Genomic DNA, 54,414 nt, shown 5'->3' on the forward strand with positions numbered 1-54,414 from the left:
CCTGGGCAGTCTACGTGAGCGTAGTGACGAGCTGGAGAGTCATACTCTACGTGTGAAGTATTAATTGTAATACCACGTGCTTTTTCTTCTGGTGCAGAGTCAATTGCAGCGTAGTCTTTCGCTTCGCCACCGAATTGTTTAGCACATACAGTTGCAATCGCAGCTGTTAAAGTTGTTTTACCATGGTCGACGTGACCAATTGTACCCACGTTTACGTGTGGCTTATTACGTTCAAACTTAGCCTTAGCCATGAGAGCTTCCTTTTTAAACTACCCATGGGTCTCCCCATGAGCATTTGGTTTTTAACTATAAATTAGTTTGGACTAATAGTAATCGAAAGATTACTCGTCGTCACCTCTTTTACCGCCAGTTTGGAACTTAGAAATAATGCCTTCAGCCACGTTACGTGGAGTTTCAGCATATTTAGCAAATTCCATAGAATAAGTCGCACGACCTTGAGACATAGAACGCATTTGAGTCGCGTAACCAAACATCTCAGCCAATGGAACTTCAGCTTTAATCGCTTTAGTACCACCAGGTAAATCCTCCATACCTTGAACCATACCACGACGACGACTTAAGTCACCCATGATATCGCCCATGTAATCTTCTGGAGTTTCAACTTCAACTTTCATGATCGGTTCAAGCAAGATTGGATCTGCTTTCATGAAACCGTCACGGAATGCGTATGAACCAGCCATTTTGAACGATAATTCGTCAGAATCGACATCATGGTAAGAACCATCAAATAATGTCGCTTTGATACCCACAACAGGGTAACCAGCTAATACACCATTCTTCATACGTTCTTGAATACCTTTATCAACCGCGCCGAAGAATTCTTTAGGTACAACACCACCTACAACTTCTTCAACGAATTGGTATTCTTTACCAGCTTCTTCGACACTCATAGGCTCTAAACGAACATATACATGACCGAATTTACCTTTACCACCTGTTTGACGTACGAATTTGCCTTCTTGCTCAACAGTCTTTTTGATTGTTTCGCGGTAAGCTACCATTGGTTTACCAATGTTCGCTTCAACACCAAACTCACGTTTCATACGGTCAACAAGGATGTCAAGGTGAAGCTCACCCATACCAGCAATAATCGTTTGACCAGATTCTTCGTCTGTGCGAACACGGAACGATGGATCTTCTTTTGCTAAACGACCTAGAGCGATAGACATTTTTTCTTGGTCAGCTTTTGTCTTAGGCTCTACAGCTAAAGAAATTACTGGCTCTGGGAATTCCATACGCTCTAGAGTGATGATGTTTTTCTCATCACACAGTGTATCACCAGTTGAAACGTCTTTAAGACCTACACATGCAGCGATATCACCAGCGCGAATTTCTTCAACGTCTTGACGATCATTTGCGTGCATTTGTACGATACGGCCAATACGTTCACGTTTAGATTTAACTGGGTTATAAACTGGGTCACCTTGTTTAAGTACACCAGAATATACACGTACGAAAGTTAAGTTACCTACGAATTTGTCATTCATAATTTTGAATGCAAGTGCAGAGAACGGAGCTTCGTCAGATGCTTCACGAATCGCTTTAGTTTCAGCTTTGTCGTCAAGAATACCTTCGATTGCTTTAACTTCAGTAGGCGATGGTAAGAATTCAATTACAGCATCCAACATACGTTGAACACCTTTGTTTTTGAATGCAGTACCACAAAGCATTGGTTGGATTTCACCAGCCAAAGTTTGTGTACGAATACCAGCAACGATTTGTTCTTTCGACAAGTCGCCGTTGTTTAAGTATTCATCCATCAACTCTTCAGAAGCTTCAGCCGCTGCTTCGATCAAGTTAGTACGCCATTCTTCAGCAGTAGCAACTAGGTCAGCAGGGATTTCGCCATATTCGAATTGCATACCTTGAGATTCTTCATCCCAAATGATTGCTTTCATTTCGATTAGGTCAACAACACCTTGGAAATTTTCTTCAGCACCAATTGGAATAACGACAGGTACAGGATGAGCACCTAAACGTGTACGCATTTGTTCAACAACACGGAAGAAGTTTGCACCAGTACGGTCCATCTTGTTCACGAATGCTAAACGAGGTACTTTATATTTATTTGCTTGACGCCATACAGTTTCAGACTGAGGTTGAACACCACCTACAGCACAGTAAACCATGCACGCACCGTCAAGAACACGCATAGAACGCTCAACTTCGATTGTGAAGTCAACGTGTCCTGGAGTGTCAATTACGTTAATACGGTGTTCTGGGAATTGTTTACCCATACCAGACCAGAAACAAGTTGTAGCAGCAGAAGTAATGGTAATACCACGTTCTTGCTCTTGTTCCATCCAGTCCATTGTTGCTGCACCATCATGTACTTCACCAATTTTGTGAGATACACCTGTGTAGAACAAAATACGTTCAGTAGTCGTGGTTTTACCAGCATCAATGTGAGCTGAGATACCAATGTTACGGTAACGAGAAATTGGGGTTTTACGAGCCATGATTTCTTGCATTCCTAAATTTTGTTGTTTAAAACAGGACGCTTTAAGCTGCATAGCAACTTAAAGCGCTTTGATGACAAATCAGTGAAAACTAACTTGCCATCCTCCTGATTAAGGCCTGTTTTAGCCGATTAGAAACGGTAGTGAGAGAAGGCTTTGTTGGCTTCAGCCATACGATGCACATCTTCACGTTTCTTGATCGCTGAACCTTTACCTTCAGCTGCATCAAGCAACTCACCAGCAAGACGTAAAGCCATAGTTTTTTCAGAACGCTTAGCAGCAGCATCTACTAACCAACGCATAGCTAAGGCAGTACGACGGGATGGGCGTACTTCCATAGGCACTTGATAAGTAGCACCACCAACACGGCGTGCTTTTACTTCGACCATAGGACGAACTTTTTCAAGAGTAGTCTCGAAAAATTCAACTGGGTCTACTTTGTTTTTTTCTTGAACGCGGTCTAAAGCACCGTAAACGATACTTTCAGCAATAGATTTTTTACCATCTTGCATTACGTGGTTCATGAATTTAGCGATTGTTTGGCTGCCGAACTTAGGATCCGGAAGGATTTCACGGGCAGCGACTACGCGACGTCTTGGCATTTTAACACCTAATAATATGACACTTCAGGGTAATCCAGCAGCTTGTACAAGTGTCGTGTACGGTACGCTGGCCTTACTATACGTCGCTTGAATTTCAATAAATTAATGCAGAAATCAGACAAGCGATACGAATACAGCACTTTTATCTTAAGAAATTATTTCTTAGGACGTTTAGTACCGTATTTAGAACGAGATTGGTTACGATCTTTAACACCAGCGCAGTCTAAAGAACCACGAACGGTATGGTAACGTACACCTGGTAAATCTTTAACACGACCACCACGGATAAGAACAACACTGTGCTCTTGTAGGTTATGGCCTTCACCACCGATATAGCTAGAAACTTCAAAACCTGAAGTTAAGCGAACACGGCAAACTTTACGCATTGCTGAGTTAGGTTTTTTAGGTGTAGTTGTGTAAACACGTGTACAAACACCACGACGTTGTGGACAAGCCTTCAACGCAGGAACTTTTGATTTTTCAATCAAAGTCGTACGACCCTTACGGATCAACTGATTTGTTGTTGCCATTTGGCAAATCTCCCGTTAATAAAAAGCCCCAAAAAATACCAATTTTTGAGGGCATACAATTGTAAGCGAAGAAGTATAAATGGTCAACATTCGACATGTATCAAATATCGACCATTACAATAAGGTCACATCACCTTACTTTAAGTAAATTAAAATTAGCTTTTACTGTTTTCTGATTCAACGCTAGAAGCGGCAGCCTTAGTTTTATCGGTTGATTTACGTGGTGCTCTTTTCTTTTTCACTACTGATGTTGTAATAACACTATTATCTAGAGTTTGTAATGATGTGTCTTTCACCATTTTTTCTTGTTCTAAATCAGATGCATTTTCTACTTTTATCTGATTTTTAGCATCACTAACAGACGCTACAGCCAAGCGTTGCAAATCGTCATGTACTTGTTGCTCTACATTGTCGATTGTATTTTCAATAGTCGGTTTTTTTCCTATTTTAATATCGACGATAGCCACATTTTCGACAGGATTAGCCAATTTAATCTCTGGCTCTACTGCTGCAATATTTTGATGTGACACAGGACTAATTTGTACCAGCATCTGTTCTGCTTTTTCATAGGCAGATAAAGTATCTATATTTTGATTCGGATGCTGTATTAAAAATTGACGAGCTTGTGAAAATACCAGCTGTGCTTTATCTGTTGCATCATCCACCAATTTCCAACTATATAGGGCACTAATGCCCATGCCAGCTAAAGGGCTCAATTTTGAAAAAATATGTAATTGTGGCAAATGATTTAACCAAGCCCACTTAAATGAACCATCTTCTTGAGTAATCCATTTTTTTAATAACTCAGCATCATTTGCAGAACCGAGTAAATTTTGTAATTGATTAACATCATGACTTTGTAACACATTTGAGAAAGTGCGTACCGCCACAAGTAGCGCCTGTTTTTCAGCGACAGACCCCATATCTATTTGCTTAAAGATATATTCCACCACAGCATGATCTTCAGTTTTGAGTTCAAAACCATAAGCATGACCCGTTTGATACACACTGCGCAGCGCCAATGCCAAAGATGTGGGTACATCAATTGCTGCACCAATCACCCCTGTTCCACCTGTTAACACTCCTTGGATAGAGGCAATAATTTTATTTTGATTGGCTAAAGCCATACTAATGCGCTGTGCACGTTCAGGGTCTTTCGCTAACTCCTCTAAGCTTTTAGCCCCAACCTCTTTAAGTATTGCATCAACCGAGCTCAACTCAGAAACAAAATCATTGAGTTTCTCAAAGAAATAATCTGCCAATTTGTCATTCAAATTTGGAGAAATAAAAGAAGCAATATGATTGATTTTTTTATAATGACGCCCCAGCAACTGACTCGACATTTGTGGCAAATGTTCTCGCATCATCTGCTGCGGATTGGCATAGGTTTTTTTCTCAAAAGCACCTTTCTCACGAGCTGTACCTTGGATCACTTGGTTATCGGTAAAGCCAGGTGATAATCTGTTTACACTGCTTGGTGTAACATGGTTCAAGACACTTAAGCCGGTATGACTGAGCTTTTTAGCCACTCCAAACACATTAGAAATTAATCTGCTCGATTGTTTATTATTAGAATTTGCCATTGATCGCCCTTGTTCTATGTCTTTGTCATTTATTATGAATACTAGGTGTAGTCTCGATTTAAGACAACTTTAATATGTATCTTTTAGTTTTAATCGCGTGAACAAATTCACCTGTATTGCTTTTCAACATCAGGCATAGATTTGCCATAAGAATTCAAAATTCTTTCTGCTATGATGAACATCATTTCAAATTAAAGTCAGCTTTACCAAAGTTGTCTTGGTATTCAATACAATATCCTGACGATCACGCTGAAGCAACTTAAAAACCATCACCATATAAGGGATCTGTAGATGAAACGTGTTGTAATCACTGGTATGGGTATTAACTCATGTATTGGTAACTCACTTGAGACTGTTACTCATTCTTTACAAAACGGGATTTCAGGGACACGCCACAATCCAACATATGCTGAACTAAATTTTAAAAGCCATGTAAGTGCTGCAGCAGAACAAGAATTTGACCATATTGATCGTAAACTAAAACGCTTCATGGGCGTATGTGCCATGTATGCTTATAATGCAGCAGCTGCTGCAGTCGAACATGCGGGATTAACAGCAGAGCAACTTGCGGGTAATCCTCGTTATGGTATCGCTGGTGGCTCAGGTGGTGGTTCAACTGCCTCTGTCATCGAAATGAAAGAACTACTAGACAGCAAAGGTGCGCGTAAAGTAGGTCCATTTTTTGTACCTCGTAATATGTCAAACACCATTACTGCGAACGTTGGTGTTGCCTTTAAATTACAGGGTATCGCACACTCAATTACGAGTGCTTGTGCCACCTCTGCTGATGCCATTGGTTATGCTTACAATCTCATCCAAATGGGTAAACAAGATTTAATGCTTGCTGGTGGTGGTGAAGAAGATCACTGGTCACAAAGCTTATTGTTTGATGCAATGGGTGCCCTTTGTTCTAAATACAACGATACTCCTGAAAAAGCTTCTCGTCCGTATTCTGCTGACCGTGATGGTTTTGTCATTGCTGGTGGTGGTGGTTTTGTTATCCTTGAATCACTTGAACATGCGCAAGCACGTGGTGCCAATATTATCGCTGAAGTAGTTGGTTATGCAGCCAATTCTGATGGCGCAGATATGGTTGCGCCAAGTGGTGAAGGCGCAACACGCTGTATTCTAATGGCTTTAGAAGAAGCGAAACAACATGGCGTAGATCAAATTGACTATGTAAATACACACGGTACTTCTACGCCTGCTGGTGATATTACTGAACTGCAAGCCATGGGGCGTGCATTTGGTGAAGGTCACGTACCACCATTAAGCTCAACCAAATCTATGACTGGTCATAGCTTAGGTGCAGCGGGTGTCCAAGAAGCAATTTATTCTATTTTAATGATGCAAAATGACTTTATTGCACCGAACATCAATGTAACTGAACTTGATGAAGGCACCCAAGGTTATGACATCGTACTTGAAAAACGTGATGCAAAACTGAATACTGTAATGAGTAACAGTTTTGGTTTTGGCGGTGTAAATGCCTGCCTCGTATTCAAGAAATGGGATGCATAATCCCTAAATAGGATTTCCGATGGATGCACCTTCTGATGCTTTTTTGTGGGTAAAAGCATTACATATTATTGCAGTAGTGTGTTGGTTTGCAGCATTATTCTACTTACCACGCTTATTTGTTTATCATGCAATGAGTGATGATGCTGTCAGTCATCAACGTTTCGAAGTTATGGAGCGTAAGTTGTACCGCGGTATTATGTGGCCTGCTATGCTTGCCACCCTCATCACGGCACACTTTTTAGTCGATTGGGGTGATGCCACGCGTCACTACCATGAAGCGACATGGTTTTACCTCAAAGTGGGTTTAGTTGGTTTGTTAGTGATTTACCATTTTGTCTGTGGTTATTATCGTAAAAAACTGATTGGCAATGCACATTACAAGTCACATAAGTTCTGGCGTTATTTTAATGAGCTGCCAACTCTGATTTTATTTGCAGTGGTAATTCTAGTTGTGGTCAAACCACAGTTTTGATGTATGATTTTATTCCAAATAAAAAGCCTCCTTTCGGAGGTTTTTTATTTCCTTAGCTGGAAACTTTATACTTGAAAAATAAATTATCTTTTTATGTCATCTTCATTGGTTAAGTCAAAATGATATTCTACTGGTTACAAACCTTATTTTATAAATCGCTGTCGAATGATTAAATTTAATGGCGTTGAATAGTATTTTTCAATCGCCCAACTCAATATAAACGTCGCCATAAAAAAGATCGGTAACAACATCAATTTTTCAGTCGGTAATGCCTCTTTAGGAAAATAAAAAACCTTCAATAGACCTAAAACAATCAAATGAAATAAATATATTTCATAACTACGCTGTCCAATCCAGACCATTCCTTTAGAAATTTTCAATGGCGTCTCTGCTTGAGGATTTTGTGCAAAACAAAAAATCAATACCGCAGATAACAAGGCAAAAATACTGATACCCCATGTACTGACTTCTTTAATTGGCGCATACAAATAAAGACCTATCATCAGTAAAGAAATAAACACAATAAGCAACTGCTTAAATTTTCCATTCCACTGATACTTTTGCGCAATCAACGCTGTTAAACAACCTATCGCGATTCCATCAAAACTGGAAAAATAATGATAAAGGTATGCACCGCTTTCCTCAGCAAAATGTACCGCGCGAAAATACGGCGCATAATAAATTATGGCCAGTAGCAACAAAATAAAACCTTTACCACGTCCCAACAACACACATAGCAGTGGAAAAGCTAAATAAAAAACCTCTTCAACCGACAGCGACCACAACACACCCAAGGCATAATTCACCCAACCGTACTTAATAATTAAGATATTCATCCAAAATGTAAAAGCCGACAGTACAGTGAGACCATAAGAGACTTCCATGTCATTTGGAGTCTGATTTAAAAAAGGTTTTAAACCTAAACTTCCTAAAATAGTGACCAGTACCACAAGTAAAATCAAACATGGAATAATTCTAGCAATACGGCGAATATAGAAATCTTTTACTTTAATTTTTGCTAATACTTGTTCTCTTTTTAGGGTATGTTGGGTAATCAAAAAACCTGAAATTACAAAGAATATGGTCACACCATAATTACCATTTCGAGCAATGAGCTGACTTAGACTTTCTCCAAAAACCTGTATCCCTAAAAAAGTATCCTGTAATTTATAAGGAATATTAAAATGATGTAAAAGAACCAAAAGAATAGCAACACCACGCAGTACATCAATTTTATAATTTCGCATGCAATACATTTTAATTTTAAGTCGCTATTATTAAATGATATTCCTAGACAAATGTCAGTTTTATAATTTTAATGATTTGTTATCTATCGCAAAAAAAAAGAGCTTATTATTAAATAAGCTCCTTTTTAAAATCTTAATTAAGAGTTTATTTGAATTCTTGATTAAATTTTTTCATTCGTGGCTTATACAAAATACGATAAGTTACCGCCAAAATAATCAACCATAATGGGCTCACAATTAAGGCCTTCAAGGTGTCTGGCTCTAAGCTTAAAATGACCAATGTAAATGCTAAGAAAATTAGTACCACATAAGACATCCATACACCACCAGGCATTTTAAATGTTGATTTTGCATGCAGCTCAGGACGCAATTTACGATAGCGTATATAGCACACCATGATAATGCTCCAAATGCTAATAAACAAAATCACACATAAAGAACTTGCCAGAGTAAATGCTTCAACGGTATTCGGTACAAAGTACTGCAATGCTGCACCCGCCATAATAAAGCCGCATGAAAATAACAAACCCTTTGCAGGTACTGCACGACTAGATAGCTCTGCCAATTTTGCAGGTGCTTGCCCTTCTTTTGCTAAGCCAAACAACATCCGACTGGTAGAAAATACACCGCTATTCATAGATGACATGACTGAGGACAAGACAACAAGGTTCATAATTAACGCAGCACCACCAATTCCCGCATGTAAAAACAGCGTAACGAATGGGCTTTGATCTGCAGGAATTTCTGTCCATGGCGTTACTGACATCACAATGAATAATGCCAGTACATAAAATAAGATAATTCGGGTCGGAATAGCATTCACAGCTTTAGGGAGATTTTTTTCAGGATCTTTGGTTTCTGCTGCCATCGTACCAATCAGCTCAACACCGACAAAGGCAAATAAAGCGATTTGGAAGCCTGCGAGGAAACCACTTGCACCTTTGGGAAACATACCTCCATGCGACCATACATTACTGAAACTAGCTACAGAACCACTTGGCGCTTGAAAATGGCTAAAGACCATGAATCCACCAATCCCAATCAAACCGACAATGGCTAAAATTTTAATTAGTGCAAACCAGAATTCAATTTCACCAAACAGTTTAACGGTAAGAAGGTTAATCCCTAATACAAAGATGACACAACCAGCACTAATCAGTGCCTGCCCCATGGGCGTAAATGCCATTCCTTCGGGCAACCAAAAATTTAAATAATTAATAATGGCTGCTAAATCTGCTATACCGACTAAAACCCAACCTAACCAATATGACCATCCAATATAGTAACCCGCGCCCGGTCCGATTAAATCATGGGCCATATCAATGAACGATTTATAATGTAAGTTCGACAGTAAAATTTCACCTAATGCACGCATCAGGAAAAAGAACATACCGCCAATAATCATATAAATGATTAAGATTGAAGGCCCTGCTAGAGAAATTGTTTTCCCTGAACCCATAAAGAGTCCAGTTCCTATCGCACCACCAATGGCAATTAACTGTAAATGACGGTTTGATAATTTTCGCTGAAGCTCATGGGGCGAAGATTGTGCATCTTCGTGCTGACTTGACGTGGTCATAAAATATCCTTTTTAACATATCCTTCAACAGGTAAATCATGCTTATGGCGTTTGAGCTTTCTACTCAATTTGATTTACCTGTCTAAGAATGAAAAGAAATGGGTAACATTTCATCTTCATTCTGAGTGTTTTATTTGTTTCTCAACAACACCACTTTACTTTTGTGCTGCTGTTACTGCGATTTCAATGAGCCAATTCGGGTTAACCAAATCTGCTTGAATTGTAGCGCGAGAAGGTGCCACACAACCTTGTAACCAGTCAATCCAAATCGCATTCACTGTCGCAAAATCAGGTAAATTTTTTAAATAAATTTGGGCAGACAATAATCGTGTCTTATCGGTATTGGCTAATGCCAACAATTCATCAATAGTCGCTAAGATTTCACGCGTTTGCCCAGCAACATCTACATCTGTATTTTTTGGCACTTGGCCTGATAAATACACCACTTGGTTAAACACAGTTACAGCACTCATGACTTCATTGCTGTTAATCTTTTGGATATCATTGTTTGACATGGTTATGTCCTTATTCTTGATTGATAAAATTGACACGTGCAGTAACTGCACACATCAGTTCGTAGCCAATTGTTCCTGAACTTGCAGCGACTTCATCTATCGGGAGAATAGTTCCATTTGAAGATTTACCCCAAAGTACCACCTCACTCCCAACCACAGCATCCTTCACATGTGAGATATCGACTGCAAGCATATCCATACTGATACGCCCAATAATTTTGCTACGAATCGAGTTGACCAGTACAGGCGTTCCAGTCGGTGAAACCCGTGGATATCCATCTGCATAACCGCAAGCCACAATACCTATTTTCATGGCATGCTCTGCAATAAAAGTAGAGCCATAACCTACACTGTCATGATTTTTAAGCTCTTGGATTGCAATAATTTCACTGCGTAAGCTCATAGTCGGTTGCAAATCCCAATCTTGAGCCGTATGTATCGGATAATCAGGTGAGCTGCCGTAAAGCATAATGCCACTACGCACTGTATCGGAATGCAATTCAGGATGCCTGAGAATCGCGGCACTATTGCAAATCGTGCTTTCGCCAGGTAAGTCTCGAATGGTTTCTTCAAAAATGGTATATTGATAGTCAATCCCAGATTCACCAAAGCGTTGATTGTCTGCATCAGAGAAATGCATCATATGCGTAATGGTTTGAATTTGATCCAGCTGATTTAATCTTTCCCAAGCTGCTTGATAATGCTCTGGATGGAAGCCTAAACGGTTCATCCCACTATTCATTTTTAAATAAACATCAAAATGAGCGGCTCTCGAAAATTGTTCAACCCAGTTGAGTTGATGTTCACTATGAATGGTAAAACTCAAATTTAAATCAAGGCAATCCTGTAGATCTTGTGCAGAAAAAATTCCTTCCAATAATAAAATTGGACCTGCCCAACCCAATGTGCGCAATCGTCTAGCTTCAGCAATATCCAACAACGCAAAACCATCTGCTGTTTGAAAGGATGGATAGACATGTTCAATACCGTGACCATAAGCATTGGCTTTGACCACTGCAAACACCTTGCTATTTGGCATATGCTGTTTTGCAATACTTAAATTGTGCTGCAGTGCTTCGTTATGAATCACTGCAGTAATTGGACGTGGCATTTTATTCTTCCTTGAATTGTTAAATCTAAACCTTTTTTAAGCAGCGTGTGGATAGCGCTTAATCGACAATCCATCCGTACTAATATCTGGCGTATGATTCATCACTAGGTCACTAATTAACTTGCCCGAGCCACAAGCCATAGTCCAACCTAAAGTACCATGCCCTGTATTCAGGAATAAATTTTTATAACCTGTTGCACCAATGATCGGTGTACTGTCAGGCGTCATTGGACGTAACCCTGTCCAGAAAGAAGCTTGAGCTAGATCACCACCAGGAAATAAGTCTTGAGTGACCATTTCCAAAGTTGCACGACGGTCTGTATTTAAACCATGATTAAATCCACTCAGCTCAGCCATACCACCAACACGAATACGTTGATCAAAACGCGTAATCGCAATTTTGTAGGTCTCATCCAATACGGTAGATTGTGGTGCGAAAGCAGGATCAATAATAGGTATGGTCAATGAATAACCTTTGACTGGATACACTGGTAAATTCAAATTGAGTGGTTTGAGGAAGTCACGAGAGTAACTACCAAATGCCAAGACGTAACGATCCGCAGTTAAAACTTTGCCATCGACCACAACACCTTTAATTTCATCGCCTTCAACGACAAGTCGTTCAACATTTTGGTTAAATTTGAAATCAACACCTAAGCCTTTGGCCAAATCGGCTAAAGCATTAGTGAACATGTAGCAGTCACCTGTTTCATCATTCGGCAAGTGTAATCCACCGACCAATTTATCTTTGGCATATTCTAACGCAGGTTCTACTTTGGCAAGCTCATCTTTAAGTAACAGTTCATAATCGACACCGCACTCTTTAAGCACTTGAATATCACGTTGTACAGCGTCAAGTTGAGCTTCATTACGGAAGACTTGTAAGGTACCTTTAGAACGATGCTCGTAACTAATACCAGTATCTTTTCTCAACTCTCTTAAACAATCACGGCTATACTCGGCAACACGTGTCATACGCTCTTTATTAATAGCATAACTATTTGGATTGCAATTTTTAAGCATTTGCGCCATCCAATTCAACTGCCAAATACTGCCATCAATATTAATGGCAAGTGGCGCATGATGTTGGAACATCCACTTAACAGCTTTAAAAGGAATACCTGGTGCAGCCCAAGGAGTAGAATATCCTGGTGAAATTTGTCCTGCATTACCAAAACTGGTTTCTTCTGCAGGGCCAGATTGGCGATCTAAAACAGTGACCGTTGCTCCCTGTTGCGCTAGGTAATACGCACTTGCAACACCAATAACACCACTACCTAAGACAATTACACGCATCGCTCTTCCTTTACGTATATTTAGTTTATTTAACTAGTATATTTTGCAATAAATAGTTTTTTTCACTCTTTTAAGCACTATAATGTAGTTTAATTAATAAATTAATTATGAAAAAATGCTAAAAAAAGGAAAAAACTGATGCGTAAATTAGATCGAATTGATCATCAGATTTTAGAGATCTTGCAACGTGATGGGCGGATTGCAATTAGTGAGTTGGCATCTCGGGTTAATTTATCCACAACACCCTGTTCTGAACGAGTCAAGCGCTTAGAACGTGAAGGGATTATTATGGGCTACTATGCTCGACTTAATCCTGAACTGGTGAATCGTAGTTTATTGGTTTTTTTAGAAATTAAATTATCGGCGAAATCTGGTGATGTTTTTGATCAAGTGGCCCGCGACCTTGTAGAAATTCCTGAAGTATTAGAATGTCACTTGATTTCTGGTGAGTTTGATTATTTAGTCAAAGCACGCCTGAAAGAAATGAGTGCCTATCGTCGACTATTGGGTGATTTACTTAAAAAACTACCGTCCTCTGCATCATCACATAGCTATATTGTGATGGAAGAAGTGAAAGAAACCTTATATTTAGATCTGGGATAAAATTGAAGACCTTTTTCCAAAAATCTTCAACTTTATCCGTATTAAAAGCACTTTAAAATACTGTTAGCTTTTCAACACCCACCGTATATCAACGTAAAATGACTAGTCTAAATGATTCAAAATCTCTGAAAACTGTTGAATTCGCGCTTTCGGTTTTGCTTCATCTAATTCTGCTTTTGAACCATATCCATATTCAACTGCAATCGTTTCAATACTATTACGACGCGCACCCAAAATATCATGCTCACGATCACCAACCATTAAACATTCAGATGCATTTAACTGTTCCTTTTGAAGGATATATTCAATCAAATCGCCTTTATTGGTTCGTTCACCGTTTAATTCGCTACCATATGGATAAATAAAATATTTCAATAAATCAAAATGATCTAAAATCTGTCGTGCGTAAACTTCAGGTTTAGCAGTTGCTAAAAATAGACGATATCCTTTGTTTTGTAAGGTTGCTAAAGTTTTTGCAACATCATCAAACACATGATTTTCAAACAAACCAGTGACTGCAAAACGTTCGCGATAGCCCAATAAAGCCTGCTCAGCTAACACATCAGTGACCTCAACTTTGAGTAATTTTGCCAAAGAGGCTTTTAATGGTGGACCAATAATCCAGTCGATATTTTCACTTTCAGGAATAGGATGCCCAATTTTTTCTAAGCCATAGCGAGCCGAAGTAGTAATGCCCACTTTCGGATCTGTCAATGTTCCATCTAAATCAATCAAAATATTCTTAATCACACACTGACCCTTTGCTACATCATTTGCTTTAAAGAAATTACTATCGAGAGTTCTTTCAAAGTTGCCTATACTAACGCAAATTTTATATCATAAGGACATCATTGTGCGCCCTACTGTACTTTGTTTTTCTGGCTTAGATCCTTCAGGTGGTGCTGGTTTACAAGCAGATATTGAAGCTATTGGTCAGAGTGGAGCACATGCTGCAATTGCCTGCACTGCGCTCACCATTCAAAATTCACAACAAGTATTTGGATTTGAAGCCACCTCTAAAGCGGTGCTTTTGGCTCAAGCCAATGCAATAGTTGGTGATTTACCAATTAAATGTGTGAAGTCTGGAATGTTAGGCACTACCGATAATATTGCTGCTTTAGCTGAATTTTTAGGTGAGCATCCCGATTATCTGTATGTACTCGATCCTGTTTTAGTTGCCAATAGCGGGGGATCATTGGGTAATCAAGAAACATTAGTCAAAGCTTTTGTAGAACTTGTTCCTTTAGCCACGGTTATCACCCCAAATACCGTTGAACTACGTGCTTTAACAGGTGAACATGAATTACAGAAAGCAACAGCCAAGCTCTTTGAAATGGGCGCACAAGCTGTTTTAGTCAAAGGTGGACATGAAGATACACCTGACTATATTCGCAACTCTTTATATATCAATGGTGAATTAGTTTCTGAAACTCAATGCCAGCGCTTAGCAGGTGAATATCACGGTTCAGGATGTTCATTAGCAAGTTTTATTGCAGGTCGACTGGCACAAGGTGATGAATTAAAAGTAGCAGTTAATCATGCTGAAGCATGGTTGTTTGGCGTACTCAAAAATGCTGAAAGTCCTGTACCAAATGGGCAAAAAATTCCAAAGCGATTCTAGTTTTGAATACCATTCAAGTTTTATCCATATGATGGGATGACACTTGAAAAATCCAGAATCAAGATGGAATGCTTTCCAACAACTGAGCTGTAAATTTAATCGGTATCCTAGATCACAATTAAATTTACAGCGATTAAAGCCATCTGCCACAAGCGCCCAATAACGAGTTCTTCACATGATTATATGCGAGGCTAGGTCGCTATTGATCAACTCTAAAATGACATAGATTAAAATCAGAAACTGTGAATAAATAAAAAGCTCATCTCAAGATTAGCCTAATAAATACAATATTTTTACTTCATAAAATTATTGACTACTAAATTTTTTATATCATCCACACGTCCAGCCATTAAGGCTTTAATCGCATAGATTGAAGTAGACTTGACTTAGATGTGGGTCAGGTGACATCACCAACTCCATTAGATTAGTATGTATTTTAACAATGCAGGACCCTTATGCTGCAGTAATTTCTCAACCACGACCTCTAAGCCCTCACCCGTCGTTTGAGTCACTCCATACAATCCAATAACTTCAGCAAGTTTTCCAAAATCAGGATTGAGTAAATCGTTGTAATCATTCAGTAAACTTTCTGCTTAAGCTCCACAAAGTTCAATGAACTATTATTCAAAACGATAATTTTGATAGGTCATTTTTCTTGAATCGTGGTGAGTAAATCACCCAATGACATGGCTAAACCACCATCACCGCCAATCGCGATGACTTGACGATTTGGAAATGCTTTTTGAATACCCAAAGCTTTAGGCATAGCATTGGCCATAGTTCCATGTAACAAACTGCGTTTACCATTGGCATCAATATGACGTACTAGCCAAACCAGCTGTGATCCGCCATCACCAGTAAAAACTACATCATCCTCTGCATATTTGTTCAGTAAAGAAATTAAATATTGAGGATGAATCAAGCCTCCTTTGCCCACCCTTTCTTCTTTATAGCGTGCCTGATCACTGACTTTTTTAAGTTCCAAGCATTGATCTAAAAAACTGATACTTTGCTTAAGTTCTTGGGTTGAGCATGATTTATTGCCGAAATTAAAAGAAAAAAGTGTTTTTATCATGGACAATGCAACGCTTCATAAAGGTAAAACATTGCAAGAGTTACTCCAGAAAGTAGGTCATTACCTTGTATGGCTACCCAAATATAGCCCTGACTTAAATCCAAGTAAAAAAATGTGAGCTCAAGTAAAATCGGTTAGGAAAAAATTTAGGGTAAAGATATTGATCTATTGTTTAAAGATTACTGTGACAATTTATTTGGAATTTAGCTATATTTATTGCTCAGACTATTGTGATACCTCGCTATGCTGATTTTTTAAATTTCGCACATGCTGACGATCAGTTTGAAAAGATCGTACCAATGCCTCTTTTTCAAGTTTTAATTGAATACGTTTTAATTTTGTCTCAGTTAAAATCTGTTGATCAAATTGTTTAACGTAATTGATCCAATCTCGTCCTATAAAAACTCGCTTCGGAATTTCAGTTTTAAATTCACAACCCTGATGAAAGATCACAAAAGAATGGATCATCTCTGGTTCAATCACATCTTCCAATATTTTTTCAATCGCTTTCACATGTCGATAATTTTGATGTAAGGGATTCTGAAATTTATAGGCTTGTTTATAAATTTTTTGTGTCCATGTCTTTTGACGCTCACTACCAAAAATCCAACCGGTATAATTTTTAGTTTCAATCACAAAAATACCAAATGGACTGATTAAGACATGGTCAATTTGCGTGGTTCCCTGATCATCGTTAAAGGTCAAATCATGTAAATCGATATAACGACTATCCAAATACTTTGAGATTTGAACTTTAACTGCAAATTCACCCACTTTACCTTTAATCTTGGATTTAAATACTCTAATGCAGGTGAAAATTATAGAAAATACAATGACCATCCAAAATAATGGCATGATTGCACTAATGATTTGAGACATAACTTTCCCTAAAAGTTTATTGGTTTATTTTTAATAAGTTAGGGAGATTATATAAAATTATTTTGACTCTAACTTTAACAAAATTTCTTTATTTTCTAAACCACCAGCAAAACCTACCAATTTACCATTTACCCCCACCACTCGATGACACGGCGCAATAATCGAAATCGGATTTTTACCATTGGCTGCACCCACAGCACGAACGGCTTTGACATTACCAATTTGTTCAGCAATCTGCTTATAACTACGAGTTTCACCAAAAGGAATCGTTAATAAAGCCTGCCAAATTTTCTTTTGGAATTCTGTACCTTGAAACTTTAAAGGCAAATCAAACTGAGTACGCTGACCAGTAAAATATTCACTCAACTGTTTTTGAGTTTCTAGCAAAATTGGATGTTTTTTATCTTCGACCAATTCCGCTAAACGTACGCGTTTAGGATTTTCATTTTCCCACAGTACAGCAACAAGTGCCTGATCATTGGCAACCAGTTTCAGTAAACCCACGGGAGAAGCCATTTCAGTAAATACTAGTTTCATCAACTTCTCCCATAATTAAATAAAAACACTTTTACAATAATATTAAGATGATGACAGCTTCATCAGTACTAGACCCGCAACAATTAGCACCGCAGCCAACATTCGCATTGCTGTTGCAGGCTCACCTAATATAAAAATACCAATCAGGAATGAACCGACTGCACCAATCCCCGTCCATATTGTATACGCAGTACCTAGTGGTAAGCTTCGCATTGCATACGCAAGTAAACCAAAACTGAGCACCATAAATACAAGTGTAATAATACTTGGGGTTAACTTACTAAAGCCTTCAGACATTTTCATTGAATATGCCCAAACCACTTCAAATAAACCCGCTAAAATAAGAACAAACCAAGCCATGATGCCTGCCTCCAGTTAATTAGAGTCAGGTCGTCCTGACGAATTTTCTCATTAATCTTAATTTAAGAATAATGAGGGAGGTCGTTCCTCCTTAATGATTTGATGATTATATAAAAAAAGACATTATAAATAAGGACAAATTACATTTTTCGACTAAAATTTATGCGTTCACTTCTTCTTTTTTCTTAAGGCGCATCTCTATAATTATTTTATGAATCAAAAATTGACTGAGAATTCGGAAAATGAAACATACATATTGGGGATAGATTTCTGAAAAGTGGGCTGGTTTTAGTTCAATGACTCAGTTTGTACATTCACTTTTTAATAAAAATAAATCAAAAGAAGTCTTTTTAGGAGATGAGTTTGATGAAAATAGTGATGAAATTGAAAATTTTCCTACAGAAGATCAATTATTAGATGAATGTGAAAAAACCTACCGAGCATTCTTATTCAAGATTGAAGATCATTTGCATAACATTCAAAAAGAAGCTTTTGAACGCGATCAAAACTGTATGCGCCTTATTATGAAAAGACTGAAAAATCGGGTCAAAACTCTTTAAACTTTACAGATATAAATTATTATAATACATATATTTAGACCATATTAAGTTTAAGAGTATCAACACCGCATACCCTTCGAATTTTAATCCACTATGATTAGATACTGAGCATGACCTTGAATTTAATTTAGAAAATAATGTACTGGTACACGTGGGGGGAATTGCGGATACTTGAGTCAAATCAAGAGTAGATACCTTATATAAGTTTTCACAACCTTTTCACTTTCCTCGTAAAAATATGAATTAGAAAAATTTTATACAAGAAGCCTTATAAAATGCCACTTTAGTAAAGTGGCATTTTATTGACTGCTTCAAATTAGGATAATTAAAACCTTAGAATTTAAATCTCAGCCCAACACCATAGTTCCAACCTTTTTCAGAAGAGGATATATCCTGCCAAGCTGTTTGCTGATTACCTTTAGCATAAGCATAAGCTACATCAATATATGGCATTACTTTCTTATTGATTTCATACCGAGTTTCTAGCCCCACGGTAGCACTGCTTAGACCAGTTTTTTGTGCATACTTAGAATCATCACTAAATACAACATCAAGCTCAAGATAAGGCTTTACAATCAATTTTTGAGTTAATAAAAGATCTCGCTCTGTTTCCAGACTGAATCCTGAAAAATTGTCTTCACCTGCATACAAGTAAGCATCTGTTTCAAAAAAATATGGAGCCATACCATGTAAACCAAATACTCCATCTAATTTTTCTTCAATATCTTTACGATCCTGACCTAATTCAACTTTTTCATAACGATAACGTACACCAGCCTGAGCATCCCAAAAATCTGAAATCATACGACTGTATAAAACTTTAGCATCAAATTTCATATCCTCAGATTCATGTTTATCTGCATGCAATTTAATAAAAATTTTATTTTCATCTGTCCCAATGCGGGTTTCCAATTTAGATTTTAAAGCGCCGCTACCATCTTCATTGACTAACCATTTATTATCTACAGTGGTTACTGCATAAATTTGCGCACCATGTTCTTTACGGTGATCGTGACCTTGGTGTGATGATTCAGCATCATAGTCTCGCGATGTTGTCACCATTTCATGCATTGAATGATCAGTCTTGTCCGTTACCACTGAATTATTTGAACTTACATTCGTAGCGGACGCTGAATCTGAGATCCCCATCTGATGCCCTTCGTGTGCAATGGCTAAACCACTGCTCATCGCAATCGAAATGGTCAGAACTGATTTTGAAAAAAGATTAATGATGCGCATGTGAATCTCCCTTCATTTCAGTTGATGGTACTGTCTTTGATTCCACATTTTGATTCAGTTGCAGTGCTTTAATTTTCTGAGTAGAAACCGCTCCATCTGTCACATTAGCAACAATCAACTTATTCATCATTCCTGCACTCATATGATATAAAAGATGACAATGAATCGCCCACTCTCCCAATTCATCAGCAGTCAGCAATGTAGTCACCGTTTTACCTGGCGGTACAATTACAGTATGTTTGTTGGGCATATCTGCAGATGCTTGACCATTTTCAAGTTGCATAAACATGCCATGTAAATGCATCGGATGCGCCATCATACTGTCATTAATAAATTTCACTCGGATTCGTTCACCATATTTGACTTTTAAAGGTTCAGCATCACTGAATTTTTTACCATTAATTGTCCATATATAGCGTTCCATCGTCCCACCCAAACGAATCACTAATTCACTTTCCGCTTCACGGGTATCCGTTTGTGGTGTCAATGCTTTCAAATCACTATATTGTAATGCCTTATCACCTTTCGGTGTTGAAGCATTGGCCCATCCGTATACCACAGTATTGTTTTGCTTTGTCGACGTGGGTTGAGTATTTTCATGTTGTGAATGATCCATTGCTTGTAGCTCTGCATGGTTCATCTTTGAGTGATCCATGTCTTGCATAGATTCTTTACTCATCGAGCTATGATCCATTTTAGAGTGATCCATACTCGTACTTCCATGCCCCATATCATCCATCGTTAATAATGAACGCGGACGTGGTTGTGGCATATGAATACCATGTCCCATTGGAGTATTTTCATTATGCAAGGTTGCAATTGCGAAGCCTGAACGATCAATAGATTCTGCTTCAATTTGATAATGCCCTATTTGTGGCTCGACAATCACATCATAAGTTTCTGCTGTTCCAATTCGAAACTCATCTACTGGTACAGGTTTTACAGGCTGCCCATCCGCTGCTACGACCGTCATTTTTAAGTTTGGAATACGTACATCAAAAAATGACATCGCCGAAGCATTGATAAAGCGTAGTCTTACTTTTTCATTGGGCTTAAACATGCCTGTCCAATTTTGTGTAGGTGTTTTTCCATTCACTAAAAAGGTATAACCAGTTACATCAGACAAATCAGTTTTTAACATCCGCATCTGATTCCACATTTTACGGTCAGACCATGTTGCTTTAACGCCATCACGTTGTGCTTGCTTCCAGATGTCACCTAGCGTTTCACGCTGATCTTGATAGTATTCTGCTGATATTTTTAGATTTTTTTGAATTTTATCACTGGTTTGATCATGAAAATCTGACAACATCACCACATAATCACGATCGGCCTTTTCATGGGCTGCCAATGGCTTTTTATCTTTCGGATAAATGACTAAAGAGCCATATAATCCGTCCTGCTCTTGTCCTTTAGAATGCGCATGATACCAATAGGTTCCACTTTGGCGAACTTTGAATTTATAGACAAAATCACCATTCGGCTTAATTCCGTTAAAACCATTAAAACCGGGCACACCATCCATTAGGCCAGGCAGTAATAAACCGTGCCAATGAATAGAAGAATCTTGATTTTTTAAATGATTATGTACATGAATAACCGCATCATCACCCTCTTCAAACTCTAAAAGTGGTGCAGGAAATTGGCCATTTACAGTAATGCGTTTGACCGGCTTACCTGTAATATTGACCGTACCTTCGGCAATATTGAGATGATATTCTTTAACTTCTGCAAATACCCATGTAGATGCAGAGAGACACAGTCCTAAAAGCAGGGTTTGCTTGATATGAATAGACATAACTTAACCTTAATATTTAAAAATAAAATGAATTTTAAAAAATTAGGCTAAGTTTTTAGGAGGGCGTAAAATTTCTTGCCAATGCCCAGTAAGATGCTGAGCTTGATAATCATGACGTAAAAATTGATTTTGATAAACCAGTAGAGGCTGAGTCAGCTCAACAGTCGTAGCATTCAACCATACAATCATCGCTTGACATGCCATGAGGCTACAATCTGGGCACTGTTGATGTTGTATTTGTCCTGCATCTGATACCGATATGCAAGTCGCATTCAATGCCATACTGCTTAAATCTGCGGATACTATCTTGTTCGGAATTATCATCTGCTGACAATGACTGCTCATCTGTGCAGCTGACATATTTGACATCTCATGTTCAGTGCTTAAAGAATTACCGCTGGATAGATCACGGTTTAAATTCTCTAGATGAACTTGCTTCATCTGCTCATGTTGAATCTGCATTACCAGATGCATACTCTTCGTTGAAGCAACAGACACACCACTCCACCCTATGATGAAAATCATAAGACAAACAAACCACACCTGTTTGCAGAGCTGTATGAACAAAATAGAACCTATGGTCATATTTATGATGAATAATCAGAGCATAGCCAATAAATTTCGGATTAGCAAATCTGTGATTTTATATTTTAAACCAAAATTGCAAACTGATAAAATTTAAACAGCAGAATTATTAACCATAGATGAATAATACAACACTGATTTAGCAACTATTTACGATGTAAAAAGAGCTCACTTGAGCCCTTTTTATACATATTTTGTCTGTATTATAAACGATTGATCTTGTTTTGATTAATCTATACTCAACTTAACCACACCGTTATCAACATGGTTATCCATAGAGTTATCTCCAGACTTATCCACAAAGCACAAAGTTAGTCTGTGAAAAATCTAAACGCTCACTGAACCGACTTTCGCAAGTTCAGAACGCATTTCATCAATTACAGCTTTATAATCAGGTTTGCCAAAAATTGCAGAACCCGCAACAAACATATCAGCACCTGCTTCTGCAATTTCACGAATATTCGCAGGACCAACACCACCATCTACTTCCAAACGGATATCACGGCCAGATGCATCAATAATTTGACGCGCTTTTCGTAATTTATCTAAAGTTGTTGGAATAAATTTTTGACCGCCAAAACCAGGATTGACACTCATAATTAAAATTTGATCTACTCGATCCAAAACATATTCTAAATAATGTAATGGTGTTGCAGGGTTAAAAACTAGACCCGCTTTTGCACCACCATCTTTAATCAACTGCAATGAGCGGTCAATATGATGCGATGCTTCTGGATGAAACGTGATGATATCTGCACCAGCATCCAAAAAGTCACCAATCATACGATCTACAGGTGAAACCATTAAATGCACATCAATTGGTGCTTTGATCCCATATTTTTTTAACGCCTTACAAATACCTGCACCAAAAGTTAAGTTCGGCACATAGTGGTTATCCATCACATCAAAATGGACAACATCTGCACCTGATTCAAGTACGTTATCGACTTCTTCCCCTAAGCGAGCAAAATCTGCAGATAAAATTGAAGGTGCGATTAAATAAGGCTTGGACATGGAATAACCTAGCTGTTAATTTTTTGATATGCTGATTATAGCAAACTTGGCTTGTTTCGACTTTTCAAATCTAGATTCTTTTTAACAGTCAAAAATACAGTTAAATAACGCAAAAATGCAACTGAACGTTCTATTTTAACCACACTATTCCAATCCAAATTTTGCTAAATTAGTAATTCGAACAAAGGATCAATAAAATGAAAAGTCATACTTCTATTCCCACTCTTGAAGCAAAGCGCATCGCGAAAAGACTACTCAATCATTGGAAACATAAATTTAAAGTCACCGAAACAGAAACTATCTTTAGTATTTTTATGCCTGAAACCACTATTGTCTTAACTGCTGAAACAGATAGATTAATTGTCGATTTAAACACGCAGCTTGAAGACTATACGCACATAGAACAAGTTGTACTTGATCACCTTAATCGTATGGCACAACAAGAATTCAGCGTAGCATGGCAACATCAAACTTGATTAACTATGAGTCATTTATTGAGCAGGCTGTCGATGCGTTACAAATGGATGTTGAGTTTCGAAAGCACGCACCATTTTGATTCGTTCTTCAGTCGCGGGATGCGAAGATAAAATAGTTAGGGTCTCTGAGTCTTTGTTTTTCGACTCTTGCTGATGTTCTTTATGCATCTCAGCCGTTCCATCATTTAAACGTTGTAAAAAATTGGCAAAATGGGAAACTTCAATCTTTTGTTGCTGCATCAACTCTAATGCATATAGATCGGCATCTTGCTCAAACTGACGAGAATAACTCGCACCTAGTAGTGCCACTGGAATCGTAGTCAATACATCGGAACTATCGCCTGTGATCGCAATATAGAGCACACTAAACCCTAAATTAGACAAGCCCTGCTGCAAACTATGTCGTTGGATTAAATGGCCTTGTTCATGTGCCAATACAGCTAAAATTTCTTGATCGCTATGTGCCAGCTCAACCAATTCATCGGTCACGATAATCGTATTATTGGGCAAGGCCAAGGCATTAGCACCTAGCCTTTGACCATTACGGAAAATAAGGTTTGCTGGATGCCCTTGTGCAATTTTATTCAAATATTGAGTTTTAATTTGTTGTCGCTGACCTGCAGCAAGTTGTGTTGGTTTAGTCCAATCCATCACATAGACTTCGGCTTGGTCACCCAATTGATGCAAGGTATTTTCTGGTAATTGAAACGCGACTATTTTAGCTGCCCAAGGAATTCCCCATTTCAACACAGAGAATCCCAATGCAATTATAAAGATCACACTAAAAACAATTAATGCTGGCGTTCTTTCTAATACTCCTATTTTTTGCTGAAAATTTTTATGTTTGAGTGGTAACCATTCTGGAATTTCATTGCTCAATAATTCAATTCGAGCATCATTATCCAATTCAATCACTGGATGTTTCTTACCCAACGCTCCAATCAGCGTCATATGCTCTATTTTAAACAGTTGGCTTTGTCTACCGTTGTTTACAAGATCATGATATCTGACTATCACTGAATACTGATCTACAGCCATTAATTCAGCTTGATATGCTTTCGACAGCACCCCATCATAAAAGATCACGGAAACAGATTGCATATAACTCTATCTCCCTTATTTATAATGAAATATCTAAATCAAAAATATCACTAATTTCGTCAGCAATCGCGTTATGGTCTGTTTGCAATAGATTCGTCATTTGATCTGGATCATCGTATAAATGTAAACTTAATGATTCAACCTGATATTTATATAAACGAATTGCAGCCCAAGCTGACATTAAACCTATGCTTAAAATTTTTACGATCCAATTGCTTGCGACAATCCAAGCATAATGCCATTGGTTACAATCAGTTTTAAATTGACTCTTGCTCAGCGTAGTATTGTTCCAGGTTATAATAAAAATTCGGGCTTGTATCAGTGGTCTAACAAAAAATAAAATACCGATATAAATTCCTAAAAATATCCATATACCTGATTGAGTTAAATTAATATTATAAGAAATATTCATACCTAGAATGATGAGAACGAATAATATAAGAATTCCGATCAATATAAATATGGGAATATATACGGCAGACATATAAGCTGACCATGAATTGTTTAATTTAAATTTTAATTGTCCTGCATAAAGATGATTCAATAAATAACGCTTGTATAGCCAGATCACTACAGGGGTAAATAAGCCCAATGTAAAAACTATAATGAATAAGGCAAGGAAAAACTGCTTATAAGCTTCTTTATTTGTACCGTTAAAATAAAAGCGACTATTGGCATATTTACTATTACGCGAAGTAAAACGAATGGTTGACCTTAATAACCAAGGCAGTACCGAATAAATAAACAGACCACCAAATACAGCGATGGTCATTTCTATATATCCAGCAAGAGCAAATGAAGCCCAAATACTCAGCGCAATTAAACGACCCATTAAAATCTTTGTGGGTAATCCAGTAAAATCAAAAAAACGTTGGAAAAATTCGGTATGGCTATAAAAATATCTGAGTCGTCTTACTTTCGCCCATGGTGCATACAAACTTAAAGTTGCAATTGTCAGCAGAATATTCACCATCCAAATGCCAAAATATTCCATGGCTTCACCATGAAATTTGAATCGGTATACTTTACCTAAATCTGGGCTTTGTTGCGGAAGCTTTGTAAATCTAGATGACGTAATATCAAGATGCTGTGGTTCTGAAAAAATCTGCACATGTTGTTGTTGCATTATTTTCTCTTATTTTTTAGGTTTTAAGAATAAATAGATTGAGCATAAATATTTTATATTTTTAGTTTATATCGTTTTAGATGAATAATAAATAGTCAAAAAATCAAACCACTGTGCTAAACATCTCTTCTGCCTTTCTTTATTTCCTATACCAACAAACTGTATAAAAAACGAATGTTATATCAGATATCTAGCACCAGTTGAAGCCATCACTTTTGTAGTTGTAAGGCATGAAATTGTAGATGATCATCCATGAAGCTTTGAATGAAATAATAACCGTGATCATAACCAGCATGTAATCTTAACGTCAGCTTTTGTCCAACTTTATTACAGGCTTGCTGATATTTTTCAGGCTGTAGCTGACTATAAAATTGATCATTCAGTCCTTGATCAATCAAAACTTCAGCAAATTTTTGCCCCAATGTTAAAACTAACTGAGTCGCATCATGCTTTGCCCATTCAGCCTGATCACTGCCTAAATAGTTTGAAAATGCTTTATGCCCCCAAGGACAATCACTAGGTGCACAAATAGGTGCAAAAGCAGAAACTGATTTAAATTTTTCAGGATATTTCCATGCCAATGTTAAAGCACCATGCCCTCCCATTGAATGCCCGAAAATTCCAAGTGCATTTTGTAAGATAGGAAATTCTTGTACAATGAGCGGATAAAGCTCATCAACAATATAACTTTCCATTTGATAATGCTCAGCCCACGGCTGTTGAGTGGCATTTAAATAAAAGCCAGCTCCTTGCCCCAAATCCCAAGACTCGGCTTGTGCAACATTATCTCCACGTGGAGATGTATCTGGTGCAATTAAAATTAGCCCCAATTGGGCTGCCAATCGTTGTGCATGCGCCTTAATAACAAAGGTCTCTTCAGTACAGGTTAAACCAGCCAAGTAAAATACTGCGGCACATTTGTGCCCTTGCAATGCTTGAGGTGGTAAATATACAGCCACCTTTGTCGTACCATTCAGCGCATGAGATGCAATTTGATAAATACGTTGCTCGCCATCAAAACAGCGATTGGTTTGAATAAGCTCCATCACATTTCCCTTTTTATTGGTGAGCAACTTTTAAACTTTCTGGATGTGTTTTCTGAGTTGTTGCTGCTGTCGGCTCTAGTTGATTGACTGATTTCACATTGGCTTGAGGGAATAAATGCTGTTCTAATTGTGGCAACATTAATTCCATATTTTTACCAATCACCCATTGTGGTTCTGATGGTTCAAAACCTTGGGCATTTTCCCATTTCGCAACCGTTTCAGCCGCTTGGTTAAAGGCTGACTTAATGGTTTTTTGTTCACGCATGGCCTGATCAAAGAACGCACGACCAAAATAAGTATAATCGGCTTCATTTGAACACCCAAAAGATGCCCGATCTGCGGCAGATGCGGTAATAATTAAAGTATCAGGAGACTGTAACGCAGGTACAAAACTACCGGAATAACAAGCTGAAATCACAATCACTTTCCAGCGAATTCCCGATTTATCTAAAGTTTCTCTTAACCATTTTGGATCAACATCATCCAAAGCAATTGGATCATTTTCCATTTCAAATTGATTCGGTAAACCATGTGAGGTCATATATAAAAATAAGACATCACTTTCTTTATTCATTTGCTGTCCAATACGACGCAACGCTAATTCCATACTGGTTTTAGAAGCAATTGGAATTTCAGTCAATGTTTCAGGATTATTTACCAAGTCTATCGAACGACCAAAAGTCCCAAACCGAGTATCAAACTGTTCTTTAATTCGTTCTATTTCAAATTTGAAAACATCTTGATAACTCACCCCAGCCACACCTAAAAAATACCAATGTGTCTGTGCAAACTCACCAAATTGAATCTGTTCAATCGATTTATTTAATAGGCGACTCTGCGTATAAAAAGCAGTTTCAGATAATGTCGGTGGAGACTCCTCAACCTTCCATATCGGTTGATCTTGAACAGACATTTGCCACACAATTAAAGTGAATAAGGTTGCGAGCATAATTAAAGCACGCTCCCACCATGGCCACTTTAGCTCACGCGCAAACACCCAAACGACAGCTAAACTTTGCCAAACAAATAACACCATAAAAATGATGGGTAAATAATCATAGGTAAAGTTAGGAAGAAAATCTAAACTTCCCAAATACTGAATAAAACTTTGTAATAGCGCAATATGTGTGTCAAGTACCAACCACAACAAGGTTGGAACTAACATCAAGCGTGGATTGTTAGTTCGTTGAGAAAGGAAAATACCGACAATCAGGGCAATAAAAGGCCATAACGCATAGCTGACGAGACCTTGTTTATTAAATACGCCACCATCGCCTGCGACCAACCAACTAAATAAGGTATTCGCACTAGCGCCTAAAATCCCCCAAAAAATAAGTTGGAGAATGGATGGTCGAACGATTTGAAGCGATTTTCGAGACCCTAAAAATAACCACAAACCTGCACGTTGGTTACTTTTTAAATCATGCCAGAAGTTAATCGAGGGTTTAAGGTCTATCATAGAAATTCTGTTCAGGCAGAAGGCTTTTATCAGCCTATCCTAGTGTATGCTCGGCTAAATTTTTATCAATGCTACTTTGAACTATATAACAATTTTTTGACTATTTTTAACTCGATTACCAAATTACTCAATAACTATTTAGAAAAATAGGCATCAAAACGACATGCATCACCTAGCCATTGATGATCTGGAGTTCGCTCAGCTAAATATACGGCCAATCTCGGGCGTTTCACAATGACTCGCTTAGCAAGTTGTATTGCCAATTCAAGTAAATCATCACCCAAATCCATTTCACCATCCTCAGGTAAAAGTAAATGTAGCAATTGCATTTGTTTTTTGACTTGTGCTTGTTTTTTTATTGCCTGTTGATTTTGATCTCTTTGTGGAAACATCGGATCTAGATATATCACATCAAAATGATGGTCTTGCTGAATTTGCTGTTGTAAGTATGCTGCTGAATCTGAAAACACCAAATTAATTCGCTCAACCACTTTAGCTAAGAATGGATCATGTTCGTTTTGACGTTTTGAATCTTCCAACAAAGTAAATAAAATCGGATGCCGCTCGATTAATGTCACCTGTGCACCCAAATATGCCATCAGTAAACTGTCATGACCCAGTCCAGCTGTCGCATCAATCAAATTTGGTTTTTCTGCTAAATTACAAGCTCGAGCAATCATTTCAGATTTGAGGCTTGCCCTTTTTAAGCGTGCACTTTCAGCTTTCCAATCAGGCTGCATTTTCATGCCATTGGCAGAAAGCCACAAGCCTTGCTTATCTACACACAATGCTAATTCAGGATTTAAACGTAAAAATCGAGCATTTAATTGTTCAATGACATCAATATTTACATCAACCAAACGTGAAGAAAGCACAGCTTGATAGTGCTGTGCTTTCTGTAAATTGTCTGGTTCGGTAAATAAGCGAATTTCGCTTACCATAATTTCCAACCTGTTAAAGCAAAAAGTAAAATGATTAAACCAGATACAATACGATACCAAGCAAAAATCATGAAATCACGCTTAGCAACGTAAGCAACTAAAGCACGAATGAGAATAAGAGCAGAAACAAATGAAACAATGAGACCAACAAAAAATACTGTCCAGTCTTGGGTAGTTTCATAAATATGATAATTTTTATATAAATCAAGTAAGCCTGCGCCAACGATGACAGGAATACCTAAAAAGAATGAAAACTCAGTAGCCGCTTTGCGTGAAATTCCCAACATCATGCCGCCAATAATGGTTGCACCAGAACGCGAGGTTCCCGGAATTAATGCCAAGACTTGAATTAAACCAATATAAATCGCTTCTCTTAAAGAAATATTTTCGACTTCTACTGCATTGACTGCTGGCGGATTTTTTTCGACCCACCAAATAATCACACCACCCACAATCAAACCAATTGCAACAGAAATATCATTAAACAATAATGCCTTAACGGTTTCACCAAAAGTTAAACCTACGATCATAATTGGAATAGATGCAACAATCAGACTCACCCCAAGATGTCTTCCTTTTTTTTCACCAGTGAGCAAACCCGTGGCAGCGCCCCAAAGTTTGGCCCAATATTCATAAACGACGGCAAGAATCGCTCCCATCTGAATAGCGACAACAAAAAGATCACTTTTTTCTTTGGTCCAGAAATTCATCAATTCAGCAGCAAGAATTAAATGCCCTGTACTAGAAATGGGTAAAAACTCAGTGACGCCTTCAACAATACCCATGATGGCTGCTTTAAGGAGCAGTAAAAGATCCATGTGTTTTCCTAAATATTATGGTTTACCTTGTTCTGGAATTTTTTTCCAAGCATTATCACGCAAATAAACAGGCAATGCGTATTCTGCACTTACCCATTGCTGTTGCTTTGCATTGTATCTTGCAATTTCTGCAATATCGTCCGCATTTGCATGAATATACTGGTATTCTGTAGCTTCAGGCTTAATTAAAACTGAACCAGAACCAATGAGTGTAAATTTTTGATATTCAGCAGCTTGGTCATAATCGAGTAATTTTTCTTCATCGACCAATTGCATAATATTATTCTCATCACATTGAAAACTAGCTAAATACACTTCTTTCATCCGTGCATCCAAAACGGCAGTAACAGCCATTAATTTTGCTTCACGATAAGCCGCTTGTGCCAATGCCTGCAAGGTTGATACAGCAATAACGGGTAAATCATTTGCCCAAGCAAGAGCTTGTGTCACTGCAGCATTAATTCGAACCCCACTAAACGAACCAGGTCCACGACTAAATGCAATCGCGGTCAAATCAGTCAATACCAAATTCGTATGAGCCAGACCTTGTTCAATCAACGGCAAAATAGTTTGCGTTTGTGCTTTTGCTCTTTCATCTAGCTGAAAAAAAAGTGTTTGTGTTTCATCAACTATAGAAACAGAACACTGCTCATTGGCAGTTTCCAATGCCAGCAATTTCATGCACAACCCAACTATCTTAAAAAGTGCGAGTATTCTACTCCACTCATTTTAATAGCGCGAGAAATTCTAGACATAGAAACAAAAAAGCCAAGGCAGAATCTGAGGAAGATATGCTGGACTATAAAATTACAGCTATGCTTCAGCTTAATTTATAAAATACAAAAATCTTAAAATTCAAATTTTTCTAAATCAATAAAATCCTTAAAATGCGATGCATAATGCAGAGCACTCATTTTCAAGCGGACTTCAGCATGCTCATCTAAAGTTTTCACCACTTTTCCTGGGGAACCGATCACTAAGGAATTATCAGGAATGATTTTACCTTCTGGAATCAAAGTATTTGCACCAATAATACAATTTTTGCCAATCACAGCATGATTTAAAACCACAGCATTAATGCCAATCAAACTATTATCACCAATGGTACAACCATGTAGAGTCGCTTGATGCCCAATCGTGACATAGTGACCAATATTCATTTCGATCCCAGCATCGGTATGTAACACTGCATTTTCTTGCACATTACTAAAGTCACCCAAGCGAATCACACTATTATCCCCACGAATCACAGCACCAAACCAAACACTGACCTGCTGCCCTAGCTCAACCTGTCCAATCACCGTGGCACTATCTGCAATCCACCCATCCCAAGGTTGCTGTATTGCTTTCGGAGAATGTCCTTTAAAGGTGTACATCATAAAATAAAATCCTTTTTCAACAGTCGCAATTAATGATCTGTTGTTTTATTAAAAATCTGTGATTTAAACGCAGGTGAATTTAGCAAAAAAGGCCATGATTTTTGATAATTTAAGCCATATTGAAACAGCGAAATCAAAATTCGGGCCGTCAGCCCCCAGACAATCTCATTCTCAACACGTAGACTTGGAAAATATAAGGATTGATGTGCCAATCGTACTTCATACGGAATAGGTTTTGATTCCATTAATTTTTTTAAAGATACAAAAAAAATACGATCAATTTCGCTAGGCTGCGCAATTAAGTTTATTTCTGCTGGAATTAAACCGACTACGGGTTTAACCGTCATCCCACTCTTAGCCCTTTCCATGGGTAAATCACCCAATAATTTAACATCAAATGGATTCAGTGCAGTTTCCTCCCAGGCTTCTCTGAGAGCAACCACAATATTACTGGTATCACTGGGGTCACGCTTTCCCCCTGGAAAAGAGACTTCACCAGCATGATTATTTAAATAGACAGAACGTCGCGTGAGTAAAACTTTAGGATCCGATTCATTGGTAATCGCTATTAACACGGCTGCATTTGCAGGCTTCATTGTTTTGGAAAAGCGTAAGCGCTGCTGCAATTCTTGTGTTAATAAGTGATCCTGCATGGTGCTCTCTTCCTTTTTTGTTGTGACTTTATCATATATGAAATTTTATGGATGAGGCTATAAATGATGCGAAAATAGCAAATTTCGGTTATGCTGAGTTATCTTGCAAATTCAATGAAGCTTATGAGTTTTTGTACTGCCTGCGGACATAAAACAATAGACCAGATTCCTTTGGGAGACCATAAAGTTCGCCAAATGTGTTCAAATTGTCGAACTATTCATTATATTAATCCAAAAGTCATTTGTGGTGCTTTAGCCTTATGGGATAATAAAGTTTTACTCTGTAGACGTGCAATTGAACCACGCTATGGATTATGGACTTTACCTGCAGGATATATGGAACTTTTTGAAACCATGGAGCAAGGTGCCGCACGTGAAACCCGTGAAGAAGCTGAAGCTGAGGTAGAAATAGAACAACTATACTGCATGTATAACATCCCTCGTATTGGTCAAATTTACGTGTTATTTAAAACTCAACTTGTGGATGGAAAATTTGGTGCAGGTGAGGAAACTATTGAAAGTCGTTTATTTTCAGAAGATGAAATTCCTTGGGAGAGTTTAGCCTTTCCAAGTGTTGAACGAACTTTACGTCACTATTTTGAAGATCGTAAAAATGCTCAATTTCCGATGCATTTAGAAACATTAGGCAGTCGCTTAGATCACACTGGTTAATTGAATAAAAAATTTATACTATAAAAAAACCATCCTAAAAGGATGGTTTTTTTAACTTAAATCTTTATTTGGTTTTTAAAGTATAGCAACTTGGTAGTTCGATATTAATAGTACCACTTGATCGCTTGGCTAAATCTAATTGAGCCTGATTGGCTTTATCTTTATTCGCACTATTAAAGATAGATTGAGAAATGGCTTGCAGATTGCCCCACTGAGCCTCAGTTGCATACTGTCCATTCCAACCAGTAATATTAATACCGTGTGCTGTTGACTTATCCACAATTAAATTTTGTAAATTCATACGCACACCACCCGAAGTAAATGAAGGCACATCACCTGAGCCAGTCTGTGGTAAGAACATCAAACTTTCATTTAACCCAACTAAGACACCATCCAAATTACCAAAAACTGGATTAGATAAAATCATCCGTAATGTTAATGATTTATCACTATTATCATAGTTTGCAGCACCTGTTGTTCCAATACGATATTGTTGAACCCCACTAGCTGTGTCTTTATATGTTGTCGGATTCACATCAGAACATGTAGCTGAACTTAAATCAGTACTAGTGGCATCCGCACCAATATTGGTTCGAATATCCCCTTTTTCATCCACCACAATGCCCAGTTTAACCTTAGGAAGAGTTTTATCTTCAAAACTAAAGATAAGGTTAGCATACAGTGGGAATATATATTGCTCACCCGTCTTCACAGTATTAACGGTTTGAAATACACGTTTATCTAAATACGTTGCAGGATTGGTCTTATATACATCAATAGAACCAGTAAATTGATCATTTTCAATATTTTGTTTCCACTTCCCATAAACACTTGGATCTACTGGCGGTTTCGTATCACCCGTGACCCTTTTATACATAAATTCGGTACCAGGAATTGTGGTTCCATTGAATAATGTTCCTTGAAAAATTTCTAAATTATTCGCTAAGTTATTTGCTGAATGTAATTTAAAGGGTGCTGAAATTCTTTTACTAAAAGGATCAATCCATTTAGATTGTGCATCGGCATCTAACTTTTCAGGTGCGACTTGCGTTAATAAATTAATACGAGCAATTGAACTAATGACTTGATCACCAGTGGTAATCGGTGTTCCCATCCACTGTACGGCATAACCTGTGGTATAGCCTTGACGTGTCGTTAATAAATATAAGTTTGCAATGGCTTCTTTACCTGAAGGGCTCGAACCATAAAAACCACCTAAATCAACATTTGGACCTGAAACAGCAAGAAAGTTTGCTGTATAAATATTAACATTGGCAAGATTAATGAGCTGCTCAGCCACTTGTTGTGCAGCAGTTTCACTCACTAAGTTTACATTTAACCAAGGTTGCAAAATATTGACATAACTTCCATCTAGAAAATTGCCAACATCCACAGAGGACTCAATTTTGCTTAAATTATTTTTAAACTGTTTCGATAACTCTAAAGGTTGAATATCCCCGACTAAATTTGTATCTTGAGTAACAGCAACGGCTTGAAAAATACGTGTCAAACCCACCATAACTTTAAATGTATCATCACTCATAGACATCGATACAGGTGCTTTGCCTGTCATTGCTGTCGCTATATCAATTAAACCAATTTGCGTCGGTTGTGCAGTTACTTTTAATGGATTTAACTTACTTAAATCAACCGAACCTAGAGTTATTTTTTTACTTGTTTCAGACCCCTGAATATAAAAATTAACTTTATCTCCAACACCACAACCCCCAATTGCTACATTTTGAACCATTTCAGTAATAAAATGATTTTTTTGATCACTACTACAGTCAAAATTGAGCCCTTCAATAGGATAATCTACCACAAAAGATTGACACTTTTCCGCAGTTGGTAGACAACCATTAGTCGATGTTACGATCCCTTTATTTGGGTCTTCATGGATAACGGCACTTTCGCCACCACAACCTGATAAGGCTGCCACCAACCCAGTTAAGGCAAAAGGTATAATAAATTTATTTTTCATAATCCTAATCTCTTTGCTTATCGAATAACACTAAGCTTGATTTGTCCTTCATTGGACAATTGTTTATTTTCAACATCTATAGCTGATGATAACGGGGTCATAAACAGATATGCCGCGGATTGTGGTTTTTTTAATACCCCTTCAATCGCTGCATGCTGAAAATCACTTTCAGCAAATTCTTGATTTTTAAAACCACTGACACCCTCAATAACACATCCCTTCTGATCTAAAAACACGACCAATGGCCAATAATAACTTGGCGTTTTCTGTGAAGATGCAAATGAGGTAAATAGAATATCTTGAACCTGAGGATCTATTTTCACCACTTCATAGACAAATTTCTCTTTAATCGGTGCTACAGGCCAAAATCCCGCTTCGCGATTATTCAGCGTTAAAGACTTCGCCTTCGTCATTTTTTTATCAGTAAAACATGTCTGTTCTAGGGTATTTACAACTTCTTCTTTCGGTAATCGATAATAAGTCGAAGCCAGAATCATCGGCGAATTTACAATGGGTTTATCATTCTTCAATTTATCTAGAAATGAACGACTTAAACCTTTTTCTCTTTCAACTGTATCAAAACGGCTAGTACCGCCAACGACACTTGGCATGATGTAAAAGCGTTTTTTCCCTTCTAAATTAAATTCCTTATCTTCTAAAAACTCATTATTGACGTATTTTACACCATCAATAATGGTGTATTGACTTTCTAATGAACCAGTATTTTTCGTACTTTCAAGAATAGATTGAGATTCAGAGGTAGTTGTTTTTTGAATCAGAACTGGTATCTCTCCGGAGGGAAGAATCTGAGTCAATGACTGTTTTTGAGCTAATATTTGTTTCGATTGTTCTTTTTGGCTTTTATCACTTTGTTGTTGAGTACTCATATTATCTTGCAATAACTCAACATTTTTTTTGAGCTCTATGGTCTGAGGATTAAGATCAACTTGATCTTCTTTTAGCTCAGACCGTTTAGGTAAACTGAATTGATCAGGATAAATACTATTTGTAACCGAGGGTAAATCCCTTGTTTGAACCACACCAGCATTCTGAACTGTATGATTTTGTATCTTTGAAAGTTGACTCTCCTCCGTAGCAGATATTGCTTTTGGTTCATCAACTTTTTTTTGCACTGCCTTTTTTTGTTGTACCACCATTGGATGCCCGTCTGGTCCAATAATTGTATAAAAGCCACCTGCATACACCGTAGAAGCTATTCCAACAAGAAATAAAGTGCATGATGTATACATGGAAACTTTTAATTTTTTCGGAAACATTACCATCTCGTTCTATAATTTAAACCAAGAATTGTGACTTTGGTATTTGTTTTAATATTCAAACCCGCATAAGGATTTAATAGTAAATTATCGACACCCGTTTTATTGGCCATATCACTACTATTAGCTGGAATATTATCTCGACTACGTAAGAAACCAACGGATAAATCAATGTCAGTATCTTCATCAAAGCGATAGCCAAGCCCTAGACCAAAGAGTTGCGCATTATTAATCGGTACCAACGTATTTCGTTTACCGTCTGGAATCGAACTGGTTCGTGGCTCATAACCGGCACGAAATTTTAAACGATCAGTCGCTGAATATTCAAACCCAATCCCCCAGTTCCACGGCGATTGAAAACCTAAGGGTAAAGACAACGATTGATCAGATACATTATTAGATAATAATTTCGCAATTTTTAAAGCTGAAATTTGTCGATCAAATTCAAATTTAAACTTTTCCCATGCTTTAAAATCAGTCCAACCTAAATCGAAGTTAATTTGTAAATCAGGCAAAATTTTATATTTAATCCCGCCCTGAACATGCGCTGGATATTCTAAATCCATTGCAATTAAGCCAGATTCTGTTGGTGGAATATAGCCAGGGAATCCTAGAATTGCCGCTAAAATTTGTCCCGTGGCAGAAGAATTTAGACCTTTGATTAATTCTCGTGGCGCATTGGCGTTATCAATGAAATATTTTCCTTTTAAACGCATTTTTGCAGCACTTTGATAAACTATACCAAAGCCAAAATCATCACTCGGATCCCACAAAACCCCCACGTTAAAACTTGGACTTAAACTCTGCTCCATTGAAACTTGCATTTGTCCAAATTTACTAAATGGATTCATGCTTTCATTGGTATTACACATACCAAATAAAAGCAAATCTGTAATGACGTTAGAATTTTCCCTAAATGGCGCACAGACAGCTTCATCCACCATACGCAATACACCAATCATTTCATTGGGAAAGCGAAGATCCGTTTTCATTGCAACTGCCTGATAAGACATACCAACAGATGCACCAATCGAAAGTTCATCATTTACTTGATAGGCGATAGAAGGCGACAAATAAGTAATACGCTCAATTGCGACCTGTTGCCCCATGAAATTACCAGGATTTCCATCTTCTGAACCAAAACCAGCAACCATCGGTGCATAGGCTGCTGTTGCATAAGTAAGTTTCGATCCCGGTGGATTATATGAAATCCCTGCTGTTGGAGCGATTACAGGCCAACCTGCACCTAAATCCACCATCTTTTTTAATATCGGAACATACAAGCTTGCATATTCAACGTCACCATTGGCTTTATCTTTATAATCGGTACATAAACTTGAAGGATTATCAGGGGCATCATTACAAATCAATGGATCATCAGAGTATCCAAAGACGTTATAGCCTTGTGGGGCAGAAAATTCTTTCTGAATATCAAAATTAGCAACAATACCTTGTACATCGGTTTGTAAGCCTTTCAATTTAGTCAGTGCTGCTGGGTTAAAGTGAATTGCACTAATCCCTGGAGGATCTGCGGTAACCGCATTCCCCATTGTCAATGAACGAATATCAACAGATAAGTTTAAACCCAACTGAGCAAATACTGGTGTAGAGCAACCCGTTAAGAGAATAGCAGTAACTAACGGGCGTAATCGTATGTTTCTCATACTAACATCCCTTTAGATTGCTTTTTTCTTCTTACCAAAACCTAGAATATCAAGTGGGAAAGATAAACCTAATGAAACATCAGGCGAATCTTCAGTTAAACCAATCCCCAAAGTTCCATTTACAATTGTTTCTGGTGATACACGTACACCTAATGCAATTGAGAACATAGAACTGGTTTGACCTGCTGCTTTATAAGACTCACCATTGGTATAGGTAAACGAAGTATTACTATTAAATGATTGTTGGTAAGACATGGTCATAGAAACATCATAATTAAATGAGTAAGCATATCCAAATGAGAAACCACCTGTGATTCCTGGTTCAAATGTATCTAGAATACGTACTGTTTGATCACCACCACCACGCACTTGATTTAGCCCAGTTTCTTTTAAGCCATAGTTCGCAGAAACAGATGCAAAAAGCACAACAGGGTCAATATACTTACGAGTACTTGCACCAACACCAACGGAGTAATAGCCCTTACCTGTAGACAGTTCTTTTACAGGATTGATTTCATAGGGACTATCACCTGTTTTAGTTGACAGGCTACCAAATAAAATCAATGGTAAACGCCCTGCTTTCAGTGGAAATGGTTCCCAACGCGCACCAAAACCAATATCACCTAATCCAGCCGTCGTGGTATCTTTTAAATTATCTGATTTTGCAATTAAAGGAATAGATGCACTTAAAGTTAAATTATCTGATAAACCATACTGCCCAGAAAATGTATTGGTAATCGTATGACTGGCATCTTCATCAACACGAAGTTGATATAAGCTTCCCTCATTCAAGGCCGCATTAATTTGCGAATCACGGTAATATGTATAATCTAAATCATAAAAAATCGAAATCTCACTTTTCTTAATTAGAGAATATTGACGTTCATTCGAGGTAAAAACTTCTTGTAAATTGGTTTCCTTGGTCGCATCACCTTCTTGTTGTTTTAAAGCTTGAGCAGCTTGACTACCTTCTTTAGGCAGTAATGATGGTGTTTCATCTTTATTAATTATAACTGGTGCTATAGCTTTCGTTTGATTTGCTGTCGTAATATCACTTTGATTTTCGCCAACGGGCTGTTCATCTTGACTTTCAGCTACATCTACGTCTGATCCTGCTTCCGCTGCATAAACCCCTCCAATTGCCACCTGAATACTAATAGCAAGTAAAGTTCTTTTCATCCATTGATTATTCATTTGATTCCTACCAAAAGTTTGATTATTTAATTTTTAAATCCATTAATTATTTACGTTTATAATAGAGACGCATAAAGGTTGTAATTGGCTGATTGTATGTATCTGAGTTCTTGTTTTGGTCAATTACACGACGCATAGTAGATGCTCTATCTGCAACTTTATTCATATAATCTGTTGAAAATTGGGCATCTACCAGCGCATAACGATTAATTGTTGCATCATCTACATGACGTAAATCTGCATCCTGCAATGCTAATAAATTTTTTTGTTGCTCTTTTGGTACGCTAATTAAAAATAAAGTATTGTTTTCCCAAATCTGTTTAAAGCGTTCTTGGTCAAAACTAATATTACCTAAAGCTGGATCTGCGACATAGACACGACCATTTTTATAGGCTTTATAGACTACAAAATGCTTAAAACCCGCATAAGAAATAGGTACGATGACTGGTTTATCTTGTTTAATAAGATCTGAAAACTCACCTTTAAAACCGCCACTTTCAAAGCCAATAGCAGTTACAAATCGTTTCATATCTAATAATGAAAAACTACGCCGTTCTACAATACGATTATATTCTCCAAAACGGAGCAAACCTTCCATCGTTTGTTGTTCAGTTAACTGTGTCCCAACATGGCCATTCAATAATGTCGTCAGTGCAGCAGAACCACAACTGTAGTCATAGGCTTGACGTACAATACCTCTAAATTGGTTTTCTAAAGCTGGTTTAATCTCTACAGCTTCCCGATGGAATCTTGTAAAGGATTTATCTCGAGGATCAGCAAGTTCTGTGTAATACACAGCATCTGCTGGCTTCTGCTTAATATCTAATGCATGGCTGGCAAAATAATAGATCATTGCCGAACCTAAAGTAATTTCTAACATATTTTAACTATTCTAGTATCGGCAAAGAATGCCTTAAGTGCTGATATTATTTTTAGAGCAAACACTCTACTTTCCCTGTAAATAGAAGATACCTTTTTTTGTAAAAAAATACAGTATTTTTTTTACTTTTTGATGTATTTAACATTTTTTTTGTTAAAAAAAAACGCGTGTTTACACGCGTTTTTTACTCATACTAATTAGTGACCAGAAATAGTAATCATAGCGCCTGGTGTAGCTCCTGTTGGGCCATTAAATACTTTCAAACCACTAATAGCTACATCTCCAATTGAATTAGCTGCTGAACCTAAACCAATTTTTTGAATATAGATATCTGTTGGTTTTGTCATTGCCGTAATCACTAAACCAGTAGGTTTAACTGCAATTGCTGCATCTGTAGATAGATCAACACTATTCGTATCATTTAAATGAATTGAACCAAGTACGATATCACCACCACCTGCTCCAGATGCATCATGTAATGATAAATTACTAATCGTTAAACCACCTGTCATGCTACCAGCCAATTTAATCATCGCACCTTGTGGTGTATTACCTAACTGAATATTTGCTGAGGTAGCACCCGTGGTTAAATCTAGGCTATTCAAAATCGTTGCAGTACCTGCACCCACTTTATATGGAGTCGTAGCATTACCTGAAGCAACATCATTTACTTCAACTTTACCCAAATGAATATTTAAACCTGAAACTGCAGCACCAATATTCAAGAATGGACTACCAGCACCACCATCTGTATCAATCGTTACATCAGCAAGATTATGGCTTGGCAAAAGTGCACTTGTATTTGCACTAAGCACGATATTATTAACTGTAATAGCCCCAGCATGACCTTTGGTGTATACAGTTGGATTACCACCTGTAAGATTAACAGTATCGGTATAACCAGCAGCTAAACCATCTCCATCAAAAACATGTACTTTATCAATTTCAATTTTTGAAATGCCAATTCCAATGGAAATACCATCTTGACCAGTTGTAGCACTTAGCGATGCATCATCCATTGCTTGCATTGCCATTGCATTTGCACTGATTGTCACTGCGGAAACTAAAGCAAGTTTAGTAAATAATTTCATTTGTACTCTCCCAAGAGCATTTTTTTTCATTTTTTAACCACTCTCCGCAATCTCTATTGTTTTTTGCTTTTTTTACAACAGAAACATCAATCCTTGAGTAGTCCGTTTTGCCTTTTCAAATTAACTGCATGTTACTTTTTGTTCAACTACTGTTTATCAAAAAAGATAATTACCCGACAAACGGTATATGTGTGAATCAGTGTGCAATTTGTAGTAAAATGCTAGAAATTATTTTTTACTATTCAAGATGCTAAATACCTCATTTTTCAAGAAATCTTTAATATTTTCTGAGTCAAAAGTATCAGATATTTTAAAAAAGCTAGATTCTTTATTTGGTTGCGTTTATCTTGAAAATAACGAGGCCCCTATAGTTGCATTTTTGCCCTCAGAGTACTGTATATATCAGCATGATCAATTTGATTTTTATACTCGAACTAATCTCGTTGAATTTACCTTAAATACCTCAAATCAATCTTTAAAGCATTTTTTAAAACGCTCAGATTGCATAGACTCAAACACTAAAAACAATTTTATTTCAGATTTTCAGGGTGGTTATATTGGTTTTATTGATTATAATTTTTCTGTTCAAGCGCAAGTCTCCAATCACTTTAAAGCACAACCCAATCTATTTTTAGGTATATATAAAAGCTTTTTAAAATTTGAAGATCAGCACTGGATTTTCTATAGCACTGAACCAGAAGCCACCGAGCTATATGCCTTAGTTAATCAATTAGTCTCATCAGAACAAAGACCGACAGTATTTGAACTGGTCACCAGTACTCAGGCGCGCTGGTCTAAAGATCAATATCAACAGGCTTTCTTACAGGTACAAGAATATATAAAAGCTGGTGATTGCTATCAAATTAATTTAACACAAGAGTTTACGGCTAAAGCAAATGGTGCTTTGCTAGATACCGCAGAACAATTTTGGCAACTGACCAATGCACCTTATTCAGGCTATTTAAAAGTTAATGATTTTGAACTATTAAGTTGTTCACCAGAATTATTTATTAATTTTGAACAAAATCAGAAAATTGTAACAAAACCGATTAAAGGTACGATGCCTCGCTATCAAGATCCGATTTTAGATCTACAGTCTAAAAATACGCTAGCCAACTCACAAAAAGACCAAGCTGAAAATGTCATGATTGTGGATTTATTACGTAATGATTTGAGTCTTTATGCCGAAACGGGTTCAGTAAAAACACCTAAATTATTTGAAATAGAAAGTTTTAATCAGGTACATCACATGATCAGTGAAGTGACCGCAACCTTAAAAAAAGAAGTTAATCCTTTTGATGTCTTACTCTCAGCCCTCCCTGGTGGTTCAATTACAGGAGCGCCTAAAATTCGTGCTATGCAAATTATTGAGGAATTAGAAGGTGCACCACGTGGCGCATATTGTGGCTCAATGGGTTATTTTAATTTTGATGGCACAGGCTCATGGAATATTCTGATTCGTTCGATTCAAAAATATCAAGATGAAGTGTCTTTATGGGCAGGTGGTGGAATCACCATTGCTTCAAACTGTGATGCAGAGTATCAGGAATGTTTTGATAAAGTTTCTGCCATGCTTGATCTATTCAACACATGGCATAAACCAGAATAATCCAACATTCTATTTAAGCTAAAATATCGTTCCTTAATGTATCAATTAAACGCTGATTTTGCTCATCTGTACCGACAGTAATACGTAAAAACTGATCAATTCTTGGCTTGTTGAAATAGCGAACAATGATGCCACATTCACGTAATTTTTGAGCTAATTCACCAGCATCTTTCGATGCCAAAGATGCAAAGATAAAATTGGCTTTTGAAGGTAAAACAATAAAGCCTAGCGCCTCTAAATTAGCCACCAAGGTTTCACGACTGGCAATCACTTTTTGACATTGTATTTCAAAGTAAGCTTGATCTTCAAACGAAGCCACTGCCGCAGCAATGGCAAAGCGATCTATCGGATATGAGTTAAAACTATTTTTTACTGCTTCTAAGGCCGCAATTAAATGCGGTTGTGCGATCGCAAAACCCACACGTAATCCAGCCAATGAACGTGATTTTGAGGTCGTTTGGCAGACCACTAAATTTTCGTACTTTTCCACTAAATTCACTGCCGTCTCAGCACCAAAATCAACATAAGCTTCATCAATCACCACAACTGAATCAGGATTAGCTTTTAATACACGCTCAATTGCAGGCAGACCTAAAGCAATACTGGTCGGTGCATTCGGATTGGTGATAATAATACCGCCATTGGCTTGCTGATAGTCATCGATCTCAATTTCAAAATCATCATTCAGTGGAATTTCTTTAGTTTTCACGCCAAAAAATTGACTATAAACAGGATAGAAACTGTAAGTAATATCAGCATATAAAATGGGCTGTTCTTGTATAAAAAAAGCTTTGAAAATATGCGCTAAAACCTCATCCGAACCATTACCGACAAAAATATTAGCCACATCGACATTTTGTTGTAGTGCAATCGCTTGCTTTAATAGTGTTGCATCCGGATCAGGATAAAGACGTAATACATCTGCTGAATGTGCTAAAACGGCTTGTACAGCCTCGACCACTTTTGGAGAGGGTGGATACGGATTTTCATTGGTATTTAATTTGAGTAAGTTTTGGATTTTAGGCTGTTCCCCTGGCACATACGGTTCTAATTTACGTACTGTCGGGCTCCAAAAACGCATCTGTTCTGTTGTAATATTCATTTTTAAATATCTCGTAATAAAACGGTCATATGCTAAAAAAAAGGCTGATCAATCAGCCTTTTATATCATCAAAGCTTATTGATAACGGTAGCGTGCAGAACGTGCATGCGCATCCAAATTTTCTTGTTGCGCCAAAATATCTGCCGTTTTTGCTAAAGGTTTTACACCCTGTTCAGAACACATAATCAGGCTTGAACGTTTCTGGAAGTCATAAACACCCAATGGTGATGAAAAACGTGCTGTACCTGATGTCGGTAAAACATGATTTGGCCCTGCACAATAGTCACCAATGGCTTCTGGAGTATAACGCCCCATAAAGATAGCACCAGCATGACGAATATCTTCCGACATAGCTTGGGCTTCATCCACACATAATTCTAAATGCTCAGGTGCAACTTGGTTAATTAAATCAATTGCTTCTTGACGATTCTTGACCAATATCAATGCCCCACGATTAGCAATAGAAGTACGCGCAATTTCAGCTTTAGGTAATGCATCTAAATGTTTTTCAATCGCCTCAGCAACATCATTCAGTAACTGTTTATCTGGGGTTATAAATAGCGCTTGCGCAACTGTGTCATGTTCAGCTTGTGACAATAAATCCATCGCCAACCATTCGGCATTATTTTGGCCTTCAGCATAAACTAATATTTCTGATGGCCCTGCAATCATATCGATCCCGACTTGACCAAATACTGCTCGTTTTGCAGCAGCAACAAAGCGATTCCCTGGCCCAGTAATTTTATCGACCGCTGGAATAGTTTCTGTACCATATGCCAATGCCGCTACGGCTTGTGCTCCACCAATGGTAAAAACACGATTTACGCCAGCTAAATGAGCCGCAGCCAATACCAATGGATTTAAAACCCCATTCGGTGCAGGTACCACCATAATAATTTCAGGTACACCTGCAACATGTGCAGGTATAGCATTCATAAGCACAGATGATGGATAAGAAGCCAATCCACCAGGTACATAAATACCAACTCGATCTAGTGGTGTGACTTTTTGACCTAATGTATTACCCAATTCATCGACATAAGACCAGCCATCTTGTTTCTGTACTTGGTGAAATGTACGAATCCGCTGGGCTGCGAGTTCTAACGCCTCGCGAACCTCTGTCGTTAATCCATCAAAAGCAACTTTTAATTGCTGTTGTGAAAGCTCTAACTCTGAAAAGTGATACGCTGGATGTCGATCGAACTGCTGAGTCAGTTTAAGAACATGTGCATCACCATGTTGGCGTACATCTGCAATAATTTGGTCTACTGTTTTTAAAAGCTCAGGGTCACTCACTGTCTCAAAAGCCAACAAATCTGCAAAAATTTGTTTGAAATTTTGATCTTGAGTCGATAAACGTCGCATCAACTTATCCACATCGTGAAAAAAGGAAGCTTTAGTTTACCTTGTTTTAGCGAACTTTTGGACAGGATATCGCCATCTATCGGTATACCATGATGGAAAAATACTTTTAAAATGACTAAATAAAATGAAGCTTTTATAAAAAAGCTATCTAAGCTTGCAATCAATTATTCAAATAAAAAAACCGTCGATGCATCGACGGTTTTTTTATTCTAAAGAATAGAAGCTTTATTTCTGGCATTGACGCTCTGCAACTGCTTTCTCAAGCTGCGCAAGAATCGGATTTAACAAGGCTTGTTTACGTTTAAAGCTGGCTTTATTCACAATCAAGCGTGAAGAAACTTGGCAAATTTCTTCCAAAGGCTCTAATCCATTGGCACGTAAAGTATTGCCCGTATCAACTACATCGACAATGTAATCACCTAAACCCACAAGTGGTGCAAGTTCCATCGACCCGTAAAGTTTAATCACATCAACTTGCTCACCTAAGCTGGCATAATATTGACGGGTTAAGTTCACATATTTAGTCGCAATTTTTAAACGACCTTTTGGACGAACCATCCCGACTTTACCAGCCGTCATAAGTTTACACACCGCAATTTTCAAGTCGAGTGGTTCATAAACATTTTGTGCGCCATGTTCCATCAATACATCTTTACCAGCAACACCTAAATCAGCGGCACCATTTTCTACATAAGTTGGTACATCTGAAGCACGTAAAATTAAAATACGCACGTGCTTATGCGTGGTTGGAAAAATTAACTTACGGGATTTATCTGGATCTTCCAGTAAGTTAATTCCTGCTGTTTCAAGCAAGGGTAAAGTTTCTTTTAAGATACGTCCTTTGCTTAATGCTAAAGTTAAACCATGATCAAAATTGCCCATTACGTCAAAGTTTAGATCATCGTTTCTCATATCATTCATTAACTTACTCGCTTAATTTGGGCACCTAAACCCTGTAACTTCGCTTCAATATCTTCATAACCGCGGTCAATATGGTAAATACGGTCAATCAATGTTTCTCCATCTGCAGCTAAAGCTGCGAGAACTAAGGAGAATGAAGCACGTAAATCAGTTGCCATTACAGGCGCAGCAGAAAGTTTTTCTACACCAGTGACCACAGCATCATTACCTTCAATCTGAATATTTGCGCCCATACGTGAAAGCTCAGGTACATGCATAAAACGGTTTTCAAAAATCGTTTCAGAAATCGTTGCGAAACCACGACCAATTGCATTTACAGCCATGATTTGTGCTTGCATATCTGTCGGAAATTCTGGATGTGGTAACGTCTGGAAGCTAACAGCTTTCGGACGTTTGCCCATCATATCTAGTTCAATCCAATCTTCACCACGGGTTACTTCTGCGCCCATTTCTTCGAATTTATCTAAGACTGCTTCAAGTAAATTTGGATCAGTATGCGTAGTTTTAACTTTACCGCCAGTAATTGCAGCAGCAGCAAGATATGAACCGGTTTCAATGCGGTCAGCAACTACTGCATACTCACAACCATGTAAACTTTCTACACCCGTCACGACCAGCGTATCGGTATCTAGACCTTCAATTTTTGCGCCCATTTTAATTAACATTTGCGCAAGATCAGTAATTTCAGGTTCACGCGCAGCATTACGAATTGTGGTTACACCATCAGCCAGTACCGCAGCAGTCAGAATATTCTCAGTTCCACCCACAGTCACCATATCAAAGATGACTTCACCGCCTTTTAAACGACCATCAACTTTAGCATGTACATAACCATTTTCGACTTCAATATGTGCACCTAAAGCTTCTAATGCTTTTAAATGCTGATCGACTGGACGTGAACCAATAGCACAACCACCTGGAAGTGAAACTTGTGCACTACCATAACGCGCTAATAATGGACCCAGCACCAAAATAGATGCACGCATGGTTCTGACCAATTCATACGGTGCAAATTGATTATCTAAAGTAGAAACATCAGCTACAACGGTATCGCCTGTGTAACTAATTTTAACACCAAGACCAGCAATCAATTCCACTAAAGTATTGACATCTTTAAGGTTTGGAACATTGGTTAAAGTAATTGGTGAGTCTGCAAGAATCATTGCAGCGAGCAGTGGTAATGCTGCATTTTTGGCACCCGAAATACGTACTTCACCTTCGAGTTTCATACCACCTTGTATTAAAAACTTATCCATTAACGCTTAAGCTCCAAACAGACTAGCTTTACGCCATTCTTCTTTCGTCATTGCACGAATAGTCACAGCATGCACTTCACCACTGGCAATATATGAGTTCAATGGTGCATATACTGTTTGCTGACGAGCGACTGGACGTTTACCTTCGAATTGATTATCGACAATACGAAGTTCAAACTTACCTGCTTGTCCACTGACAGCGACTTCAGCATCAGGGAAAGCTGTTATTAAGATTTCAGTGAGCTGTTCACTATTCATTGCATCGACCTCTTATAGGACTGACAGTGTAAAAACCGTCTATTTTACTCTATTTAATAAATATAATTCATTAACTCGTACAAAATTATCGATAAAAAAAAGAGGTATTTTTCAACCTCTTTTTTATTCAAAGTTTTAAAAAATTAAGTTATCTGTATCTCAAGTGGCTGGAAATTGGTTTGCATGTCACGATGTCGTTGTAATTGTTTTTTAATTTTTTCCAGCATTTTTTTAATTGAAGCATACATATCATCCGCAGATGCCTGAGCAAAAAGCTCAATTCCAGGAAGACGAATGATGGCCTCTGCAATGTGATTTTCACTGCCTTTTTTTGAACGCTTATCGACCTGATGATCCTTGGTCAGTTTGACTTGCATACTACTGACTTGATCTAAATGCTGAGTCATAGACTCAAATTTTTGACGGATATTCTCTTCTATAGCTGGTGTAACTGTTAAATGATGTCCACGAATTGTAATTTGCATAATCTTATCCCTTTCCTTTGCAGGATGTGACGAGCCGTGTAGTTCAAACTACTGCATGACAGCATTTTCATGATAGAAAAGTTCATTACAGAATACTTTTGGGATCATTTCTGCAATGAATTCATGCAAGCATTTTCACTACTCCAAAAAACAAAAAAAGATTCATTATTTCGTCATAATGAATCTCTAGAATAATCACACTTCAAAATTTAGATCAAGACTTTTCTATCTGAAGAAGATGCAATATGTAACGACTCACGATATTTCGCCACTGTTCTTCTCGCAACATCAATACCATCATCTTTTAAAAGGTTAGCAATACTATTATCTGACAAGGGCTTGCGTGGATTTTCATCTCCAATTAACTTTTTAATTTTAGCCCGAATGGCTGTAGATGATGCCTCGCCACCAGAAGTTGTTCCAACATGACTGGAAAAAAAATATTTCAACTCAAATAAGCCACGAGGAGTAAGTAAATATTTATTGGTAGTTACTCGTGATACAGTTGATTCATGCAACTCGACTTCCTCTGCAACCTCTCTTAGAACCAAAGGCTTCATTCCCTCAACGCCCATTTCCAAAAAATCACGTTGATGCTGCACAATACAACTTGCAACCTTGAGTAAAGTCTTATGCCGCTCATCAATACTTTTAATAAAGTTTTTTGCTTCCAGCATTTGATTACGCAGATATTGATTATCACTACTTTGGTCTGCACGTTTAATCATGCCTGAGTAAAAAGGATTAATACGCAGTTTCGGTATAACATCTGGATTCAACTGTACATTCCAAGAGCCATTTTTCTTAGATACCACAACATCTGGAATCTGGTAATCAGAATCTTTATGCTCAAACTCCGCACCAGGATGCGCCTTTAGCGTTTTTAATAAATCCACAGCGGCCTTTAACTGCTCAAAATTCAGTCCCGTTTGTTTAACTAATTTATTCAGATCATTACTGATTAATAACTCATAATTTTTTAATAATAATAAAGCTTCGGGTCTAAATTGTGTATATATAGGCAATGCATCCGTTTGTACAAATAGACATTCAGCCAAATTACGCGCACCAACGCCAATGGGGTCAAGACGCTGAATGTGCTTTAGTACTGCCAAAATCTCATCCTCCTCAACCTCAACGACATGCCCAACTTGGGTTAATAAATGCTGAACAGATAGGATGATTTCTGCCAAATCTGCATCTAAAAAACCTTTTTCATCCAAAGCATCAACAATACAATAAGCAATCAATTTATCGATAGCTGAAAAATGCAAAAGATTAATCTGACCTAACATATGTTCTTTTAATGAAGTATGTCCCTGACGATTATCTTCTCGCTCTTCAAATTCTGGACGCTCTAGTGATGTAGATTGATGTGTATAAACATCATCCCAGTCGGTATCTACTGCCAGTTCATCAGGTAAATAATCTGCATTTAATGATTCTGACAACTCTTGCTCTTGTTGATCCTGTTTAGCAGGCTCTAAATTTTCACTTAAATCATCATCCTCAATTTTTTCAAGTAAAGGATTACTCTCGAGCTGAATCTGAATTTCTTGCTCTAATTCAAGACTGGATAATTGCAGCAATCGAATGGCTTGTTGCAGTTGTGGCGTTAATGACAACGAGTTTGCAAGCTTTAATCCAAGCGATAACTTCATATTGATACATATCCTTAATACTACAAAAGCATAAGCAAAAATTATGCCTACTTATTTTTATAGCACATCATTTTGTTATTTTGCAGTTTTTATTTTAAAAATAAATATTCATTTATTAACCTCGCATTAGGGGTTATCAACATTTAATTACTCTGAAAACTAGTACATGAATTTTAAAATCGAAAGCATATGAAAAAGATAGTGAAGCTCATCATTTGCAAAAATATAAATTGAAAAGCTATATGCTGAAATAAATACTAAATCCACTTCTTATTTTTTATTTTTCAAATAGAATATAAATATGAAAAAGTGATGTAATTCACATATTAGCTGTTCAAAATTATTATTTTTATCCTTTACTTATTTTAAGTGAAGGTATAAATATAAATAGATAAATGATGTATGAAGGATCATACATTTTGGCTCGATATTTGCTTATCAACAAATAGAGCAGATTTAATAACTACATACCGATCAAATAAATAGCAAATGGAGTCTTCATGATGAAGAAATTGTCTACCAAAGTTTTAACAACAACACTTGGCGTTCTTTTGGCTGGCGGTGCTTTTTCTCAGGTTCAAGCCGCAGATACACTGGCTAAAATTAAACAATCGGGCAAGGTCATTATTGGCTACCGCGAATCTTCAGACCCTATTTCCTATATTGTAGGCGGTAAGCCTATGGGGTATGCAGTTGATATTTGCAACAACTTTGCAAATGAACTGAAAAAAGACCTCAAAATGCCAAATTTGAAAGTAGAATATAAAGCAGTTACCTCTTCGACCCGTATTCCTGAAATGCTGGCTGGAAATATTGATATGGAGTGCGGCACAACCACCAACTCAGTTCAACGTCAACAACAGGTCAGTTTTTCTACCAATTACTATGCTACCGAAGTTCGTATGGCAGTAAAAGCCAATGCACCGATTAAAACGATTGCTGATTTAAATGGTAAAGCTGTTGTCACTACTCAAGGTACAACTTCTGATAAATACATCAAAATGGGTGAAAAAGGTGAAAAAATTAACGTAAATAATATTTACGGTAAAGATCACTCGGATTCATTTGCGATGGTTGCTTCTGGTCGTGCCGCAGCATTTGTAATGGATGATAATATTCTAGCGGGCTTAATTGCTAAATCATCGAATCCCAAAGAGTTTAAAATTGTAGGCCCTATTTTATCTTCTGAACCTTATGGCATTATGTTGCCTAAAGGTGATACAGCATATAAAGCTATTGCAGATAAAGTGGTCAACAATATGTGGAAAAACGGTCAAATGGCAGCTCTTTATAAAAAATGGTTCCAATCGCCAATTCCACCTAAAAATATTAATCTAAATATGCCAATGAGCCCTTCATATTTAAAACTTAAAGCACACCCAACCGATGCTGGTATTAGCTAAAATTAAGTTATAAAGATAAAAATTCATTGTAGATCAAAATATTTGCGTATTTTGATCTACAAATCATTTTAAAATTTAAAAATAAAAGGAGCACACATGTCGGTTGGCTCACTTAATTGGACAGCTTATTGTCTCCCCTCAAATGAATATAATCTAGATAAAGCCACATGGGCTGAAACTATATGTAAAGCTATCGGTGGTGAAAGTTACTCACCTGTTGCGGATGCTCCTACATGGTTACAACTTTTAGGTGCTGGTGTGTGGACCATGGTATGGACAGCACTTGCCGCCTTTGTGATTGCCTTTGTAATTGGATCTATTATCGGTATTCTGCGTACCGTTCCCAATAAACCACTGGCTTTAATTGGCACCTGTTATGTCGAGTTATTCCGTAATATTCCACTCATTGTTCAGTTATTTTTCTGGGCATTTGTATTTCCAGAACTGCTACCTTTAAGTTTAAGTACTGGTAGTGGTGAAATGGTACATGGTGGATGGTGGCAAAACCTTCTAAATGATCAGCCTGCTGTAATTGGAGTATTTGCCTTAGGCTTATATACTGCTGCACGTATTGCTGAGCAAGTTCGTGCCGGTATTATCACCGTATCTACTGGTCAAAAAAATGCGGCTTTTGCTATTGGTCTGACTCAAGCACAAAGTTATCGCTATGTTATTTTGCCGGTTGCATATCGAACAGTTTGGCCTACCCTAACCTCAGAAGCCATGAACGTATTCAAAAATTCTGCAGTTTTATATGCACTCAGTATTCTCAATTTTTTTGCTTACACCAAAACAATGCGTGAAGAAACTTCGCAAGATATTGTGATTCTTATTTTATCAACACCCGTGTATTTGATCATTACCTATAGCATCAAACTCATGATGGCATGGATTGAAAAACGCATGGCTGTTCCTGGCCTTGGCTCAGGAGATCAGTAATATGGACTTTAGTGTATTACAAAACAACGATGTCATTACTACCTTACTGCATGGCTTTAAATTTACAGTGACAGTCACCATTTTGGCAGTTATTGGTGGAATTCTCATTGGTACACCATTGGCAATGATGCGGCTTTCCAAAAATAAACTAGCCAGTAATTTTGCAAAAATTTATGTCGACTTCTTTCGTGGCGTACCGTTGATTCAAGTCATTTTTATTTTCTATTTTTTACTGCCTAAATTCTTTGAATTTCAATCAGATACTTATTACGGCCCGCTTTTTTCAAGTGTTGTGACTTTTGCAATTTTTGAAGCAGCATTCTTTTCAGAAATTGTTCGTTCGGGGATTCAGTCCGTATCTAAAGGTCAAGTCAATGCTGGCTATGCACTGGGTTTCACCTATGGTCAAACCATGTCAACCGTTGTATTACCGCAAGCGTTCCGTAATATGCTGCCGGTATTACTGACTCAGTCCATTGTATTATTTCAAGACGTTTCGTTGGTGTATGTGATCAGCGCACCTGATTTCTTAGGTAATGCCAATACCCTTGCAAATACCTATGGTTCAGAAACCAAAGCTACATTCTATCTGGTTGTGGCGATTGTTTACTTCTGTATTTCCTTTGCGCTTTCACGTTTGGTTAAGCGTTTACATCAAAAAATAGCCATAATTCGTTAAGGAGAATCGATATGCCAATGATAGAAATACAACATATCTCAAAATGGTATGGAGATTTTCAAGTTTTAACTGACTGCTCAACTGCTATAGAAAAAGGTGAAGTGGTTGTAGTCTGTGGGCCCTCTGGTTCAGGTAAATCCACCCTTATTAAAACGGTGAATGCCTTAGAACCATTCCAAGAAGGTGACATTATTGTAAATGGTACTGCACTTAAAGATCCCAAAACGGACTTACCTAAATTTCGTTCTCGCGTAGGCATGGTATTCCAGCACTTTGAACTATTTCCGCACATGACTGTGCTTGATAACTTAATGATTGGGCAAATTAAAGTACTAAATCGAAGCAAAGATGAAGCAAAGAAAAAAGCCCTTCAATACTTGGATCGTGTAGGTTTAGCTGTGCATAAAGATAAATTCCCTGGTCAACTTTCAGGCGGACAGCAACAGCGTGTTGCCATTGCACGTGGTTTATGTATGGATCCTGTATGTATGCTTTTTGATGAACCGACGTCCGCACTTGATCCCGAAATGGTTGGTGAGGTATTAGATGTCATGAGTCAACTGGCTAAAGAAGGTATGACTATGATGTGTGTCACCCATGAAATGGGGTTTGCACGTAAAGTTTCTTCCCGTGTAATTTTTATGGATCAAGGTAAAATCATTGAAGACTGTTCAACTTCAGATTTTTTCAATAAACCTGAAGAGCGGCATGAACGGACAAAACACTTCTTAGATAAAATTTCAGCAGTACATTAATTAAAAAAACCCCAACTTTCATTGGGGTTTTTCTTTAAGCTAATAAACTACAATATATTATTTTTAAAATCAAATTCTTACATTCAAACATATCGATTAAATATTTATGAGGTTGAAGTACCCTCTCTATCTTTAATTGAAACCTATTTAATTTAGATATCTCATCATTTATCACTCCTTGAGTTAAAGGGAGTCCTCCTTAATATCTGTATAACTTAGATGTGAAAAAATAAGTGACATATACTTTTTAGATAATGCCCAAATCACTTCTATTTCACATAAAAATTTACTATTAGAAAATAAAATTTATTTATATTGTTCCATTTCACTACTCAGTTTTATCTCCATTAATTCAGCCATTTCAAATAAAATTTCATTTTTTCAAAATTTATTTTGTAGTCTAATTGAAGTTTAGTAAATCAAGTATGTGCAATTTCATGATGAGATTTTAATAAATTTGCTCACACCTCAGTAAGACTAAATTTCTTATCTTTAAAAATCCAAGATTGAGAAATATTTTCGATGCCTAATATATCTTTAAACAACTTATCTATATTATCTTTGTTTAGTCTATTAAATTTTTAAGATTCATTACTATATTATTTTAATAAATTAATTAACTTTTGATTAGAGCCTATTTTAATAAAATCACTATCTTCTATCTGTTTTAATATATTTAAAGACTATTGCAATAAAAACTTGTCATATTGCAACTAAATAAAAAATATATGATTGACTTAAAAATTCACTTTTCATTCCATTTTTTCTATCTTAACTATGCTGTATGTACTTTAATCTAACTAATTTTTTAGATTAGAATTTTTTTGATGGTCATTTATATAAATTTAATGCTAACAACTTCTCTCGTTAATTCATTAACTTCCGCGCATAAAAAAACACCCCTTACATTGTAAGGGGTGTTTTTAGGAATAATGAGCTGGCGATGACTTACTCTCACATGGGTAACCCCACACTACCATCAGCGCTAAGAGGTTTCACTTCTGAGTTCGGGAAGG

The 54,414-nt window shown here is 37.4% G+C and carries 53 protein-coding genes and 1 pseudogene; 13 read left to right on the plus strand and 41 right to left on the minus strand.

Annotation, left to right across the window (positions count from 1 at the left end; genetic code table 11):
• The 5 genes from B9T27_RS14005 to B9T27_RS14025 form a co-directional block, all read right to left on the minus strand.
• Positions 1-251, minus strand: a 251-nt coding sequence (locus B9T27_RS14005; RefSeq protein ID WP_228146224.1) for a GTP-binding protein, incomplete at its 3' end; no start/stop codon positions are given.
• Positions 252-341: 90 nt separating this feature from the next.
• The gene (gene fusA, locus B9T27_RS14010) at positions 342-2,480 is read right to left on the minus strand and encodes an elongation factor G (RefSeq protein WP_086207472.1); all 2,139 of its coding nucleotides are present in this window, start codon (positions 2,478-2,480) and stop codon (positions 342-344) included.
• Between the two features lie 131 nt (positions 2,481-2,611).
• Positions 2,612-3,082: a 30S ribosomal protein S7 gene (gene rpsG / locus B9T27_RS14015; RefSeq protein ID WP_016657334.1), complete on the minus strand. Its 471-nt coding sequence runs from the start codon at positions 3,080-3,082 to the stop codon at positions 2,612-2,614.
• 155 nt (positions 3,083-3,237) lie between these two features.
• Positions 3,238-3,612, minus strand: coding sequence for a 30S ribosomal protein S12 (rpsL, locus tag B9T27_RS14020; RefSeq protein WP_004648013.1), 375 nt, complete (start codon positions 3,610-3,612; stop codon positions 3,238-3,240).
• A gap of 155 nt (positions 3,613-3,767) precedes the next feature.
• The gene (locus tag B9T27_RS14025) at positions 3,768-5,195 is read right to left on the minus strand and encodes an EcsC family protein (RefSeq protein ID WP_086207429.1); all 1,428 of its coding nucleotides are present in this window, start codon (positions 5,193-5,195) and stop codon (positions 3,768-3,770) included.
• A gap of 291 nt (positions 5,196-5,486) precedes the next feature.
• Between B9T27_RS14025 and B9T27_RS14030 the strand changes: the two genes are divergently transcribed.
• Both B9T27_RS14030 and hemJ read left to right on the plus strand, forming a co-directional pair.
• Entirely contained in the window at positions 5,487-6,716 is a 1,230-nt protein-coding gene (locus B9T27_RS14030; RefSeq protein ID WP_086207430.1) for a beta-ketoacyl synthase N-terminal-like domain-containing protein, read from the plus strand.
• Between the two features lie 19 nt (positions 6,717-6,735).
• Positions 6,736-7,188: a protoporphyrinogen oxidase HemJ gene (gene hemJ, locus B9T27_RS14035; RefSeq protein ID WP_086207431.1), complete on the plus strand. Its 453-nt coding sequence runs from the start codon at positions 6,736-6,738 to the stop codon at positions 7,186-7,188.
• A gap of 143 nt (positions 7,189-7,331) precedes the next feature.
• Here hemJ and B9T27_RS14040 read toward each other — a convergent pair whose 3' ends face one another.
• The 5 genes from B9T27_RS14040 to B9T27_RS14060 all read right to left on the minus strand — a co-directional run bounded on the left by B9T27_RS14040 (position 7,332) and on the right by B9T27_RS14060 (position 12,936).
• Positions 7,332-8,435 (minus strand): acyltransferase family protein, encoded by a 1,104-nt coding sequence (locus tag B9T27_RS14040; RefSeq protein WP_086207473.1) that lies wholly within the window; start codon positions 8,433-8,435, stop codon positions 7,332-7,334.
• A 145-nt stretch (positions 8,436-8,580) separates the two neighbouring features.
• Positions 8,581-10,014: an amino acid permease gene (locus B9T27_RS14045; protein ID WP_086207432.1), complete on the minus strand. Its 1,434-nt coding sequence runs from the start codon at positions 10,012-10,014 to the stop codon at positions 8,581-8,583.
• Between the two features lie 155 nt (positions 10,015-10,169).
• Entirely contained in the window at positions 10,170-10,529 is a 360-nt protein-coding gene (locus B9T27_RS14050) for a RidA family protein (RefSeq protein ID WP_086207433.1), read from the minus strand.
• A gap of 10 nt (positions 10,530-10,539) precedes the next feature.
• A complete protein-coding gene (alr, locus tag B9T27_RS14055; protein WP_086207434.1) occupies positions 10,540-11,640 on the minus strand; it encodes an alanine racemase in 1,101 nt (366 codons plus the stop codon).
• 36 nt (positions 11,641-11,676) lie between these two features.
• On the minus strand, positions 11,677-12,936 hold the full coding sequence (locus tag B9T27_RS14060) for a D-amino acid dehydrogenase (RefSeq protein ID WP_086207435.1): 1,260 nt from the start codon (positions 12,934-12,936) through the stop codon (positions 11,677-11,679).
• Positions 12,937-13,074: 138 nt separating this feature from the next.
• Between B9T27_RS14060 and B9T27_RS14065 the strand changes: the two genes are divergently transcribed.
• On the plus strand, positions 13,075-13,539 hold the full coding sequence (locus tag B9T27_RS14065) for an Lrp/AsnC ligand binding domain-containing protein (protein WP_086207436.1): 465 nt from the start codon (positions 13,075-13,077) through the stop codon (positions 13,537-13,539).
• A gap of 102 nt (positions 13,540-13,641) precedes the next feature.
• Here the strand turns inward: B9T27_RS14065 and B9T27_RS14070 are convergent, their stop codons facing one another.
• A complete protein-coding gene (locus B9T27_RS14070; RefSeq protein WP_086207437.1) occupies positions 13,642-14,289 on the minus strand; it encodes an HAD-IA family hydrolase in 648 nt (215 codons plus the stop codon).
• Positions 14,290-14,392: 103 nt separating this feature from the next.
• Between B9T27_RS14070 and B9T27_RS14075 the strand changes: the two genes are divergently transcribed.
• Positions 14,393-15,160 carry a hydroxymethylpyrimidine/phosphomethylpyrimidine kinase gene (locus tag B9T27_RS14075; protein WP_086207438.1) on the plus strand — a complete coding sequence of 256 codons (768 nt, stop codon included), beginning with the start codon at positions 14,393-14,395 and terminating at the stop codon, positions 15,158-15,160.
• Positions 15,161-15,453: 293 nt separating this feature from the next.
• Here the strand turns inward: B9T27_RS14075 and B9T27_RS15170 are convergent.
• Positions 15,454-16,163 (minus strand): annotated as a pseudogene (locus tag B9T27_RS15170) (thiamine pyrophosphate-dependent enzyme); the annotation flags it as partial.
• Between the two features lie 37 nt (positions 16,164-16,200).
• Between B9T27_RS15170 and B9T27_RS14085 the strand changes: the two are divergent.
• A complete protein-coding gene (locus B9T27_RS14085; protein WP_171263411.1) occupies positions 16,201-16,353 on the plus strand; it encodes a transposase in 153 nt (50 codons plus the stop codon).
• Between the two features lie 107 nt (positions 16,354-16,460).
• Here the strand turns inward: B9T27_RS14085 and B9T27_RS14090 are convergent, their stop codons facing one another.
• Genes B9T27_RS14090 through sugE form a run of 3 tightly spaced genes read right to left on the minus strand, consistent with a single transcriptional unit; the run spans position 16,461 to position 18,011 of the window.
• Complete coding sequence (locus B9T27_RS14090; protein WP_086207439.1) at positions 16,461-17,114, minus strand: nuclease-related domain-containing protein; 654 nt, start codon at positions 17,112-17,114, stop codon at positions 16,461-16,463.
• Positions 17,115-17,171: 57 nt separating this feature from the next.
• Positions 17,172-17,651: a methylated-DNA--[protein]-cysteine S-methyltransferase gene (locus B9T27_RS14095; RefSeq protein WP_086207440.1), complete on the minus strand. Its 480-nt coding sequence runs from the start codon at positions 17,649-17,651 to the stop codon at positions 17,172-17,174.
• Between the two features lie 42 nt (positions 17,652-17,693).
• The gene (gene sugE / locus B9T27_RS14100) at positions 17,694-18,011 is read right to left on the minus strand and encodes a quaternary ammonium compound efflux SMR transporter SugE (RefSeq protein ID WP_086207441.1); all 318 of its coding nucleotides are present in this window, start codon (positions 18,009-18,011) and stop codon (positions 17,694-17,696) included.
• Between the two features lie 296 nt (positions 18,012-18,307).
• Here sugE and B9T27_RS15110 point away from each other — a divergent pair, with 296 nt between their 5' ends.
• Complete coding sequence (locus B9T27_RS15110) at positions 18,308-18,571, plus strand: hypothetical protein (RefSeq protein WP_228146226.1); 264 nt, start codon at positions 18,308-18,310, stop codon at positions 18,569-18,571.
• Positions 18,572-18,904: 333 nt separating this feature from the next.
• Here the strand turns inward: B9T27_RS15110 and B9T27_RS14110 are convergent, their stop codons facing one another.
• The 4 genes from B9T27_RS14110 to rpe form a co-directional block, all read right to left on the minus strand.
• Positions 18,905-19,810: a copper resistance protein B gene (locus B9T27_RS14110; protein WP_086207442.1), complete on the minus strand. Its 906-nt coding sequence runs from the start codon at positions 19,808-19,810 to the stop codon at positions 18,905-18,907.
• Positions 19,797-21,608 (minus strand): copper resistance system multicopper oxidase, encoded by a 1,812-nt coding sequence (locus B9T27_RS14115; protein WP_086207443.1) that lies wholly within the window; start codon positions 21,606-21,608, stop codon positions 19,797-19,799. The genes B9T27_RS14110 and B9T27_RS14115 overlap by 14 nt, the downstream gene beginning before the upstream one ends.
• A gap of 42 nt (positions 21,609-21,650) precedes the next feature.
• Positions 21,651-22,133: a hypothetical protein gene (locus B9T27_RS14120; protein ID WP_213033024.1), complete on the minus strand. Its 483-nt coding sequence runs from the start codon at positions 22,131-22,133 to the stop codon at positions 21,651-21,653.
• Positions 22,134-22,520: 387 nt separating this feature from the next.
• Entirely contained in the window at positions 22,521-23,207 is a 687-nt protein-coding gene (rpe, locus tag B9T27_RS14125; RefSeq protein WP_086207445.1) for a ribulose-phosphate 3-epimerase, read from the minus strand.
• Between the two features lie 197 nt (positions 23,208-23,404).
• Here rpe and B9T27_RS14130 point away from each other — a divergent pair, with 197 nt between their 5' ends.
• On the plus strand, positions 23,405-23,683 hold the full coding sequence (locus B9T27_RS14130; protein WP_086207446.1) for a DUF2218 domain-containing protein: 279 nt from the start codon (positions 23,405-23,407) through the stop codon (positions 23,681-23,683).
• Positions 23,684-23,698: 15 nt separating this feature from the next.
• Here the strand turns inward: B9T27_RS14130 and B9T27_RS14135 are convergent, their stop codons facing one another.
• The 9 genes from B9T27_RS14135 to B9T27_RS14175 all read right to left on the minus strand — a co-directional run bounded on the left by B9T27_RS14135 (position 23,699) and on the right by B9T27_RS14175 (position 32,206).
• Positions 23,699-24,784 (minus strand): M48 family metallopeptidase, encoded by a 1,086-nt coding sequence (locus B9T27_RS14135; RefSeq protein WP_086207447.1) that lies wholly within the window; start codon positions 24,782-24,784, stop codon positions 23,699-23,701.
• 19 nt (positions 24,785-24,803) lie between these two features.
• A complete protein-coding gene (locus tag B9T27_RS14140; protein ID WP_086207448.1) occupies positions 24,804-25,910 on the minus strand; it encodes a YjgN family protein in 1,107 nt (368 codons plus the stop codon).
• Positions 25,911-26,119: 209 nt separating this feature from the next.
• Positions 26,120-26,956 (minus strand): S-formylglutathione hydrolase, encoded by an 837-nt coding sequence (gene fghA, locus B9T27_RS14145; protein WP_086207449.1) that lies wholly within the window; start codon positions 26,954-26,956, stop codon positions 26,120-26,122.
• 13 nt (positions 26,957-26,969) lie between these two features.
• Positions 26,970-28,415 carry a C13 family peptidase gene (locus B9T27_RS14150; protein ID WP_086207450.1) on the minus strand — a complete coding sequence of 482 codons (1,446 nt, stop codon included), beginning with the start codon at positions 28,413-28,415 and terminating at the stop codon, positions 26,970-26,972.
• A 134-nt stretch (positions 28,416-28,549) separates the two neighbouring features.
• Positions 28,550-29,356, minus strand: a complete 807-nt coding sequence (locus B9T27_RS14155) for a class I SAM-dependent methyltransferase (RefSeq protein WP_086207451.1) — start codon at positions 29,354-29,356, stop codon at positions 28,550-28,552.
• Positions 29,350-30,174 carry an undecaprenyl-diphosphate phosphatase gene (locus B9T27_RS14160; protein ID WP_086207452.1) on the minus strand — a complete coding sequence of 275 codons (825 nt, stop codon included), beginning with the start codon at positions 30,172-30,174 and terminating at the stop codon, positions 29,350-29,352. Before B9T27_RS14160 ends, B9T27_RS14155 begins: the two co-directional genes overlap by 7 nt.
• Positions 30,175-30,189: 15 nt before the next feature.
• On the minus strand, positions 30,190-30,855 hold the full coding sequence (gene tsaB / locus B9T27_RS14165) for a tRNA (adenosine(37)-N6)-threonylcarbamoyltransferase complex dimerization subunit type 1 TsaB (RefSeq protein ID WP_086207453.1): 666 nt from the start codon (positions 30,853-30,855) through the stop codon (positions 30,190-30,192).
• A 167-nt stretch (positions 30,856-31,022) separates the two neighbouring features.
• Positions 31,023-31,553 carry a gamma carbonic anhydrase family protein gene (locus tag B9T27_RS14170; RefSeq protein WP_086207454.1) on the minus strand — a complete coding sequence of 177 codons (531 nt, stop codon included), beginning with the start codon at positions 31,551-31,553 and terminating at the stop codon, positions 31,023-31,025.
• 29 nt (positions 31,554-31,582) lie between these two features.
• A complete protein-coding gene (locus B9T27_RS14175; protein ID WP_086207455.1) occupies positions 31,583-32,206 on the minus strand; it encodes a CoA pyrophosphatase in 624 nt (207 codons plus the stop codon).
• 123 nt (positions 32,207-32,329) lie between these two features.
• On the opposite strand from B9T27_RS14175, the gene B9T27_RS14180 reads away from it, so the two are divergent.
• Positions 32,330-32,878, plus strand: coding sequence for an NUDIX hydrolase (locus B9T27_RS14180; RefSeq protein WP_086207474.1), 549 nt, complete (start codon positions 32,330-32,332; stop codon positions 32,876-32,878).
• 64 nt (positions 32,879-32,942) lie between these two features.
• Here the strand turns inward: B9T27_RS14180 and B9T27_RS14185 are convergent, their stop codons facing one another.
• The 6 genes from B9T27_RS14185 to B9T27_RS14210 all read right to left on the minus strand — a co-directional run bounded on the left by B9T27_RS14185 (position 32,943) and on the right by B9T27_RS14210 (position 40,965).
• Positions 32,943-34,859 (minus strand): hypothetical protein, encoded by a 1,917-nt coding sequence (locus B9T27_RS14185; protein ID WP_086207456.1) that lies wholly within the window; start codon positions 34,857-34,859, stop codon positions 32,943-32,945.
• Positions 34,860-34,876: 17 nt separating this feature from the next.
• Positions 34,877-36,136 carry a putative pilus assembly protein FilE gene (filE, locus tag B9T27_RS14190; RefSeq protein ID WP_086207457.1) on the minus strand — a complete coding sequence of 420 codons (1,260 nt, stop codon included), beginning with the start codon at positions 36,134-36,136 and terminating at the stop codon, positions 34,877-34,879.
• The gene (locus B9T27_RS14195; RefSeq protein ID WP_086207458.1) at positions 36,136-37,800 is read right to left on the minus strand and encodes an OmpP1/FadL family transporter; all 1,665 of its coding nucleotides are present in this window, start codon (positions 37,798-37,800) and stop codon (positions 36,136-36,138) included. Before B9T27_RS14195 ends, filE begins: the two co-directional genes overlap by 1 nt.
• Positions 37,801-37,812: 12 nt before the next feature.
• Positions 37,813-38,994, minus strand: a complete 1,182-nt coding sequence (locus B9T27_RS14200; protein ID WP_086207459.1) for a hypothetical protein — start codon at positions 38,992-38,994, stop codon at positions 37,813-37,815.
• Positions 38,995-39,040: 46 nt separating this feature from the next.
• A complete protein-coding gene (locus tag B9T27_RS14205; protein ID WP_086207460.1) occupies positions 39,041-39,874 on the minus strand; it encodes a C39 family peptidase in 834 nt (277 codons plus the stop codon).
• 197 nt (positions 39,875-40,071) lie between these two features.
• On the minus strand, positions 40,072-40,965 hold the full coding sequence (locus B9T27_RS14210; protein WP_086207475.1) for a DUF6160 family protein: 894 nt from the start codon (positions 40,963-40,965) through the stop codon (positions 40,072-40,074).
• A 247-nt stretch (positions 40,966-41,212) separates the two neighbouring features.
• On the opposite strand from B9T27_RS14210, the gene B9T27_RS14215 reads away from it, so the two are divergent.
• Positions 41,213-42,574, plus strand: a complete 1,362-nt coding sequence (locus B9T27_RS14215) for an anthranilate synthase component I family protein (protein WP_086207461.1) — start codon at positions 41,213-41,215, stop codon at positions 42,572-42,574.
• A 13-nt stretch (positions 42,575-42,587) separates the two neighbouring features.
• On the opposite strand, the gene hisC is transcribed toward B9T27_RS14215, so the two are convergent.
• From hisC to B9T27_RS14250, 7 genes are all read right to left on the minus strand, one after another.
• Positions 42,588-43,676, minus strand: coding sequence for a histidinol-phosphate transaminase (gene hisC, locus B9T27_RS14220; protein WP_086207462.1), 1,089 nt, complete (start codon positions 43,674-43,676; stop codon positions 42,588-42,590).
• A 75-nt stretch (positions 43,677-43,751) separates the two neighbouring features.
• On the minus strand, positions 43,752-45,053 hold the full coding sequence (gene hisD / locus B9T27_RS14225; protein WP_171263412.1) for a histidinol dehydrogenase: 1,302 nt from the start codon (positions 45,051-45,053) through the stop codon (positions 43,752-43,754).
• Positions 45,054-45,266: 213 nt separating this feature from the next.
• Positions 45,267-45,962: an ATP phosphoribosyltransferase gene (gene hisG, locus B9T27_RS14230; protein WP_086207464.1), complete on the minus strand. Its 696-nt coding sequence runs from the start codon at positions 45,960-45,962 to the stop codon at positions 45,267-45,269.
• Positions 45,962-47,218 (minus strand): UDP-N-acetylglucosamine 1-carboxyvinyltransferase, encoded by a 1,257-nt coding sequence (murA, locus tag B9T27_RS14235; RefSeq protein WP_086207465.1) that lies wholly within the window; start codon positions 47,216-47,218, stop codon positions 45,962-45,964. Before murA ends, hisG begins: the two co-directional genes overlap by 1 nt.
• Before the next feature lie 6 nt (positions 47,219-47,224).
• Positions 47,225-47,476 carry a BolA family iron metabolism protein IbaG gene (ibaG, locus tag B9T27_RS14240; protein WP_086207466.1) on the minus strand — a complete coding sequence of 84 codons (252 nt, stop codon included), beginning with the start codon at positions 47,474-47,476 and terminating at the stop codon, positions 47,225-47,227.
• Between the two features lie 143 nt (positions 47,477-47,619).
• Entirely contained in the window at positions 47,620-47,961 is a 342-nt protein-coding gene (hpf, locus tag B9T27_RS14245; RefSeq protein ID WP_086207467.1) for a ribosome hibernation-promoting factor, HPF/YfiA family, read from the minus strand.
• Positions 47,962-48,170: 209 nt separating this feature from the next.
• Positions 48,171-49,622 (minus strand): RNA polymerase factor sigma-54, encoded by a 1,452-nt coding sequence (locus tag B9T27_RS14250; protein WP_086207468.1) that lies wholly within the window; start codon positions 49,620-49,622, stop codon positions 48,171-48,173.
• A 503-nt stretch (positions 49,623-50,125) separates the two neighbouring features.
• On the opposite strand from B9T27_RS14250, the gene B9T27_RS14255 reads away from it, so the two are divergent.
• The 4 genes from B9T27_RS14255 (at position 50,126) to B9T27_RS14270 (ending at position 53,398) form a co-directional block, all read left to right on the plus strand.
• Positions 50,126-51,025, plus strand: a complete 900-nt coding sequence (locus B9T27_RS14255; RefSeq protein WP_086207476.1) for an amino acid ABC transporter substrate-binding protein — start codon at positions 50,126-50,128, stop codon at positions 51,023-51,025.
• Positions 51,026-51,121: 96 nt separating this feature from the next.
• The gene (locus tag B9T27_RS14260) at positions 51,122-51,964 is read left to right on the plus strand and encodes an amino acid ABC transporter permease (RefSeq protein ID WP_086207469.1); all 843 of its coding nucleotides are present in this window, start codon (positions 51,122-51,124) and stop codon (positions 51,962-51,964) included.
• Position 51,965: 1 nt separating this feature from the next.
• Positions 51,966-52,643, plus strand: coding sequence for an amino acid ABC transporter permease (locus tag B9T27_RS14265; RefSeq protein WP_086207470.1), 678 nt, complete (start codon positions 51,966-51,968; stop codon positions 52,641-52,643).
• An 11-nt stretch (positions 52,644-52,654) separates the two neighbouring features.
• On the plus strand, positions 52,655-53,398 hold the full coding sequence (locus B9T27_RS14270) for an amino acid ABC transporter ATP-binding protein (RefSeq protein ID WP_086207471.1): 744 nt from the start codon (positions 52,655-52,657) through the stop codon (positions 53,396-53,398).
• The last annotated feature ends 1,016 nt before the right edge of the window (positions 53,399-54,414 follow it).

This window comes from Acinetobacter sp. ANC 4648 (genome assembly GCF_002135345.1).
In the GTDB taxonomy this organism is placed as follows: domain Bacteria; phylum Pseudomonadota; class Gammaproteobacteria; order Pseudomonadales; family Moraxellaceae; genus Acinetobacter.

Bases quoted from the DNA above. Each gene is read 5' to 3' on its own strand.
- hisG (WP_086207464.1), bottom strand. From the start codon at position 45,962: ATGAATGATATGAGAAACGATGATCTAAACTTTGACGTAATGGGCAAT.
- rpsL (WP_004648013.1), bottom strand. From the start codon at position 3,612: ATGGCAACAACAAATCAGTTGATCCGTAAGGGTCGTACGACTTTGATT.
- murA (WP_086207465.1), bottom strand. From the start codon at position 47,218: ATGGATAAGTTTTTAATACAAGGTGGTATGAAACTCGAAGGTGAAGTA.
- hisC (WP_086207462.1), bottom strand. From the start codon at position 43,676: ATGAATATTACAACAGAACAGATGCGTTTTTGGAGCCCGACAGTACGT.
- B9T27_RS15110 (WP_228146226.1), top strand. From the start codon at position 18,308: ATGACTCAGTTTGTACATTCACTTTTTAATAAAAATAAATCAAAAGAA.
- B9T27_RS14260 (WP_086207469.1), top strand. From the start codon at position 51,122: ATGTCGGTTGGCTCACTTAATTGGACAGCTTATTGTCTCCCCTCAAAT.
- alr (WP_086207434.1), bottom strand. From the start codon at position 11,640: ATGCCACGTCCAATTACTGCAGTGATTCATAACGAAGCACTGCAGCAC.
- B9T27_RS14215 (WP_086207461.1), top strand. From the start codon at position 41,213: ATGCTAAATACCTCATTTTTCAAGAAATCTTTAATATTTTCTGAGTCA.
- B9T27_RS14045 (WP_086207432.1), bottom strand. From the start codon at position 10,014: ATGACCACGTCAAGTCAGCACGAAGATGCACAATCTTCGCCCCATGAG.
- B9T27_RS14135 (WP_086207447.1), bottom strand. From the start codon at position 24,784: ATGCAATCTGTTTCCGTGATCTTTTATGATGGGGTGCTGTCGAAAGCA.
- filE (WP_086207457.1), bottom strand. From the start codon at position 36,136: ATGTTTCCGAAAAAATTAAAAGTTTCCATGTATACATCATGCACTTTA.
- B9T27_RS14050 (WP_086207433.1), bottom strand. From the start codon at position 10,529: ATGTCAAACAATGATATCCAAAAGATTAACAGCAATGAAGTCATGAGT.
- B9T27_RS14150 (WP_086207450.1), bottom strand. From the start codon at position 28,415: ATGATAGACCTTAAACCCTCGATTAACTTCTGGCATGATTTAAAAAGT.
- tsaB (WP_086207453.1), bottom strand. From the start codon at position 30,855: ATGAAATTGCTGGCATTGGAAACTGCCAATGAGCAGTGTTCTGTTTCT.
- B9T27_RS14110 (WP_086207442.1), bottom strand. From the start codon at position 19,810: ATGCGCATCATTAATCTTTTTTCAAAATCAGTTCTGACCATTTCGATT.
- B9T27_RS14090 (WP_086207439.1), bottom strand. From the start codon at position 17,114: ATGTCTCAAATCATTAGTGCAATCATGCCATTATTTTGGATGGTCATT.
- rpe (WP_086207445.1), bottom strand. From the start codon at position 23,207: ATGTCCAAGCCTTATTTAATCGCACCTTCAATTTTATCTGCAGATTTT.
- B9T27_RS14065 (WP_086207436.1), top strand. From the start codon at position 13,075: ATGCGTAAATTAGATCGAATTGATCATCAGATTTTAGAGATCTTGCAA.
- fusA (WP_086207472.1), bottom strand. From the start codon at position 2,480: ATGGCTCGTAAAACCCCAATTTCTCGTTACCGTAACATTGGTATCTCA.
- B9T27_RS14255 (WP_086207476.1), top strand. From the start codon at position 50,126: ATGAAGAAATTGTCTACCAAAGTTTTAACAACAACACTTGGCGTTCTT.
- B9T27_RS14115 (WP_086207443.1), bottom strand. From the start codon at position 21,608: ATGTCTATTCATATCAAGCAAACCCTGCTTTTAGGACTGTGTCTCTCT.
- rpsG (WP_016657334.1), bottom strand. From the start codon at position 3,082: ATGCCAAGACGTCGCGTAGTCGCTGCCCGTGAAATCCTTCCGGATCCT.
- B9T27_RS14040 (WP_086207473.1), bottom strand. From the start codon at position 8,435: ATGCGAAATTATAAAATTGATGTACTGCGTGGTGTTGCTATTCTTTTG.
- B9T27_RS14180 (WP_086207474.1), top strand. From the start codon at position 32,330: ATGAGTTTTTGTACTGCCTGCGGACATAAAACAATAGACCAGATTCCT.
- B9T27_RS14140 (WP_086207448.1), bottom strand. From the start codon at position 25,910: ATGCAACAACAACATGTGCAGATTTTTTCAGAACCACAGCATCTTGAT.
- B9T27_RS14270 (WP_086207471.1), top strand. From the start codon at position 52,655: ATGCCAATGATAGAAATACAACATATCTCAAAATGGTATGGAGATTTT.
- B9T27_RS14060 (WP_086207435.1), bottom strand. From the start codon at position 12,936: ATGCGTGTAATTGTCTTAGGTAGTGGTGTTATTGGTGTTGCAAGTGCG.
- B9T27_RS14175 (WP_086207455.1), bottom strand. From the start codon at position 32,206: ATGCAGGATCACTTATTAACACAAGAATTGCAGCAGCGCTTACGCTTT.
- sugE (WP_086207441.1), bottom strand. From the start codon at position 18,011: ATGGCTTGGTTTGTTCTTATTTTAGCGGGTTTATTTGAAGTGGTTTGG.
- B9T27_RS14160 (WP_086207452.1), bottom strand. From the start codon at position 30,174: ATGGATCTTTTACTGCTCCTTAAAGCAGCCATCATGGGTATTGTTGAA.
- hpf (WP_086207467.1), bottom strand. From the start codon at position 47,961: ATGCAAATTACAATTCGTGGACATCATTTAACAGTTACACCAGCTATA.
- hemJ (WP_086207431.1), top strand. From the start codon at position 6,736: ATGGATGCACCTTCTGATGCTTTTTTGTGGGTAAAAGCATTACATATT.
- B9T27_RS14205 (WP_086207460.1), bottom strand. From the start codon at position 39,874: ATGTTAGAAATTACTTTAGGTTCGGCAATGATCTATTATTTTGCCAGC.
- B9T27_RS14250 (WP_086207468.1), bottom strand. From the start codon at position 49,622: ATGAAGTTATCGCTTGGATTAAAGCTTGCAAACTCGTTGTCATTAACG.
- B9T27_RS14185 (WP_086207456.1), bottom strand. From the start codon at position 34,859: ATGAAAAATAAATTTATTATACCTTTTGCCTTAACTGGGTTGGTGGCA.
- B9T27_RS14195 (WP_086207458.1), bottom strand. From the start codon at position 37,800: ATGAGAAACATACGATTACGCCCGTTAGTTACTGCTATTCTCTTAACG.
- B9T27_RS14095 (WP_086207440.1), bottom strand. From the start codon at position 17,651: ATGAAACTAGTATTTACTGAAATGGCTTCTCCCGTGGGTTTACTGAAA.
- B9T27_RS14120 (WP_213033024.1), bottom strand. From the start codon at position 22,133: ATGATTTTCATCATAGGGTGGAGTGGTGTGTCTGTTGCTTCAACGAAG.
- B9T27_RS14210 (WP_086207475.1), bottom strand. From the start codon at position 40,965: ATGAAATTATTTACTAAACTTGCTTTAGTTTCCGCAGTGACAATCAGT.
- B9T27_RS14025 (WP_086207429.1), bottom strand. From the start codon at position 5,195: ATGGCAAATTCTAATAATAAACAATCGAGCAGATTAATTTCTAATGTG.
- B9T27_RS14030 (WP_086207430.1), top strand. From the start codon at position 5,487: ATGAAACGTGTTGTAATCACTGGTATGGGTATTAACTCATGTATTGGT.
- B9T27_RS14170 (WP_086207454.1), bottom strand. From the start codon at position 31,553: ATGATGTACACCTTTAAAGGACATTCTCCGAAAGCAATACAGCAACCT.
- fghA (WP_086207449.1), bottom strand. From the start codon at position 26,956: ATGGAGCTTATTCAAACCAATCGCTGTTTTGATGGCGAGCAACGTATT.
- B9T27_RS14200 (WP_086207459.1), bottom strand. From the start codon at position 38,994: ATGAATAATCAATGGATGAAAAGAACTTTACTTGCTATTAGTATTCAG.
- B9T27_RS14155 (WP_086207451.1), bottom strand. From the start codon at position 29,356: ATGGTAAGCGAAATTCGCTTATTTACCGAACCAGACAATTTACAGAAA.
- ibaG (WP_086207466.1), bottom strand. From the start codon at position 47,476: ATGAATAGTGAACAGCTCACTGAAATCTTAATAACAGCTTTCCCTGAT.
- B9T27_RS14265 (WP_086207470.1), top strand. From the start codon at position 51,966: ATGGACTTTAGTGTATTACAAAACAACGATGTCATTACTACCTTACTG.
- B9T27_RS14130 (WP_086207446.1), top strand. From the start codon at position 23,405: ATGAAAAGTCATACTTCTATTCCCACTCTTGAAGCAAAGCGCATCGCG.